Source organism: Gilliamella sp. Fer1-1 (genome assembly GCF_001690825.1).
Taxonomy (GTDB): domain Bacteria; phylum Pseudomonadota; class Gammaproteobacteria; order Enterobacterales; family Orbaceae; genus Gilliamella; species Gilliamella apicola_C.
Window position 1 is genome coordinate 1 of record NZ_LZGX01000079.1, and the last position, 50,255, is coordinate 50,255.

The window sequence follows — 50,255 nt, forward strand, 5'->3', positions numbered from 1 at the left end:
GATGGCTGCTTCTAAGCCAACATCCTAGCTGTCTAAGCCTTCCCACTTCGTTTCCCACTTAACTATGACTTTGGGACCTTAGCTGGCGGTCTGGGTTGTTTCCCTCTTCACGACGAACGTTAGCACCCGCCGTGTGTCTCCCATGATTAAACTTGTCAGTATTCGGAGTTTGCATCGGGTTGGTAAGCCGGGATGGCCCCCTAGCCGAAACAGTGCTCTACCCCCAACAGTTACTCATGAGGCGCTACCTAAATAGCTTTCGGGGAGAACCAGCTATCTCCCGGTTTGATTGGCCTTTCACCCCCAGCCACAGGTCATCCGCTAATTTTTCAACATTAGTCGGTTCGGTCCTCCAGTTAGTGTTAACCAACCTTCAACCTGCCCATGGCTAGATCACCGGGTTTCGGGTCTATACCCTGCAACTTAACGCACAGTTAATACTCGGTTTCCCTTCGGCTCCCCTATTCGGTTAACCTCGCTACAGAATATAAGTCGCTGACCCATTATACAAAAGGTACGCAGTCACTATTACCCAACGGCAACAGCTCCCACTGATTGTACGTACACGGTTTCAGGGTCTATTTCACTCCCCTCCCGGGGTTCTTTTCGCCTTTCCCTCACGGTACTGGTTCACTATCGGTCAATCAGGAGTATTTAGCCTTGGAGGATGGTCCCCCCTTCTTCAGACAGGATATCACGTGTCCCGCCCTACTCTATAAGCTTCCACATCATGCATTTTCATGTACGGGACTTTCACCCTCTATCGTGCGACTTTCCAGACGCTTCCACTAATACATCATGCTACCCGCTTGGGCTCCTCCCCTTTCGCTCGCCGCTACTTAGGGAATCTCGGTTGATTTCTTTTCCTCGGGGTACTTAGATGTTTCAGTTCTCCCGGTTCGCCTCATATAACTATGAATTCATTATATGATAGTGTAGTCACCTACACTGGGTTTCCCCATTCGGACATCAACGGCTATAGCGCCTTTTATCGGCTTACCGTCGCTTTTCGCAGATTAACACGTCCTTCTTCGCCTCTGATTGCCTAGGCATCCACCGTGTACGCTTAATTTCTTAACCTTACAACTCACAGTTGTCTTGGTTTTCAATTTACGCTTTTTTTCTCTTTTTTACTTCAGTACTTTTAGTTTAATCAGTTTAACTCAACATTTATTAAATATATCATTAAACCAAAAATAAAAGTTTTCCGTAAAAACGAGAACTCGTTTCTTTCAGCTTGTTCCTAATTGTTAAAGAGCTTTATCTTTCTATTCACTCATCTTTTAACTCAAGTAAATACAAACATAATTTTTTTCATCATCGAATAATAGAGATATCTTTAATGGTGGAGCTAAGCGGGATCGAACCGCTGGCCTCCTGCGTGCAAGGCAGGCGCTCTCCCAGCTGAGCTATAGCCCCATTGTCTCACTTCATCAACCAATCAAGCTAAAATCAGCTTAATAAGTAGAATTGGTGGGTCTGAGTGGACTTGAACCACCGACCTCACCCTTATCAGGGGTGCGCTCTAACCACCTGAGCTACAGACCCAATAAAGTGACTCTTTCTTCTAAACAAACAATCTGTGTGAGCACTTACGAGCTCTTCGTAAGGAGGTGATCCAACCGCAGGTTCCCCTACGGTTACCTTGTTACGACTTCACCCCAGTCATGAACCACACCGTGGTAAACGCCCTCCCGAAGGTTAAGCTATCTACTTCTGGTGCAACCCACTCCCATGGTGTGACGGGCGGTGTGTACAAGGCCCGGGAACGTATTCACCGTGACATTCTGATTCACGATTACTAGCGATTCCGACTTCATGGAGTCGAGTTGCAGACTCCAATCCGGACTTAGACGTACTTTATGAGGTCCGCTTGCTCTCGCGAGGTCGCCTCCCTTTGTATACGCCATTGTAGCACGTGTGTAGCCCTGGTCGTAAGGGCCATGATGACTTGACGTCGTCCCCACCTTCCTCCGCTTTATCAACGGCAGTCTCCTTTGAGTTCCCGGCCAAACCGATGGCAACAAAGGATAAGGGTTGCGCTCGTTGCGGGACTTAACCCAACATTTCACAACACGAGCTGACGACAGCCATGCAGCACCTGTCTCACAGTTCCCGAAGGCACTCCCATATCTCTACAGGATTCTGTGGATGTCAAGACCAGGTAAGGTTCTTCGCGTTGCATCGAATTAAACCACATGCTCCACCGCTTGTGCGGGCCCCCGTCAATTCATTTGAGTTTTAACCTTGCGGCCGTACTCCCCAGGCGGTCGATTTATCGCGTTAGCTTCGGAGCCCATCACTCTAGGCAACAAACTCCAAATCGACATCGTTTACAGCGTGGACTACCAGGGTATCTAATCCTGTTTGCTCCCCACGCTTTCGCATCTCAGCGTCAGTATCTGTCCAGAAGGCCGCCTTCGCCACCGGTATTCCTCCACATCTCTACGCATTTCACCGCTACACGTGGAATTCTACCTTCCTCTACAATACTCTAGTTAACCAGTTTTAAGTGCAATTCCTAGGTTGAGCCCAGGGCTTTCACACCTAACTTAATTATCCGCCTACATGCCCTTTACGCCCAGTCATTCCGATTAACGCTCGCACCCTCCGTATTACCGCGGCTGCTGGCACGGAGTTAGCCGGTGCTTCTTCTGTAATTAACGTCAATTGTTGCACCTATTAGATACAACACCTTCCTCATCACCGAAAGTACTTTACAACCCGAAGGCCTTCTTCATACACGCGGCATGGCTGCATCAGGGTTCCCCCCATTGTGCAATATTCCCCACTGCTGCCTCCCGTAGGAGTCTGGACCGTGTCTCAGTTCCAGTGTGGCTGGCCATCCTCTCAGACCAGCTAGAGATCGTCGCCTAGGTGAGCCTTTACCCCACCTACTAGCTAATCCCATATGGGTTCATCAAATGGCGCATGGCCCGAAGGTCCCATGCTTTGGTCTCTCAACTTTATGCGGTATTAGCAGTCGTTTCCAACTGTTGTCCCCCACCATTCGGCAGATCCCCATACTTTACTCACCCGTCCGCCACTCGTCATCAAGTGCAAGCACTCATGTTACCGTTCGACTTGCATGTGTTAAGCCTGCCGCCAGCGTTCAATCTGAGCCATGATCAAACTCTTCAATTTAAAGTTTGATGCTCAATAACTGTCTCTGACATATTCAAATGAATCTTCAGTGTCACTTATCAAGACTTAATTTTTTTAGTCCGTAGACTTTAATCTTTTGTCTCGCAAGTGCCCACACAGATTGTCTGTTTCTTATTTTTAAAGAGCTAACAGCTTTTTTTAAATCAATCAACTTTTTGTTAATTTACTTCGCTGTCTCAAGGGTTGCGTATACTACGCTAACCTTTTTTATTCGTCAAGATCTTTTTTCAAAATTTTTGATCTTAATTTTTCACTAACTCGCCCCAGCTTTTCGCTGACGCCGTGTCAGTGGATGCGCATTATAGGGACTTTAAAAATTCGCGCAAGGGGTTATTGTGCATTTTATTCTTGTTTGCGTTTTTTTTATTCAAGATGAACTAAAAACAAACTAAAGTTAGTGATTGTAAAAGCAAATTTTAATATCTTTGCTAGTTAATTATATTTTTTATAACAGACAAAATAACTTCAAATTAAATACGCTTTATTAAGTTAGAATAAAAAATGCCTTTTACATTCGCTCATCCTGCTATCATATTACCTCTATATAAGAAACCCCACCTATTTTCTATGACGGCTTTGATTATTGGTAGTATGGCGCCCGATTTTGAATACTTCTTAAGAATGGAGGTAAAAAACACTTTAAGTCATAGTCTAGCTGGTATTTTTTTATTTGATTTATCAATGACCCTAGTTATTACTTATATTTTTCATTTTATTGTCCGAAATACTTTAATTAAAAATTTACCTAATTTCTTTTATAGGCGATTTGCTAATTCTTTAATTTTCAACTGGAATAAATATTGCTGTCAGCATTGGGGGGTTGCTTTGTTCAACTTTCAGTTTATTACAAGATACTGTTAATATAGGGAAAATGGAAATTCCAATTTATAAATTATTACAACATGGTAGTTCATTAATCGGTATGAGTTTGGTGGGACTATTTATTATTTACCAATTGTAACATCTAAACAGGATAAAGTTGATTTTCCATATTGGAGCTTAATAGTACTTATTACTTTGCTTATTTTTATATTTGGCAGCTATTCTTTTTCTATAAATCAGCTAGGTATAACTGTTGTTACTTTTATTAGTGCCTGTTTTATTGGATTAACCATTGCCTCACTAAGACTTAAAAGTATCACTTTAATACAGCGTTTAATCTAAACACTGTATTAGTTAAAACCACAATCAAGATTGGTTTTTTATTCTTTTTGGCAGATCAGCCAAACTATCAATAACCCAATCAGCTTGTTCTAATGCTTCTTCTGTTATGGTATCACCCGTTTTTACTAATACGGTTTTTTTAACACCCGCTTTTTTACCCGACAATAAATCAGACACTCTATCCCCAACCATATAGGAATTAGCAATATCAATTTTTAGTTCTTTGGCTGCTGTTTGAATCATACCGGGACTTGGTTTGCGACATTCACAGTTATCAATTAACGGATCATGAGGGCAATAATACACACCATCTAAATCAACACCGCGATCTTGTAGTGACCAATCCATCCATTCTGTCAACGTGTGAAATTGTTCTTCAGTAAATATGTTTCGGGCAATACCTGATTGGTTTGTTGTTATGACTAACAAAAAACCCATTTTCTTGAGCTCTTGCATCGCATCAATAACACCATCAATGAAATGAAATTTATCAATGGTATGCACATAATTATAATCTACATTAATAGTACCATCTCGATCTAAAAAAATAGCAGGTTTCATATTGACTCTTTTCCTTTTAATTTAGGTATTGCTCTACTTCGCATAGCATATTATCGATTGACTTAGATGTCTAGACGTCTTAATATTCGCCTATTCACATTTTATTTTTATATATTATGATACAGTTACAACATATTTCGAAAATATTCGAACATAATAAAACGCCAATTCATGCATTAAAAGACATTACAATACATGTTCCTCAAGGAAAAATTTATGGTGTTATCGGTAAATCAGGGGCAGGAAAAAGCACACTTATTCGTTGTGTTAATCTTCTAGAAAAACCGACTAGTGGTAAAATTTTTTTTGATAATCAAGAAATAACACATCTACCAAATAGAAAGTTAATCAAAATACGTCAAAAGATAAGCATGATTTTTCAACACTTCAACTTACTTTCTTCACGGACAGTATTTGATAATATTGCATTTCCTCTTGAATTAAGCCAAACCCCAAAATCAAAAATCAAGCAAAAGGTTAATGAATTAATTGAATTAGTTGGCTTAGCTGAAAAAGCCGATGCTTATCCTTCCAATTTGTCTGGCGGTCAAAAACAACGTGTTGCCATTGCCCGAGCTTTAGCAAGTGAGCCCAAAGTTTTATTATGCGATGAAGCAACAAGTGCCCTTGATCCTGAAACCACTCGTTCAATTTTGGCATTATTAAAAGATATCAACCAAAAATTAGGACTAACCATTTTATTAATCACACATGAAATGGATGTAGTAAAACAAATTTGTGATCAAGTAGCAGTGATCAGCAATGGAGAATTGGTTGAACAATCATCGGTAGGTGAAATGTTCTCACATGCAAAAACAGATATTGCACGACAATTTATTCAATCAACCTTGCATCTTAATATCCCTGATGATTATTTAACAAGGCTATCACCTGAGCCAAAAGAAGGGCTCAATCCTTTAGTACGTTTAGAGTTTACGGGAGTTTCTGTCGACTCCCCCTTGTTATCGCAAATTGCTAAAGAATTTGAAATTGATAGTAATATTATTAGTGCACAAATGGATTATGCAGGGGGGGTTAAATTTGGCTTAATGCTAGCAGAAATGAAAGGGAACCCGAAAAGTATGGCACCAGCAATTCAATTTTTAATAAAAAATAATACCCAAGTAGAGGTTCTCGGCTATGTTTGATTTTATTCCTTCCTTTAAACCTTTCGAATCACTATTTAATTATTTATCCCAATACAGCTTTTGGGGTGACTTTGTTGCTTTTTGTTCATCATACAATGGTTTTAATCAAGCTATGCTATTGAAAATGGCACAAGCCACTGATGAAACCCTTTATATGATCTTTCTATCGAGTTTTTGGGGAACAGTGATTGGATTACCTATTGGAATATTGCTTTATACAACACGCAAAGGGCAGATCTTAGATTGCTATATAACTAATAGTGCTATTTCATTTATTACTAATATATTTCGTTCTATTCCGTTCATTATACTAATTGTATGGATTATTCCTTTTACCACGTTGTTAATGGGAACCTTTATAGGTAAACAAGCAGCTGTAGTACCGTTAAGTATTGGTGTATCACCATTAATTGCACGCATGATTGAAAATGCATTGTTAGATGTACCTAAAGGGTTAATTGAGGCGGCTCGCTCAATGGGAGCAACACCATTTCAAATTATATATAAGGTTTTATTACCTGAATCATTACCTGTAATTGTTAATAGCATGACGATTACCTTAATTACTTTGACAGGATACATTGCGATGGCCGGAGCCGTTGGCGCTGGAGGTCTTGGACAACTTGCTATTCAATATGGTTACAACGGCTACAAGCCTGCTATAATGAATACTGTTTTGGTTATATTAATTATTATTGTCTTTATTATTCAATTTATTGGCAATAGGATTGTTAAACGAGTTACACATCATTAATTTTGGGAGAAATATATGTCTATTAAAAAGCTAGTGCTTATTAGCACATTGGTAAGTGCATTTTTTTTAACTGGCTGTGATAATAATAAACAACCAGCTACAACAGATAACAAATCAGCAGAGCCTGCTAAAGTAAGTTCTATCAAAGTAGGAGTGATTTCTGGTCCTGAACAAGAGGTTGCCGAAGTAGCTAAACAACAAGCAAAAGATCTTTATAATTTAGATGTTGAACTAGTTATTTTTAACGATTACGTTACACCAAACCAAGCATTAAATGATGGCTTAATTGAAGTAAACGCGTTCCAACATAAGCCTTATTTAGATGAGCAAATAAAAGAACGTGGCTATAAATTAGCTGTTGTTGGAAACTCATTTGTTTATCCAATTTCAAGCTATTCTCGCAAATTAAAACCGATTGAAGAATCAACAGAAATAGGTGAAGGTGTAAAAGTGACATCACCACGCGGTGAAACCTTTTTTATTCCAGCTAATTCAACTATTGCCATTCCTAATGACCCAACCAACTTAGGACGAGCGTTATTATTATTACAACATGAAGGCATGATTACAGTTGATAAATCTAAAGGTTTATTGCCTACTGTACTTGATATCACTAGCAATCCTTACAACTATAAGATCGTTGAACTTGAAGCACCAATGTTGCCACGTTCATTAGATGATGCTCAAGTTGATCTTGCAATTATCAATAACGCCTTTGCAGGGCAAGCCAACTTAACACCAAGTAAAGATGGTATTTTTGTAGAAGATAAAGAATCCCCTTATGTTAACATTATTGTTTCTCGTGAAGCTGACAAAGAGAATGAAAGCATAAAAAACTTTGTTAAAGCATACCAAACTGACGCAGTGGCAGAAAAAGCTAACCAAATCTTTAATGGTGGCGCTATTCGCGGTTGGTAATAACTTACAATAAATACTTATTACTATCAATTCCGCCGGCTTCTGTTATCGGCGGAAAGCTATTAGCATAAAAGCTATTAGCATGAAAACGATTAGCATAAAGAAAATAAACCAATCCACTTAAAAATTTTCTATAAATCAATAAACAATGACATATCAAATAAAGCCAATCGGCATAATCCGTTCCCCTTATAGTGAAAAATTTGCTGTGCCAAGGCAACCTAATTTAGTTAACGCAGGACAAGGCGAGCTTTACTTATTAGCGCCTTACAATGATCCCGTCAGTGTTAAAGGGCTGGAACAGTTTTCACATTTATGGCTATTATTCCTGTTTCACCATATTGCTCCTGAAAAATGGAGATTAACCGTACGCCCTCCTCGTTTAGGCGGTAATAAAACAATGGGAGTATTTGCGACACGCTCACCATTTAGACCTAATCATATAGGGCTTTCTGCTGTTGAATTAAAAGACATCCTTGTTGAAAATAAACAGGTCATTTTAAAACTAGGTAGCCTAGATTTAGTCGATGGCACACCAATTATTGATATCAAGCCTTATATTCCTTATTGTGACAGCCATTCAGATGCATTTGCAGGATACGCACAATCTACACCAGAAGAAAAACTAACTGTTACATTTTCACAAAAAGCACAATTAATTTTAGATTTACAAAAACACGATTATCCTCAGCTCACTGAGCTCATTACCCAAGTTATTTCTCAAGATCCAAGGCCTGCCTACAAACAAAAAAAAATTAATGAACAAACCTATGGGCTGAGGCTTTACCATTTTAATATTAAATGGAAGATCAGCAATCAACACGCTCTTGTTGAAGATATCTATATAGATAATATATGTTAGTTAGACAAAAAATTTAGATCAAATATGTTCTTTATTCTAAATTTTTATTAATGAAAAGCAGGTTTATCAGTGTCTTTAATAAAAAATTACATGAAACCGTTAAAAAAAATTGGTATCTTTTGCCAATTCTGATAGACTAAATGCGGGTTTAATTTCCCTATATTTCACTTTGCCACTAAAACTTTATAAGTTTTAGTGGTTCTTTTTATCTGCAATATCAATGATAACTAAAGTTATGTTTGCTTCTCATTTCGGCAATATCGATTGAATCAAATAAATAATGCTTTCCGCAATAATCACAATGAATATCAATTTTACCGCCCTGTTCAGCTAGAATTTCATCAACTTCATTATTTGGTAAGGTCATTAAGCTATTCTCGCAACGTTGGCGTGAACATCCGCACTTAAAAATAATATCCTGTGTTTCAAAAAGGCGTACGTCTTCTTGATTATATAGGCGGTATAAAATCTCATCAGTAGGAAGCTGAAACAGCTCATCGCTAGTCATTGTCTCAGTTAATGCACTAAGATGCTCAAATGATTCATAGGTGTTTTCATGAGCGGGCAAAACTTGCAATAAAATGCCTGCTGCCATTGGCTTATTATTATACACTCCCGTTTTGACAAATAAGCGCGTTGGCAGTTGTTCCGATTGCATAAAATAGTTTTCGATACAACCAATAAGCGTATCTTTTTCTAAGCCGACAATTCCTTGATAACGCTCACCGTGTTTTGGTGTGATAGTGATAACAACATAACCATTACCTACCATATCTTTAAGCGTCGCATTATCAACGATCTCGCCGTTAACTCGAGCAACACCACGTAACTGTTGTTGATCATTACCATTCACTACCGCTAAAGATAAAGCGCCATCCCCCTGCAACTGCACAGCAATATCACCTTCAAATTTTAGTGTTGCGGTTAATAAACTGGTTACAACCAACAATTCACCAAGTAATTTTTGTACCGCAATTGGGTATGAATGATTATCTAAAATCGCTTCATACGTCTGCTCAAGACGGGTAATTTCACCACGAATCGGATGATTATCAAATAAAAAACGATTTAAAGTATCCATATTAATTGTTGTCACCTTGTTGCCTATTGTATTTAAATTTAATCAAATCGCGCCGCTCCTTTTTATCAGGTCTTCTATCGGGATGCGGCATTGTCAATGCATTGAGTTTACGTGCTTGTGCCATTGCTTCTCGTTTAACAATACTATCGGGAGTTTCTAGATAAAGTTGTTGAGCCTCAGTAGCAGTTTTTCGTTGCTCGCTAATAGCTAAAATTTGAATTGTTTTTTGATCCAAACCTTGGCGAAGCGTTAAAATGGCCCCAACTTCAACAATTTTACTTGGTTTAGAGCGCTGACCATTATAATGTACCTTACCACCTTCAACCATTTCTCGAGCTAATGAGCGAGACTTATAAAATCTTGCAACCCAAAGCCATTTATCTAATCTTACAAGCAAAATAACACCCTCATATCATACTAATTGTTGAGCTTTCACGCTCAAACACACATAGAAAGCGCATCTTATACATCTTAACCAGTTATATAACGATGCTTTTATAAAAATCAATGCTCAAGATTGATAATATAATCATTTCCCTCGTTTGTCGAAAACACCCCTGCAAAGCTAAATGGTCGAAATTGTCCATGTAAATTAGCTGAATAATTTATCGCTGTTGGAGGTTGCTTTACCAATTTCCAGTCTTCTAACAACGAACTGGTGATATTATATGCATTAAATTTCAAAGATAACGGTTCATTTTGCAACAGATCAATATCCACTTGGGATTCTATCATGCCACTATCAACTAAAGAGCCAAAAGTTAATAAAGCATGATGTTGAGAATCAAATTTTAGAACCAGATCTGGATAACGAATATCAATTTTATTGAACGAACCTTTTTCTGATTTAAAAAACACAGTGCCTGAAAATATGCCTAATTTTTGATTTTCAGCTAAAACAACATTTGAACCTGAAGCTTGAAAATTATATAGGCTAAACGGGAAATCACTGTATTTTCTAATTATTAAACTTTGTAAAATATCAAGCTTATCAACTATAATATGCTTAAAAATATCGGGTAACACGGGTAGCTTAAATTTTTCAGGAACGTCATAATTGATATCGGCTAATGTTAATTTCTCTAGCTGTAGGTCATTATCTTTCCATTTTCCAGAAAAATTTATACTGCCTTTATTCCATTTCGCTAACGCTTTTTGAATCGTCACTGCTTGATTATCGGATGATAATTGAACCAATACCGACGAAAATGACTGCTCATGTAAAACAACATTATCAGCATTAAAAGTAAAAGAACTTTGCTCAAAACGCCATTTATCATCATAACAAAGATTGGTTGCTTCAATATTGCCTTTCTCAATTAAAAAATGAGGCAATTGTATACTACTTTCAAGTATTGATAATTGCTTAATAGTTAATTTTGGCAAAATATGGGAATAGTTGCTCCAAAACACGTCATCTGTTGATTGGAAATTGATATTATGTAACTTTAATTGATCAATATTCAAACTATTATCAGCAAGTACTTTTAATTTACTCACAAAAAAGCCATTATGAATATTTCCACCTAAATTAGTAATCGTTGTAACACCATCGCGATGGAACCCTTGAATAAGTAGTGATTTTATTGGAATTTGATTCACTAAAACATCTTGTGAAGAAAAATCAAATTGATATTGACCTGCTCCCGATGAAATAAAAGGTTGAATGCCCCCATTAATTTTATTGAATGAAAGTTTGTCTTTTCCATTGTTGACCAGAACATCAACGTTTGAATTAACAAATTTTAGCGTATTGCTTGAAAAGGCATAGTGGCCAAAGTGAGTATCAGCAACCACACCGTTAATAATGGTAATATAATTAAAGTGGGATAATTGCCAAAGATTGCTTTTATCCAATCCTATCACTAATTTAGGAATATGAATAAATTCTTGCTTATTATCGCTCACCACGACTTCATCAAAAGCCAATTCATAGAAATTTGAAAACGAATGATGAACGTTGCCTATTGAAATTGTATAAGAACTTAATCTAGATAATTGCTGACTAACTACTTTAGCGCCAAAAGAGGTTTGCACAACAAAATAAGACAACAAAACTAAAAGCCAAAAAATGAATAGAAAAATGATGATATAAAATCGTAATCGTCGCATAAATAAATTTAATTGTTATAATGAACTATGAATAATTGCATTACGATAACTGATTTTAACCAAAATAGCACCTCATTGCGTATAAATGATTTGTGGTTAAGTTGGTTTTACAGTTAAGATATAAACTTTCATTATATATTTTTAAATAATAACTGAACAACTCACTTTCCCCTTCTTTGATTAAGATAAGGGAGAGTTATTTTTATTTACTATAAGTAAAAACGGGAGATACCTAGATGAAACAAATCCCAATGACGGTTAAGGGAGCTGAATTATTACGAGCCGAACTTGAAGAGCTCAAAAATGTCAAAAGACCACAAATAACAGCCGCCATAGCTGAAGCAAGAGCTCACGGCGATTTAAAAGAAAATGCTGAATACCATGCCGCAAGAGAACAGCAGGGCTTTTGTGAAGGCCGTATTCAAGAAATTGAAGGCAAACTTTCACAAGCACAAATTATTGACATAACAAAAGTAAAAAATACTGGGCGTATTATTTTTGGTGCAACAGTAACCGTTATCAATGTAGAAACAGACGAAGAAACAACCTATCGTATCGTAGGTGATGATGAGGCAGATTACAGGCAGAATCTTATTTCAGTCAATTCACCTATTGCTAGAGGTTTAATCGGCAAAGAAGATGGCGATACAGTACAAATTAAAACGCCAGGTGGTGATGTGGAATTTGATATTATTAAAGTGGAATATATCTAATCTTCAATACATTATAAATAACAAACAGGGCTGATAGCCCTGTTGTCGTATTTATTTAGGTAAAGTGATTTTCTTATCTTCACTTGGTCTAAAAATAGTAAAATTAGAACCCACCAATTGCACTGGCAAAGCCTTGGTTTCACGAATAATGGCATCGCAAATAAGCTTTTTAGTTTCACGATCTTCAGCAGAAACCTTAATTTTAATTAATTCATGGAAATTTAAGGCATTGTCAATTTCGGCAAGTACACCTTCGGTAAACCCGTTAGCACCAATCATGACAATAGGTTTTAAATGATGGGCTTCGCCTTTTAAGTACTGTTTTTGTTTATTCGATAAATTCATTAAATTTTTTATCATATTAAGTTGCAATTTTGTTATTCTACCCTTATATATATTTGTAATCAATAAAGTGACCTCTTTAGATTAAGGATTTATTCGCAGTGAGTAACAAAAAACGCTCTGCAAGCTCAACACGTTGGCTCAATGAGCATTTTAATGATCGCTTTGTACAACAAGCGCAAAAAAAAGGGCTACGATCTCGAGCGTGGTTTAAACTTGAAGAAATACAAAAAAGTGACAAATTATTCAAACCAGGTATTACCGTTGTTGATTTAGGTGCAGCTCCTGGTGGTTGGTCACAATATGTTGCATCACTTATAGGTAACAAAGGTCGCATTATTGCTTGTGATTTGTTACCAATGGATCCCATTGTAGGTGTTGACTTTTTGCAAGGTGATTTTCGGGACGAAGCCGTTCTAAAAGCGTTGCTCGAACGAGTTGGTGAAGAAAAAGTTCAGGTTGTCATGTCAGATATGGCGCCAAATATGAGCGGGCAACCCGCTGTTGACATCCCCAGAGCCATGTATTTAGTAGAGCTTGCATTAGAGATGTGTAGAGATGTGCTTGCGCCTAATGGTAATTTTATTGTCAAAGTGTTTCAAGGTGAAGGATTTGAAGAATACCTAAAACAAGTACGTTTGATGTTTAAAACAGTCAAAATTCGTAAGCCAGAGGCTTCGCGAGCTAGGTCTCGAGAAGTTTATATTGTTGCAATGGGGATGAAGTAGCCAGTTGTATAATTTTGTAGTACCATACTTCGTTAAATTTAGTCGTAACTGTTAATTTTTATGAGAGGTTTTTCTTTTGAACGACATGGTAAAGAATTTACTGATCTGGGGAGTTATTGCTGTAGTATTGATTACTGTATTTAATCAATTCAGTTCAATATCTAATAGCGGGCCTCAAGTCAATTATACCCAATTTAATTCCGATATCACAGCTGGTAATCTCCAAGAAGTGCATATTAAAGGACGTGAAATTATTGCCACAACCAAAAATAAAGGCAACTACGTTACTTACATCCCGTATTTAGATGAAAAACTAATGGATGACTTGTTAGCCAACAAAGTACCTGTCTATGGTGCACCTGATGAAAGACCAAGTTTAATAATGAGCATATTTATTTCTTGGTTCCCTATCATTTTACTTATTGGGTTCTGGCTCTTTATGATGCGCCAAATGCAAGGTGGTGGTAAAGGTGGCCCAATGTCAGTTGGCAAAAGCAAAGCCAAAATGCTAACACCAGACCAAGTTAAGACCAAATTTATCGACGTTGCGGGCAGTGAAGAGGCAAAACAAGAAGTCACTGAAGTGGTCGATTTTTTACGAGATCCAGGTAAATACCAAAAACTAGGTGGACGAATTCCAAAAGGTATTTTAATGGTTGGGCCTCCTGGTACAGGTAAAACATTACTAGCAAAAGCAATCGCTGGCGAAGCCAAGGTGCCTTTTTTCAGCATGTCAGGTTCAGACTTTGTTGAAATGTTTGTTGGTGTGGGGGCATCACGTGTCCGAGATCTATTTGAACAAGCTCGCAAACATGCGCCTTGTATCATCTTTATTGACGAAATTGACGCTGTAGGCCGAAAACGTGGCGCAGGTTCAATGGGCGGGCATGATGAACGTGAACAAACATTAAACCAAATGCTAGTTGAAATGGATGGTTTTGAAGCCAATAGTGGCATCATTATCATTGCAGCAACCAACCGAGCCGATATTTTAGATCCAGCCTTACTCCGTCCAGGTCGTTTTGACCGCCAAGTACAAATTGGCTTACCAGATATGAAAGGCCGAGAACAAATTCTTGCAGTGCATGTGCGTAAAGTGCCTCTAGGATCTGATGTTGATTTATCGGTACTAGCGCGTGGAACACCGGGTTATTCTGGTGCAGAATTAGCGAATTTAGTCAATGAAGCGGCTTTATTTGCTGCGCGTCGCAATAAGCGTGTGGTCACAATGGATGAATTTGAAGAGGCTAAAGATAAGATTAACATGGGCACGGAAAGACGTTCATTAACCATGACTCAAGAGCAACTTATTTCAACCGCTTATCATGAAGCAGGACATGCCATTATTGGCTACTTAATGCCTGATCATGATCCTATCCATAAAGTCACCATTATTCCACGTGGGCGCGCACTGGGTGTCACTTTCTTCCTACCTGAAGGCGATCGAGTTAGTGAAAGTCGCGAAAAACTGGAAGGCGATATTGCAACTCTTTATGGAGGACGACTTGCAGAAGAACTCATCTACGGTGCCAATAAAATTTCTACTGGTGCCTCAAATGATATAAAAGTTGCCACACAATATGCACGAGCAATGGTAACACAATGGGGGTTTTCTGAACGCTTAGGCCCATTATTTTACGAAAATGATGATAATTCATACGGCCGACCGAAAGATATTTCTGACGAAACAGCGAGAATTATCGACGAAGAAGTCAAAGCCATTATCGATCGTAATTATCAACGAGCTCGTCAAATATTAACTGACAATATCGATATCCTTCATGCAATGAAAGATGCGCTAATGAAGTATGAAACCATTGGAGCAAAACAAGTTGCAGATTTAATTGCTCGTCGCCCGATTACAGCGCCTGATGATTGGACTGAAAGTGACGAACATGCAGCAAGCAAAATACCCAATGAAGGAAGCGACATACCGCCTCAATCAAAAGGTTAATAAGCTCAAATAAAATATAACGCGCTACGGCGCGTTTTTTATCGGTAAAATAAAAATAGATGATAAGTCTCAATGCCATTTAAATTATTGCATTATTAACACTAACCATATAAGGCTTTTAATCATGGAAATACATTTTAAAAATCAAGTGATGGATCTTTCATTCCCACAAGTTATGGGCATTATAAATATGACGCCAGACTCGTTTTCTGACGGTGGGACTTATAACAATCTTGATGATGCCATGCGCCGGGTTGATAGCATGATTCAAGCTGGAGCAACATTTATTGACGTAGGTGGCGAATCAACACGCCCAGGTGCAACCGAGGTTTCCGTTGATGAAGAGCTTAACCGTGTTATCCCACTCGTTGAAAAAATTGCTCGTTATTTTGATGTCTGGATATCGGTTGATACCTCAAAACCACAAGTCATGACAGAATCTGCTAAAGCAGGCGCTCACCTAATCAATGATATTCGAGCCCTTACAGAGCCTAGTGCTATTGAAGCCGCTGCACAAACAGGGTTACCTGTTTGCATTATGCACATGCAAGGCGATCCTAAAACCATGCAAAATGCACCACACTACCAGCAAGACATATATCAAGAAGTCGACCTATTTTTTGCAAAGCATATAGATCGTTGCTTAAATGCCGGTATTGTTCGAGAAAAAATCATACTCGATCCTGGTTTTGGATTTGGCAAAACGCTAGCCCATAATTACCGCCTATTAGCAATGCTTGAAAAGTTCCATCATTTCAACTTACCCTTATTGGTTGGCATGTCTCGAAAATCGATGATTGGGCAAGTATTAAATGTACCGCCACAAGAACGTACTCTCGGCAGTGTTTCATGTGCCGTGATTGCAGCCATGAAAGGAGCCCAAATTATTCGTGTACACGATGTTAAAGAAACTTTTGATGCATTGCGGATTGTCCAAGCAACGCTTGCAGAGCAAGGCTAATAGGTTGGCCAGTTGAAAACAAGGCATTTGCACTAAAAAACTGTCAGAAAACCTATTGATTTTATTGAAGTTTTTATTTTGGCTTTTTTAAAAAAATCAACGACTTCCTTTATTGTTTAGTGATGTTACTGTTCTAAGATGGTGGTGTGTCGGGCATTTTAGTTTTTATTAATAAACCAAGCTAGTGTTATCATGCCTGATTTAGCAGATTTGGTGCAAAATGCTGTACTCTCACATAACGCTAGATAGCCTAAGCAAGATATTTTGCACTAAAAACAGTCAGAAAAACCATTGATTTTATTGAAGTTTTTATTTTGGCTTTTTTAAAAAAATCAACGACTTCCTTTATTGTTTAGTGATGTTACTGTTCTAAGATGGTGGTGTGTCGGGCATTTTAGTTTTTATCAATAAAACAAGCTAGTATTATCACTCCCGATTTAGCAGATTTGGTGCAAAATGCTGTACTCTCACACAACGCTAAATAGACTAAACAAGGCATTTGCACTAAAAAACAGTCAGAAAACCTATTGATTTTATTGAAGTTTTTATTTTAGCTTTTAAAAAAAAATCAACGGCTTCCTTTATTGTTTAGTGATGTTACTGTTCTAAGATGGTGGTGTGTCGGGCATTTTAGTTTTTATTAATAAAACAAGCTAGTGTTATCATGCCTGATTTAGCAGATTTGGTGCAAAATGCCGTACTCTCACACAACGCTAAATAGACTAAATAAGGTATTTTGCACTAAAAAAACCGTCAGAAAACATATTGATTTTATTAAAGTTTTTAAGTAATTTATACTGCACTTGTTAACCTCTGTTCACGAGCGATCTAGTTTACGGCTCATTGTCAAGCAAACAACAAACCTAAAAAAATAATAAAACCAACATAATTATTATTCATAAAGGCACTAAAACATTTGTTTCTATCTCGGTTTTTTATGAGCCATTGTTGGTAAATAAATAGTCCTATAACCAATAATACAGCCATATAAAATATCAGCGATAACTGATTGATTAAACCAATAAATAACAAGCCAATAACAGATATTATCTGTAATAATCCAATAATTAATTTATCATAATTGCCAAATAAAATAGCCGTGGATTTGATGCCAATTTTTATATCATCATTACGATCTACCATCGCATATTGGGTATCGTAAGCAATTGTCCAACAGATATTAGTCAAGAAAAGTATCCAGCACGTTAAGGGGAACTGTTCAATGGTTGCTGCATATACCATCGGAATACTCCAACTAAATGCGATGCCTAAGGTGACTTGTGGTAAATGGGTGTAACGCTTCATGAAAGGGTAAATGAGTGCGGTAAGTAACGCAAAGCAAGCAATTAGCCATGACAGCTTATTTAAATTTAACAATAAACAAAGCGCTATCAGTAATAAGACCAATAGCGTCCATAGTGCGTTTTTTTCGGTTAAAGTACCACGAGCAAGGGGGCGGTTTTTTGTTCGCTCAACGTGTGCATCAAAATGGCGATCGGCATAATCATTCACGACACAACCTGCCGAGCGCATAACAAACACGCCAAGCACAAAAATAATAGTAATATAAGTAGATGGATGACCCGTAAGCCAAATAGCCCAAAGTGTGGGCCAGAGTAAAAGCAATGACCCAATTGGCTTATCCAATCGCATGAGTTGTAAATAAGCTAACATTAATAATATCTATTCTAAATAAATCATAATAGCGATTATACCCATTACGCTAAAAGCTGCAATGTTACGGTATGGCAAGTTATACCCAATGAGTGATGCCAATGAATATTGACCCAAAATAACCACATTAGATTGAATCGGTTTGCACAAGATGTTAATCACAGCATGTGTAAATATTGCTCAGCAATTACCGCTAACGCTTGATAAAATGGGCTAATCTGGCTTTTCTGTAGCTTTTTTAAATAGGTTGATGACCAACTTAACAAATGTTCATCAATTAATTGTTTTGCTGTTACATGGTGATTATTTTCCAACAACATGGCGTATGCCATAAGCATTAATCCAAATTGATCTTCTGGCTCGTTTATTCCTGTATTGAGTTTTACCCCATGTTGTTGCAGAAATTGACGATAGCTTTCTAGTGATTTTCCTAGCAATAGGTTTTCTTTATCCAAATAAAATGAACCCCACGGAGGTACAGGCATTGTTCCCTGTCCTTCAAATAATAGTGAAAATTGATAATTAAGGTCTGGATTATCAATTTGATTAACTAATATATGGCACTGCTCATAAATAAGGATAGAATCTTTCCATGGAGCTAAATGGTTAATATGTAATAAGGCCGGCGTTAATGATGCAGTAACTTTACTATTGGGTGGATAATAAAGAAACATACCAAGTAGTTTGGCTAATGTGATAGAAACTAACTTATCCAAATAAATATCTCCTTAGAACGATTCTATCAGTTAGTTACACTGATACCCCCCCAAAAAAACCCGTGGTAATTATGACATATTACTTATACTTCTTCAGGATTAAGTATTTTACCTAAGGTATCGCCAGACATCTTAGCTTGTGCATGGGGTTTTATTACAATATTGGGCTTAGTGAGCTGTGAGCTTGGTAGTGGCGCAATATCGCATTGTTCGCCATAGTGCTGGCGTAGTGTTTCAATTTCATCAAAATCTAAAGCTCGCTGTGGGCATGACTCAACACAAACAGGCTTTAATCCCTCGACAACACGTTCATAACAACCATCACATTTTGACATGACCTTTTTTTGATAATCAAATTGTGGTGCTCCATATGGACAGTGGGTTTCACAATTTCGGCACCCCATGCAAATGTCTTGATTAACAACCACTAAGCCATCTTTTGAACGTTTATGCATTGCCCCCGTTGGGCAACTCTGCACACAAGCAGGTTGTTCGCAATGATTACATGCGATAGACAAATAATAGGTAAAAGTATCATTTTGCCAAAGATTATCAACTAGCTGCCAACCACCACCACCATATTCATAAACACGGCGAAAACGGACGCCTAAAGCACTATCTTTTTCATCTTTACAACTCACTTGGCAAGTTTTACAACCCGTGCATTTTGAAGAATCAATATAAAATCCATATTGCATTTTTATTATCCGTCCTTTTATTTATAACGCGAAACACGTATCCGATACCAGTTTGACATCAACCAAGTTGGTATGCTGTGGATTTGCTTTAGCAAGCACCGTTGGACGCAATGATGTTAAACGATTAATGCAACCGCCAATATCAATCCCTGCAGCATTATTTTTTGCCCACATTCCTTGGGGAATCGCAACAACACCAGGTAATATCCTTGGCGTAACTTTAGCGACAATATGCAACCGACCACGATCGTTATAAACTTCAACTAATTGTCCATGTTTTATTTGCCGTTGTTCGGCATCAAATGGATTAATCCAAATACGGTTAGCGACAGCTTCACGCAATTGTGGCAAATTACTGTAAGTAGAATGGCATTGCCCTTTGGTATGAAATCCAATAAGTTGCAACGGATATTGTTGACGTTTAGATTTATCTTCACTGCCTTCAATCGCTGGTAAATAGGCAGGAATAGGATACAGCACATCTTGCGCATCAAGTTCCCATTCATTGGCAATGTTCGCTAACGTTTCTGAATAGATTTCTATTTTTCCTGACGGGGTAGTTAATGGATTTTTAATGGGATCATCTCTAAAAGCTTTTAATCCAATTTGGCTATCACTATCGGCAAGTTTGCGATCGATAACCCCCATGCCATCAGTATCAGCAAAAGGCGGTAAATGCGGATCACGTTTTCGTAATTGTTCATAACAATACGCTATCCACTGCTCTTGAGTACGGCCTTGGGTAAATTGGTCTTTTACTCCCATTTTCTCAGACAATTCGCTTAATACATCATAAACAGGACGACTTTCCCAAAGCGGTTTAATAGCATTTTGCATACGGATAAGGTAACAATATGCCCCAGATGAATAAGAGTTATTAATCAAGTCATTATTCTCAACCGATGACACGTCGGGTAATAATAAATCAGCATACTTAGCTGATGCTGTCATATGTGTATCCCAAACAAGAATAAATTCACATTTTGACTCATCTTGCAAAATCTGGTGAGTACGATTGAGATCTGAATGTTGATTTCCCAGTACATTACCCGCATAATTCCAGATAAATTTGATCCCCACATCCAATTTATCTTTACCTTTAAGGTAGGCATTTTTAGCAGTCATGCTTGGTCCATCTTCAATCGCTTTCGTCCACAAAAAGAAAGGAATACTGGTTTTTATTGGATTAGGTAAATTAAAGTTAGGTATAGGATAAACAACGCTCCCGCCCCAAGTTCCAATGTTAGTGCCAGGTTTACCAAATTGCCCCGTAATAATTGGTAAGATCATAATGGCTCGCGCAGTATGTTCACCATTTTGCCAACGTTGCACACCATAACCTTGCGAAATCCAAGCAGCTTTAGCATCAACAATATCTATTGCGAGTTTACGAATTTGTGTTGCTGAAATACCTGTTTTTTTGGCTGCCCATTCTGGTGTTTTAGGTGTTCTGTCATAGCCTAAACCTAAAAGGTAAGATTTATAATCACTATAAGGCGGTGCACTATCAGGCAAAGAATCGGCATTCCACCCAATACAGTATTGATTAAGCATATCCTCATCAATACGATCTTGCTCAAGTAATGTATAGCCTATTGCCGCAACTAATGCCGCATCAGTGCCGGGAATAATCGGGATCCACTCAGCATTATACGCAACGACACTTTCACTACGACGAGGATCAATAATAATCACCCTTGCATGACTTTGCGCTAACGCATGAAAAAGCTCGGTAACTTGCCCACCGCCTGACATTCGAGTTTCGGCAATGTTATGTCCAAACATAACCACTAAATCAGAATGCTTGATCTGATCCAGTAAGGATTCTTTAGCATGACCAAACAAATAAGGCCGAATAGCTGAAATCTGCCCGCTTGAATAATCACCATGGTAATTTAAATGACCACCAATGATACTTAAAAAACGCTTACATGCATTACGCCCTGAAAGATTAGCGCCCGTTGTTCCTGATCCATACTGATAATAAATTGCTTCATTGCCATATTGATTAATCGTATATTTAAGTTTATTTGCAAGTAAATTAATCGCTTCATGCCAAGAAATACGTTTAAATTTACCTTCACCACGTTTACCAATTCGTAGCATTGGATACTTTAAGCGCGCAGGATCATAAGTTCGCCAACGAACTGCTCTGCCGCGAAGGCAAGGGCGGATTTGATGCAGGCCAAAAACGGCATCATTAATGCCATCTTCTGAAGATATTTTAGTAATAATATCGTTTTTGACATGAACTTTTAAAGGACAACGGCTACCACAGTTAACCAAACAAGCGCTATAAATAATCTTTTCTTTATGAATAGGGTGAGGATGAAAAACTGGGCTATGAGTAACTACGATGTCAGATTTGGCGTCGGTAAAGGGCAGTTGTATTTTACTGGTTATTGCTACTACGTCACTGATTGTTATTGTTTTTTGTGAAAAAGTGTATCGACTTATTTTATTTTTTAATTTACTCACATGTTTCCCTGATATTTATATGGGATCAGTTGATAATAATACTAAAAGGTGAATAAATAAACTAAAACGGAAATAAATTAGCCACTAATGTTTACTAGTATCGAGGTCACTGTCCATCTTTCTCAACAGTTTTTTTAAATATAATCCATTAATATGAAAGACTTTTATTATTCCTTTATAAAATAACAGATCTTATGTGTAGTTTACTAAACTTGACGGCTCACGCCGTCAATAGTGATGTTAATTTCAGCAACGTAACCCCTCTCTTTTTAAGGCGTTACACATGCCGTTATAGCGTAAGCATAAGGGCCATTATTTAAACGAACACCTCCAGATGAATCAACACCAAACTTATCAGCAGCCCAATATTCATCATCGAGCCAATCGTCGCCTCTACCCGACCCATAAGTAAAATCACCCCACTCATTAAATAACCCCCCTATCCACCTTTCACCACTTTTGTAGCTAACTTGGCGAAGGTTATAATTTCCTTGCCCTGGCACCCCCCAATGCCAATCAGAGCTATTCGCATTGGTGTAGTCCCCAACACTCGGTATACGATAACGACTTCCTAAACTATCGCAGAATATTTGAGCCTCATCATAAGAGCCGTCACCAGAATCATCTGGATTTGCTAGATACCAACGTTCTATCTTAAAGCTATACAATAACTGGCTGTGGTTACTGTCGGCGTAAAGTTTAAATAATGAGGGACTAAATTTCTTTTTATCCGAGGCTTTACTTGGCCCCTTTAACGTTATTTTTAACTCACTGTTTTCAGTGCTTAATAATAATGTCGCTGAGTTACTACCACTGACGGCTGAAACGGTTGTGCCATTAGCATCAATGACCTGTTCTGGCGTGACACCGCCTAACCCTAAATGAAAACTGAGCCCATTTGAACCCGTTGTCGGAAAGTTTTCCTCTGGAATATGGCTATTTACCACCAGAAAACCTAACCCTCGCACCCAGTTTGGCCCCTCCCCACCACCATATCTAGCTGGTGGGCTTGCATAACAAGTGCGCACTCCATTTTTCGCTTTTAAATAGTAAGTTTGACTCACATGATCGAAATCCCTTGCCTTTGGTATGCCATATTGAGTTGACAGTTGAGCATCATCTATGGAAAGTGTTAACACATACAAAGAGCAAAGGTCTAATTTATCTGTAGAATGGCTCTTAACGATACGGGTAAGATAATCACTATTTCGATCATACAAAAAAGCATCTAAAGTACCTGTTATATTGCCATAACTATCCCCATCATCATCCAACAAATTATTGCCACCGATTATCTTGCTTAATTCAATAACTGAATAATTGTCCATCTTGGGAATGGGGACTAATGTTTGAATACCATCAAACGAATCTGCATTACTCGGCAACTCAATTGTATAATAATTATCCACAGCCTTAGCATTTGGATAGAAATTTGACTCCCCATTTTTAGGCACATACTCACGCCCATCGGATAGTCTGATGCCTAATAGCGCTTGAATATTGCCTTTGGTGACACCACCATCAAAAGTAAGATAGGGAGCGCTCCCATGTATCACTTGTGTTGTTGTGGCTGATAATGCACTGGCATAATGAATATGGCACGTAATTAAAAATAGGCTTAATATAAAATGACGCAATATCGCCTTTACGTTATAACAATACGATTTAAGTAAAACACATACAGAAGAAAATGTTGAAACAAAAAATAAAATAACAAGATACTGATAATTATAGCTTGACTGCCACCGCTGGTAAGTGATTATTTTTAACATTTTTATTTCCTTCCCATATATTCATATTAGTATTTTATTAACAATCATTGATATTAACGCCTCAAACTTGTGCCATTAAATAATGATAGTTAAATTGGATTATAAATGCTTTTGTCTATTTTATTAGCAATATTTTTCTTATTTATTAATAAATTTTATAACTTAACGTTGTCTATTTAAGTTTATTAGATTTGATGATGATTTGATTAACTACCTTTACCATTGACCTTGGTCTTATTTATGAAAGGTTGTTATAATAAGCCCATTTATTCGGATAAATAGAAACATTATGCCACAACCCACTTATAACGCCGTTGATATTGAAGTATTAAAAGGCCTTGATCCTGTTCGCCATCGCCCTGGAATGTACACTGACACAAGTCGTCCAAATCATTTAGGGCAAGAAGTCATTGATAATAGTGTTGATGAAGCGATCGCTGGCCATGCTCGTAAAATCAAAGTGACACTTTATGAAGATAACTCATTAGAAGTTATCGACGATGGTCGAGGTATGCCTGTTGATATTCACCCAGAAGAAGGCGTGCCAGCCGTTGAGCTATTACTTTGTCGTTTACACGCTGGTGGTAAATTTTCTAACAAGAATTACCAATTTTCGGGCGGTTTACACGGTGTCGGCATTTCAGTTGTCAATGCATTATCAAAACGCGTTGATGTTACTGTTCATCGTGACGGGCAAGTGTATGAAATCGCGTTTGAAAATGGCAACAAAGTTGAGGATCTACACGTTACTGGCACTTGTGGGCGCCGTAATACAGGCACCAAAGTCCATTTTTGGCCAGACGAAAAATATTTTGATTCACCAAGATTTTCTGTTCCTCGATTGTCTCATTTATTAAAAGCCAAAGCAGTGCTTTGCCCAGGGCTTGAAATTATCTTTAAAGATAAAATTAACAATACTGAGCAACGTTGGTGTTATCAAGACGGTCTAAAAGACTATTTAATGGAATCTGTTAGTGGTTACTCACTATTACCCGATACCCCCTTTACTGGCAACCATATTGGTGAAACGGAAGCGGTAGAATGGGCGCTACTTTGGTTACCCGAAGGTGGAGATCTATTGACCGAAAGTTACGTTAACTTAATCCCAACCGTTCAAGGCGGTACACATGTTAATGGTTTACGCCAAGGATTGTTAGATGCTATGCGTGAGTTTTGTGAATTCCGCAATTTATTACCACGAGGCTTAAAATTAACCGCCGATGATATTTGGGAACGTTGTGCTTATGTGATTTCGGTCAAAATGCAAGAGCCACAATTTGCAGGTCAAACTAAAGAGCGCTTATCTTCACGGCAATGTGCGGCTTTTGTTTCGGCTATTGTGAAAGATGCATTTAGTCTTTGGCTAAATCAAAATGTACAATTAGCCGAATTACTAGCCGAAATGGTCATTTCGAGTGCGCAAAAACGTTTAAAGGCATCTAAAAAAGTCATCCGCAAAAAATTGACCAGTGGCCCTGCTTTACCGGGTAAATTGGCGGATTGTTCATCTCAAGATTTAAGCCGTACTGAGCTTTTTTTAGTGGAAGGAGATTCTGCTGGTGGTTCAGCCAAACAAGCTCGAGACCGTGAATACCAAGCCATTATGCCACTTAAAGGTAAGATTTTAAATACTTGGGAAGTATCATCTGATGAAGTATTAGGGTCACAAGAAATCCATGATATTTCGGTTGCTATCGGTATTGATCCTGACAGCGATGATTTGAGCCAGCTACGTTATGGCAAAATCTGTATTTTAGCCGATGCTGACTCTGATGGATTACACATTGCCACCTTGCTTTGTGCTTTATTTGTTCGTCATTTCCGCGCTATGGTTGAACATGGGCATGTCTTTGTTGCGATGCCACCACTTTATCGTATTGATTTGGGTAAAGAAGTTTATTACGCGCTTGATGAAGAAGAAAAAGAAGGTATTTTAGAGCAACTTAAACGCAAAAAAGGTAAGCCAAATGTACAACGTTTTAAAGGTTTAGGGGAAATGAACCCTCTGCAACTACGAGAAACGACAATGGATCCAAATACACGCCGTTTAGTACAGTTATCGCTTGATGATACAGAGCAGACTATGGCATTAATGGACATGTTACTTGCCAAAAAGCGCTCAGAAGATCGCCGAGAATGGTTACAAGAGAAAGGCGATCAAGTTGAACTTGATGTCTAATATAAAGAATGATTTAGAGGAACAATAATGAGTGAGATAACTCATGACGGAGTAGAAATCCAGTCACTACGAACATTTACCGAAAGTGCCTATCTGAACTACTCGATGTATGTCATTATGGATCGTGCATTGCCATTTATTGGTGACGGTTTGAAACCCGTGCAACGACGCATTGTTTATGCCATGTCCGAATTAGGGCTTAATGCACAAGCTAAATTCAAAAAATCAGCACGCACCGTTGGGGATGTGCTTGGTAAATATCATCCACACGGCGATAGCGCATGTTATGAAGCCATGGTACTTATGGCACAACCCTTCTCTTATCGTTATCCATTGGTTGATGGACAAGGTAACTGGGGGGCACCTGATGATCCCAAATCATTTGCTGCCATGCGCTATACTGAATCGCGTTTATCTAAATATGCTGAATTATTATTAGGTGAATTAGGCCAAGGAACTGTTGATTATACCCCCAATTTTGATGGTACCTTGCAAGAACCTAAAATGTTACCAGCTAGATTGCCAAATATCTTATTAAATGGCACAACAGGTATTGCCGTAGGGATGGCAACGGATATTCCGCCACATAATATTCGTGAAGTTGCCAATGCGGCTATTATGCTTGCTGATAATCCTAATGCGACCCTTAGTGAAGTGATGGCTCACATACCAGGGCCTGATTTCCCAACCGATGCTGAGATTATTACTTCATCAGAAGACATTGCAAAAATCTACAAAACAGGACGCGGGTCAATTCGCATGCGTGCTGTTTGGAAAAAAGAAGATGGTGATATTGTCATTACTGATCTACCTCATCAAGTTTCAGGGGCTAAAATCTTAGAACAAATTGCCTCGCAAATGCGTGCCAAAAAACTGCCTTTAATTGAAGATTTAAGAGATGAGTCCGATCATGAAAACCCAACGCGCCTAGTGATTGTGCCTCGTTCAAATCGGGTGGATTTAGAGCAAGTGATGAATCATCTATTTGCAACAACCGATCTCGAAAAAAGCTACCGCGTTAATATGAACATGATTGGGCTAGATAATCGCCCATCAGTAAAAGGATTAGTTGAGATTCTTACTGAATGGCTAGAGTATCGTAAAAACACTGTTACGCGTCGCTTAAATTATCGTTTAGATAAAATATTAAAAAGACTGCACATTCTTGATGGTTTATTGATTGCATTTTTGAATATTGACGAAGTGATTGAAATTATTCGCCATGAAGATGAGCCTAAAAAAGAGCTGATTAACCGTTTTGCCTTAACCGACATTCAAGCCGAGGCAATTTTAGAACTAAAACTACGCCAATTAGCCAAACTTGAAGAAGTGCGCATTAAAGGCGAACAGAGTGATCTTGCAAAAGAGCGCGATCACTTGCAAGCCTTGTTATCTTCGCCTAAAAAACTGAGCAACCTTATCAAAAAAGAGTTACAAGAAGATGCCGAAAAATATGGTGACAAACGTCGCTCACCCATGGTTCAACGTAGTGAAGCAAAAGCAATGAGTGAGCAAGAATTAACACCATCAGAGCCTGTTACCGTGATTTTATCCGAAATGGGCTGGGTAAGAACGGCAAAAGGTCACGATATCGATCCTGCTGGTTTAAGCTATAAAGCAGGTGATAATTTTAAAGCAGCCGCTAAAGGTAAAAGCAATCAACCCGTTATCTTTTTCGATTCAACCGGTCGCAGTTACGCTATCGAGCCAAACACATTACCATCGGCTAGAAGCCAAGGTGAACCATTAACGGGCAAATTAGCGCTCCCCGCTAACGCAACGGTTGAACATGTAGTGATGAGTCAAGAGGATAATCAAAAATTATTACTTGCTTCAAGCGCTGGATATGGCTTTATTTGTAAATTTAGTGATTTAGTTGCTCGTAATCGTAATGGTAAGGCGATTATCAATTTACCGAAAGAGGCAAAAATACTTGCACCAATTGAAATTACATCTGAAGATAGCTTACTATTATCTATTACTCAAGCTGGGCGAATGCTTATCTTTCCTGTAAAAGATCTACCTGAACTGGCTAAAGGCAAAGGGAATAAAATTGTATCTCTTGCAGGTGCTGATGATAGCCTTGCTTATCTACTATTAATTACACCAGAAACATCGATAACCTTATATGTCGGTAAACGCAAACTTACGTTAAACCCTGTTGATTTACAAAAATTTAGGGCTGAACGTGCACGTAAAGGAAGCACCTTACCACGGGGTTTACAAAAAATAGATCGAATTGAGGTGAACAAATAATGTCTTTTATCTGGGCAATAATTACCGGCTTTGTATTAAGCCTTATATTAAAAACGGGGTGGGGCTTTATACTAGGGCTATTTGTTGGACCAATGCTTTACCAAACTTTTTGTAATAAATTAACCGAACAAAAAACCAAAGCAAATCCAGAACTTTACTTAACGGTGGTTTTTGAAGTGCTAGGCCATTTAAGTAAAGCGAAAGGCGTTGTCACACAAGATGATATAAATCTTGCAAGCCAATTTATGGATAGGCTACAACTTAATAGTAGCAGCCGAAAACTTGCCCAAGACTCATTTAATCGTGGCAAGGCCAGTAATTACCCGCTACGATCACGCCTTCAAGAGCTTTACACTCAATACCGTTTTAGACGCAACGTATTAAATATTTTTTGTGAACAGTTGATTCAAGCAGCATTAGTCGATGGTGTGTTGGATGATAAAGAACAACAAATCCTGTTGATAGTGGCAGATGAATTAAATATTTCTCACCAAAAAATGGCACTATATATCCAAATGATGATGGGCAGTTACCATTTCCACCAAAATAATTACAGCTACCAACAAAATCAACGTAGCCAGCACCAATATGATCAATATCAACGCAATAATAATAACTATGGCGGTTACCAAAATCGCTCATCACAATCAGATCTACAAAATGCTTACAAAATATTAGGCGTTAAATCTACAGACGAAATTCCCGAAATCAAAAGGGCTTATCGAAAATTAATGAATGAACATCATCCAGATAAATTAGTTTCAAAGGGCTTACCTAAAGAGATGCTAGAAGCAGCTAAAAAACGTGCGCAAGAAATCCAAGCCGCTTATGATCTTATCAAAACGTCTCGTGGTTTTAAATAGAGACGTTTATCATGATGCATTGGCGTTCAATCCTGCGAATTATCGGGTTATTAATTGCCCTGTTATCGGTATTTATGTTGCTACCAGCACTTGTTGCTTTAATCTATCGTGATGGTGCTGGTGCCATCTTTGTGCGATCGTTTTTTGCCGCATTGATATTAGGCTGTTTATTATGGCTACCAAATCGCCACCATCGCCATGAACTGAGCACGCGTGAAGGCTTTTTTATCGTCGTACTATTTTGGGTGGTGTTAGGTACAATCGGCGCATTTCCGTTTATTTTTGACACACATATTAATTTAAATTTAACTAACGCCTTTTTTGAATCATTCTCAAGCCTAACAACAACTGGCGCAACAACCATCGTTAAATTAGATCACCTACCTAAAGCCCTGCTTTTTTATCGGCAATTACTACAATGGCTTGGTGGTATGGGGATTATCGTTTTAGCTGTCGCCATTTTACCATTATTGGGTGTTGGGGGAATGCAACTTTACCGAGCAGAGATTCCCGGTCCACAAAAAGATAGCAAAATGCGCCCTCGTATTGCCGAAACGGCTAAAACACTTTGGTCAATTTATATTTTACTGACCACGCTTTGTGCTGTTTGTTTATGGGCAGCTGGAATGAATGCCTTTGATGCCATTTCACATAGCTTTTCAACAATATCGATGGGTGGATTTTCAACGCATGACAATAACCTTGCTTATTTTAATAGTGCTACAATCAATTACATTATCACCCTGTTTTTAATCTTATCAGGTTGTAACTTTGCTCTACATTTTGCCGCATTAAATGGGTTTTCTATTAAGGTTTACTGGCGAGATCAAGAATTTAGAACGTTCATCTTTATTCTCGTTGTGCTAATTGCAATCTGTGCATTTGGTATTTATTTTTACCAATCAGAACGAAAACTCAGTATAGATAAGATAGTATTACAAGTTGTCTCGATAGTTGCCACCGTTGGTTTTACTGTGGATGATATCAATACATGGCCATCATCATTACCCATCTTTTTGTTATGCGCATCATTTATTGGTGGCTGTGCAGGTTCAACAGGTGGTGGTTTAAAAGTGGTTCGCGTACTACTTTTATTTATGCAAGGATCCCGCGAACTTAAACGCTTAATTCACCCCAATGCCATCTATACTTTAAAATTAAATAATCGAGTGGTTCCAGAACGAATTATCGAAGCAGTTTGGGGCTTTTTTTCGGCCTATACTTTAGTGTTTTTAGTTAGCCTATTTATTATTATGGCAACAAGTATTGATGCCACTGACTCTTTTTATATTGTGGCCTCATCACTCAATAACTTAGGTGTTGGTCTCGGTAGCGTCAGTGATAACTTTGCTAACGTCAGTAATATCGTTAAATGGGTGATGGTGGTTGATATGTTATTTGGCCGATTAGAAATATTTACTTTATTAGTTTTATTCACCCCAACGTTTTGGCGAAGCTGATTTTATACTAAAACACATGCTTTCCTGAAAGTTTTTGACAAAATACACAAATTTACAAATATTTTATTGATTATTTAGCCAATTACAGACAGAATTACTGGGCAGCATGTGCTGTATTTATTAGAGGTAATCACCTGACATATGGAATGGATCATGGATCCTACAATCTGGATTGGCTTATCCACTCTGGTTGTACTTGAAATCGTCCTTGGTATTGATAACATTGTTTTTATTGCCATTCTTGCCGAGAAACTTCCACCCCATCAACGAGACAAAGCCCGCATTACAGGCCTTGCCTTTGCATTAATTACCCGAGTGTTATTATTAATGTTCACGGGTTGGTTAGTTACACTCACTACACCATTATTTTCAATATCTGGAATCAGCTTTAATGCACGCCAACTGATTATGTTAATCGGGGGGATATTTTTACTATTTAAAGCCACAATGGAGCTCAATGAGCGCCTTGAAGGTGCGTCACACGAAGACGGAAAACCGAAAAAAACTTCTCACTTTTGGACTGTTGTAGCCCAAATAGTCGTACTTGATGCGGTGTTCTCACTTGATTCGGTGATTACCGCTGTGGGAATGGTTGAACATATTCCTGTGATGATTATTGCTGTTTGCATCGCCATTGGCATTATGATGGTGGCAAGTAAACCATTGGCTAATTTTGTCAACGCTCACCCAACGATTGTCATTCTCTGCTTGAGCTTTTTATTAATGATTGGCTTTAGCCTAGTTGCCGAAGGTTTTGGTTTTATGATTCCAAAAGGTTACCTATATGCCGCAATTGGATTCTCAATTATGATTGAGTTTTTCAACCAATTAGCTATTTTTAACCGGCGCAAAGCATTAAATAAAAAACCATTACGTGAACGCACTGCCGAAGCAATTTTACACCTATTAAAAGGTGATGCAGAAGAAGATCCCGATACCCACACCATTGATGTGGTGTCAGATGCCAATAAAAAAGTCTCGGTATTTAATCATCAAGAACTAAGCATGGTTGAGCGAGTGCTTGGCCTAGCGCAACGTTCCGTCAGTAGTATCATGACATCTAGGCTTGATGTTGATATGGTTAATATTAATGATAATCGAGATGTCATCATAAAAGAAATCTTTGATAATCCTCATTCACGCTTAGTAGTCACGGATAATGACTCGATTGATGAACCATTAGGCATCATCCAAGTTAATGATCTTTTAAAAGACATACTCCAAAGCGAAAAGCCAATCGATATTCATTCGCTTATCAAACAACCGTTGATCTTCCCTGAAACGGTATCGTTACTGGTTGCCTTAGAACAATTTAAAAAAGCCAAAACCCATTTTGCCTTTGTGGTTGATGAGTTTGGTTCAATGCAAGGGGTTGTTTCGGTAACCGATATTATCGAAACCATTGCCGGCGATTTCCCAACAGAAGAAGAGGAAATTGATGCTAAACATGATATTCAATGTTTAGATGATAACAGCTGGATTGCTAACGGCTATATTCCTGTTGAAGAGCTAGTACGCTTTGTCCCTATTCCTATTGATGATAAGCGTGAATATCATACTTTGGCAGGACTATTAATGGAAAAAGCACAACATTTACTCAATGTTGGCGAAACCATTCAAATTGGCGATTATTTATTTGAAGTAGCCGAAATAGAAAGCCACAGAATTTTGAAAGTAAAAATTACGTTAAATAAACTCAATTCTGGTGCATTGTAATACAGTATAGCCAGAATAACGCTTGACCAAAATAAATAACTGGCAATAATAATGCGGTAACACCTCTGAAGATGTGGAGCTACAACTCCTCATCTTTTTTATTTTTACTTTTTGGTAAAAAAGCTAGCACTGTTTATCAACATTTATGATTACTTATCAATCCAATTAGGCCTTAACTTATGAATTCAATATTCGAAAAACTGTTTCAATTGAAAGAAAAAAAGACAACTGTCGGTACTGAAATTATTGCTGGTTGTACCACCTTCCTAACAATGGTTTACATCATCTTTGTTAATCCATCGATTCTATCTGCAACCGGTATGGATAAATCTGCGGTATTTGTACTAACTTGTATAATTACTGCGTTGGCAACGATTTTAATGGGCCTATTTGCTAACTTACCAATAGCACTTGCACCAGCAATGGGACTAAATGTCTTCTTTGCCTATGGCATGTGTGGTGCCATGGGCTACTCTTGGCAAGTCGGTATGGGTGCCATATTTTGGGGCTCGCTCGTCTTTTTCGCTTTATCCCTATTTAAAGTTCGCCACTGGCTAATTGAACATATTCCACAATGTTTACGTATAGGTATCAGTGCGGGTATTGGGCTATTTATTGCCTTTATGGGTTTTCAAAATATGGGTATTGTAGTCGCATCGCCTTCTACCCTATTAACCATGGGCAATATCTTATCGCTTAAAGTATTATTGGGATCACTGGGTTTTTTCATCATTATTATTTTAGCGGCACGTAACTTTCATGCTGCGGTATTAATTTCGATTTTAGTTGTGACATTACTGGCACTATGGCTCGATCCTAATATTAATTATCAAGGTATTGTGTCCATGCCACCAAGTGTTAGTAGCGTTGTTGGTCATGTTGATCTCGCTGGCTCATTTAATATTGGCATCATGGGCGTTATTTTTTCAGTCATGATTGTCAGCCTATTCGATTCATCTGGCACCATATTGGCTTTAACCGATAAAGCAGGAATTAGTGATGAGAAAGGCCGTTTTCCTAAAATGCGCCAAGCACTATTAATCGATAGCTTTAGTTCATCGCTAGGTGGATTATTCGGCACATCATCGGTATTAACCTATATCGAAAGTTCAGCAGGCATTTCTGTTGGTGGGCGCACAGGCTTAACGGCAGTTGTTGTTGGCGTGTTATTTTTAATTGTGACTTTTTTATCGCCACTGGCCCATTTAGTGCCAACTTATGCCACATCTGGGGCGCTTATTTTTGTTGGCATTTTAATGGTTTCAAGCTTAGTTAAAGTTAAGTGGTCTGATTTAACCGAGGCAACACCAGCATTTATTACCGCAATCATGATGCCTTTTGCCTTTGCTATTACAGAAGGCGTTGCGCTAGGTTTTATCTCTTACGTAGTGCTAAAAACCTTTACAGGTAAGTTTAAAGAGCTCAATCTTTGCGTAATTATTTTTGCGTTACTATTTGCTTTAAAATTTATCTTTATCGATCACCATTAAAACAATTCCCCATTGTGACTTACAATGGGGAATAAGCATTTTTCAAAACGGCTAATACAGATATTGATCTGTTTTTGCTTATGAATATCAGTATAAAAATACTACCCTCTTTTCATTAAAAAAACGATGACCTTCAACAAGAATTAAACTCTAGATCAAACACTTAATATTAGCAAAAACTTGACATTATATCTTCTGGGGTCTAGAATCTTGCGACCCAAAACTTATATACATAGGTTTTGGTCTACAGTTATTAATTACGTATCTAAAAAGCAATTTTAAATTTATTTTAATTAATCAGGAGCTTATTAATGGCAACAATTAATCAGCTGGTACGCAAACCAAGAGCACTAAAGGAAGCAAAAAGTAACGTTCCTGCCCTTGAAGCATGCCCGCAAAAACGCGGTGTTTGTACTCGTGTTTATACAACTACACCGAAAAAACCAAACTCAGCATTACGTAAAGTGTGTCGTGTACGTTTAACTAACGGTTTTGAAGTAACTTCTTATATCGGTGGTGAAGGTCACAACTTACAAGAGCATAGTGTAATTTTAATCCGAGGTGGTCGTGTTAAAGACTTACCAGGTGTGCGTTACCACACTGTTCGCGGTGCATTAGACTGCGCAGGTGTTAAAGATCGCAAACAAAGCCGTTCTAAATACGGTGTTAAACGACCTAAAGCTTAATGGAACTCCGTTAAGTAAGGCCAAACTATATAATTCCATTTAACTCATTTGAGTTTTGGGTAAACCTGAAAAATTTATAACATATAAACGGAGTATTCCAATGCCACGTCGTCATGTTGTCGGTCAAAGAAAAATTCTTCCTGATCCGAAGTTCGGTTCAGAGTTACTGGCGAAATTTGTAAATATTTTAATGATAGATGGTAAAAAATCTATCGCAGAATCAATCGTATATTCGGCTCTTGATAAATTAGCTGAGCGTAGTGGAAAAGACCACTTAGCAGCTTTCGAAGTTGCATTAGATAACGTAAGACCAACTGTAGAAGTTAAGTCTCGTCGCGTTGGTGGTTCTACATACCAAGTTCCTGTTGAAGTGCGCCCTGTTCGTCGTAATGCACTTGCAATGCGTTGGATTGTAGATGCTGCACGTAAACGTGGCGATAAATCAATGGCTCTACGCCTTGCGAATGAACTTATGGATGCTTTTGAAAACAAAGGTACCGCTGTGAAAAAACGCGAAGATGTTCATCGTATGGCTGAAGCTAATAGAGCGTTTGCACACTATCGTTGGTAATCAAGTTATTTACACAAATAACTTGAATTAAGACTGATTGTCCTTATCTGCTTTCAGTCTACTTAAATGATATTTTGTTAAGCAAACGATTCTAAATAGAGGATTAATATGGCTCGTACAACCCCCATAGCACGTTACCGTAATATTGGTATCAGTGCGCATATTGACGCAGGTAAAACAACAACAACTGAACGTATTTTGTTTTACACTGGCGTAAGTCACAAAATTGGTGAAGTTCATGATGGCGCAGCGACCATGGACTGGATGGAACAAGAACAAGAACGTGGTATTACTATCACATCTGCAGCAACAACTGCATTCTGGTCTGGTATGGGTCAACAATTTGAACCACACCGCATCAACATTATCGACACCCCGGGACACGTTGACTTCACAATCGAAGTTGAGCGTTCTATGCGTGTACTTGATGGTGCAGTTATGGTTTATTGTGCTGTAGGCGGTGTTCAACCACAATCAGAAACAGTATGGCGCCAAGCAAATAAATATAAAGTTCCACGTATCGCATTTGTAAACAAAATGGACCGTATGGGTGCTAATTTCTTACGTGTTGTTGATCAAATCAAAACCCGTTTAGCCGCCGTTCCTGTTCCTTTAGTTTTACCAATCGGTGCAGAAGAAGCATTTACTGGTGTGGTTGATTTACTTAAACGTAAAGCAATCAACTGGAATGATGCCGACCAAGGCGTAACATTCACTTACGAAGATGTACCAGCAGATATGGTTGAGCAAGTTGAAGAATGGCGCTCATTCTTAATAGAAACTGCTGCTGAAGCAAGTGAAGAGTTAATGGAAAAATACCTTGGTGGTGAAGAGTTAACTGAAGAAGAAGTCAAAGCAGCACTACGTGAGCGCGTGCTTGCTAACGAAATCATCTTAGTAACTTGTGGTAGTGCTTTTAAAAATAAAGGTGTTCAATTTATGCTTGATGCCGTTATTGAATATCTACCAGCACCAACCGATGTACCAGCAATCAAAGGTGAATTACAAAATGGTGAAGCAGCGGAACGTCATTCAAGTGATGATGAACCATTCTCATCATTAGCATTCAAAATTGCAACTGACCCATTTGTTGGTAACTTAACATTCTTCCGTGTGTACTCAGGCGTTGTTAACTCTGGTGATACCGTTCTTAACTCAGTTAAAGATAAAAAAGAACGTTTTGGTCGTATCGTTCAGATGCACGCTAACAAACGTGAAGAAATCAAAGAAGTTCGCGCAGGTGACATTGCAGCGGCTATCGGTCTTAAAGATGTGACTACTGGTGATACACTTTGTGCTGAAAGCGCACCAATCATTCTTGAAAGAATGGAGTTCCCAGAGCCAGTAATCTCGGTTGCTGTTGAACCAAAAACAAAAGCTGACCAAGAAAAAATGGGACTTGCTTTAGGTCGATTAGCGCAAGAAGATCCTTCATTCCGTGTTCACACTGACGAAGAATCAGGTCAAACTATTATTTCTGGTATGGGTGAGCTTCACTTAGAAATCATCGTTGACCGTATGAAACGTGAATTTAAAGTGGAAGCAAATGTTGGTAAACCACAAGTTGCTTACCGTGAAACAATTCGCAATGAAGTAGAACAAGAAGGTAAATTTGTTCGCCAATCTGGTGGTCGTGGTCAATATGGTCATGTATGGTTAAAAATCAAGCCATTAGAAGCAGGCGGCGAAGGCTACAAATTCAACAACGAAATTGTTGGTGGTGTGGTTCCTAAAGAATACATCCCTGCAGTTGATAAAGGCTGTCAAGAACAAATGAAAAACGGTGTTCTTGCTGGTTACCCAATTGTTGATGTTGAAGTCACTATCTTTGATGGTTCTTACCATGATGTCGACTCATCAGAAATGGCATTTAAAATTGCTGGTTCAATGGCATTTAAAGACGGCTTTATGAAAGCAAAACCAGTGCTTTTAGAACCGATTATGAAAGTAGAAGTTGAAACTCCTGAAGATTATATGGGTGATGTTATCGGTGACTTAAACCGTCGTCGCGGTATGATCGAAGGAATGGAAGATACTGCAACTGGTAAAACAGTAAAAGCACAAGTTCCACTTTCAGAAATGTTTGGTTATGCAACAGACCTACGTTCACAAACACAAGGTCGTGCTTCTTACTCTATGGAGTTCTTGAAGTACAATGAAGCACCAACAAATATTGCAACAGCAATTATTGAAGCTCGTAAAGCGAAATAATTATTTATCTAAATAAAGTAACGCTTCCCTTAATAACATAAGGGAAGTGATTTAATAAAGGAACATTAAGATGTCTAAAGAAAAATTTGAACGTACAAAACCCCACGTTAACGTTGGTACAATCGGCCACGTTGACCATGGTAAAACAACTTTAACTGCAGCAATTACTTCTGTTCTTGCTAAAAAATACGGCGGTCAAGCTCGTGCATTCGATCAAATCGATAACGCACCAGAAGAAAAAGCACGTGGTATCACCATCAATACTTCACACGTTGAATACGATACACCAACTCGCCACTATGCGCACGTAGACTGCCCAGGCCATGCTGACTATGTTAAAAACATGATCACTGGTGCGGCACAAATGGACGGTGCTATCTTAGTAGTAGCAGCAACTGATGGTCCTATGCCACAAACTCGTGAGCACATCCTTTTAGGTCGTCAAGTAGGTGTTCCTTACATCATCGTATTCTTAAACAAATGTGATATGGTTGATGACGAAGAGTTATTAGAATTAGTTGAAATGGAAGTACGTGAACTTCTATCTCAATACGATTTCCCAGGTGATGACACACCAGTAATCCGTGGCTCAGCGCTTAAAGCATTAGAAGGCGAAGCAGCGTGGGAAGACAAAATTGTTGAATTAGCTGAAGCATTAGACAGCTACATCCCAGAGCCAGAGCGTGATATTGACAAACCATTCCTATTACCAATTGAAGACGTATTCTCAATTTCAGGTCGTGGTACAGTAGTAACTGGTCGTGTTGAACGCGGTATCATCAAAGTGGGTGAAGAAGTTGAAATCGTTGGTATCAAACCAACAACTAAAACCACTTGTACGGGTGTTGAAATGTTCCGTAAATTACTTGACGAAGGTCGTGCAGGTGAAAACGTTGGTGTATTACTACGTGGTACAAAACGTGAAGAAATCGAACGTGGTCAAGTACTTGCAAAACCAGGTTCAATCACTCCACATACTGATTTTGAATCAGAAGTGTATATCTTAAGTAAAGATGAAGGTGGTCGTCATACTCCATTCTTCAAAGGTTACCGTCCACAGTTCTACTTCCGTACAACTGACGTAACGGGTACTATTGAATTACCAGAAGGCGTAGAAATGGTAATGCCTGGTGACAACATCAAAATGACAGTATCATTAATTCACCCTATCGCGATGGCTGAAGGTTTACGTTTTGCGATTCGTGAAGGTGGCCGTACTGTTGGTGCTGGTGTGGTTGCTAAGGTTATTAAGTAATCTGCCTGCTACTATAAAGAGTAACCAACTGTTACTCTTTACCATCAATCAAAAAAGTGCACAATGTGCACTTTTTTTGATAACCATCGATCATATCCATGAAGCACAATAGATAACTTTAAAAATAAAATCAAATATTTATATAAAGTTACAATCAATCCATCCGCTGTGCTTTTCCCATTTTTTTTAAAAAGACTTGCTGTTGTACAAATAGTTCATATAAGGTAATTTCGTGATAATCAATCTGATGTTGCTTAGCAATTTGTTGAATAATTTTCGTCAGGTGTTGATAGTGACGATGGCTGAAACCAGGATATATGTGGTGAGTTAGATGTAAATTTAATCCACCTAACCAATATTCTAAAATGGGAAACTTTAATCGCCAATTAAGCGTAGTATTAAATACATGTTGTATCGAACCATGTGGCATAAGACCATGTTCGGGCGCTTGATAAAAGGTCGCTTTTGCCCAGTGGGTACCAAGAATCAGTATGACAAAAATCAGTGAAGCAAAAAATTGACTTAAACCATAGACAATGAGAATAAACCATAAACTAAATTGAGGACAAATATATATTGGAATAACAATAGCCAAACTAACATGTAAAGCCTTAATAACCAAAAAGGCAAACCAACCAACTATGCCATGATGGGTAAATTTGTTTTTATCAAAATTTAAGCCTAACCGATCTTGCCAATCAAACCACCAAATAATTGCAGGAAAGGTCATTCCTGCCACTAATGGCCAGTAATAATGCTGATAACGCATAAACCAATGGTGCACTTGGAAAGGTGTTTGCCTAAGCACGCCATTATACTCAATATCTAGATCATAATGTTCAATATTAGTAAAAGGATGATGCTGCACAACATGACGAATACGCCAGCATTCTGGATCAATCCCAAGTGGAATGGTAATTAGTCGATTAAGCCAAGTATTTGCGTTGCTTGATTTAAAAAATACATTATGTGATGCGTCATGCACCACATTAATCGCTAATAGTAGGGCGAGCGAACTAAACATAAAATAGTAAAGAGAGAATAGATATGCTGATTGTTGAAAAAGCGCGCAACAGTAAAATCCTATACACAGAACTAAGAGTAAACCTAACTTTAAATACATGCCACTATTTGCATAACGATGATCATTTTGGGTAAGTAAATAATCTTTTGCTGCCGTATTTAATGCTTCTCGCAATAATATATCTTGCTCATTACTAAACCGTAGTGTGGGCTGTTGTGGTTGTGGTTGCGGCTGTGATTGTGGCTTTTGCATTAGTCTGACTCTGAATAGGAAGTTTGTTTATTCGGATTTTGTGCCATTTTACGGATAAATTGTTGCTGTTGAGTAAGTAACTCAAGATAGCCTAACCTGCGATAAGGTAATTGATACTTTTGTGCTAATCGTTCAACAATTAGCATTAACGCTGGATAATGGCGATGGCTCCATCCTGGAAACAGATGATGAGTAAGATGTAAATTTACCCCACCTAATAATTCGTTAAATATTTTGGGAGATGGGTACCAATCACAGCAGGTAGTAAATTGCTGGTAATACCAACCATGCTCTATTTTGCCATCTTTGGGTGCCGTATAAAATGCAGGATCGGCCCAATGTGTCCCTAAGAGTAAGCACACAACAATTAAGGATGAAAGCATTTGTGTAATAAGATAAACCGATAGTACACCGTACCAACTAATACCCACCGAAGATAAAATAAATATCGGTAGCATTAGGGCTATGATGAAATGCAAAATTTTGCTACCTAAAAATAACCCCCATCCTGTGAGACTGGTTAAGTTTTTTTTATCTGATGCTAGCGCAGTTTTACCTAATTGATCAGACCAATCAAATACCCATGCAATATAAGGTAATGATAACCCAGCAATAAAAGGCCAATAAAACGACTGAAATCGCATGTGTGGGTACCATTTTTGAAATGGCGTTTGGCGAAAGACCCCATTCTCTTCCATATCAAGATCGTATTTGTCGATATTAGGATAAATATGATGATAATCAACATGCCTAACTTGCCAATAATGTGGATCAATACCCAAAGGTAATGTCACCAATCGCCCAAAAATGCGATTCGCTAGTCGAGTTCGAAAAAAGACATTATGGCAAGCATCATGTTGTGCATTAATATTGGCTAGCATGGCTGACATAACAAAACCAAAATAATAAAGCGCAAATAACCCGATAGTCACTTGATGTAAACTGAAGAAATAACATACAGCACAAAGGAATAATAATAAGAAATTCTTAAACAATAATGTGCTATTAGCAAAACGATGATCGCCTTTTTGAGCCAAATAAGCTTCAGCTTCTGCCATTAATTCTTGATGAAATGGTTCATCATTATTGGTGTAGTGTAACTTAGGTAACGGTTTAGTTGACATGATATTTTCCTATAAGCCACATAACATAAGTGATTGAGCCATGTATTGTCATCAAGCTTGCAAATAATAGCCAGTAAAATGGTGGCCATTGCCAAAAGATGGCAAAAAATAGAGGAATCAACCAGCACAAGACAAACCAACTAACTATTCCCCAATGTTTGCCTTCCGCCATGCCTCCTAAGGCAATACTACCCAATACCAAACTGCCAAATAATAGATACTGCGTCATGGTAACATTATGGTAACCGTAGCCATAATCATAGACGTAGCTTAATACCAAGCCAAATAGGACTAAACCACCACTCACTAATAAACCATGCGGTAAGCGATAACGGGATAAACTAGGGGAATAAGGAATGTTGAATAATGCCATAAAAGGTAACATGCTAGCCCAAAAAGGATTTTGTGACATAATGCCATGGCTACCATAGGTAATCGTTTTATCGACAGGCGTTGTTTCAAACGTACCGAAAAGCTTATCCCAGAATATAAATGACCCTGAAAAATTATGATTAGCATAATAATGGTCTTTAAGGTGATGGACTTTATGATGCGTTGGCGTAACCAAAATCTTTTCTAATAGACCTAGTTTTGGGGTGACAGCATTGTGATTAAAAAATTGAATCGAATAATGAAAGATCGACACGGCAATAAAAATTGGTGTTGGAACACCTGCAATAGCTAATAAGGCAAAAAATGGGATTGAAGTAAGCGATGAATACCACGAATTACGGATAGCTAAAGATAAATTAAAATGTTCGCCTTGATGATGCACCATGTGAATTGCCCACAATAGGGGTATTTTATGATGTAAACGGTGTTCCCAATAAAAACCAAAATCCCAAGCCAATAAGGTAAATATCCAAGTTAAAATGATCGGCACATGGATAAACAGATTAAAGCTAAAATGCGTATAAACAAAATGGTAGCAGACTAATTCAAGCCCGCGAAACAACCAAAGCATTAAATGCCCTGAGTTTAAATTAAAAATAATATCAGACCAGTTAACGGTTACTTTTTTTATATATTGTAAAACGAAAGCTTCTGCAACAATCAAGATTAACATTATCACAAAAGGTAAAACTAAATCCAACATAATAAGATTCCTATTGTTCTAAATTTTGTTTAATTAAATAAGAAGAGCCGTAACGCACACCATACCCCACCATCAACGCTAATGCGATCCCACCAAGAAAATCAACAAACAAGTGCCGCCTAAGTTGGATAATCGAAAAAGCAATTGCTATGCCCCACAGTACCAATAATATATTACGCAGAGGATGACACTTATCTAAACTCCCCCAAATTGCAAGCAAGGTTAAAGTAATATGTAACGAAGGAAAGCAGTTAACAGGAACATCAATATCAATCAGTTTAGCTAATAGCCAAGAACTGATTGAGGTACCAGTATCGACAGGAAAATCCATCGAGGTCGGAAAAATAAGGTAACAAAGCCCTGCAAGAAAGCCACTTAATATAAAACAGGTAGACATCCAAAGTAAGCGATGATAAGGAGCGACTAAAAAACAAATTGGGATGATCAAAAAGAACGAAAGATAAAACCAAATAGCATGAGGTGTAAAGGCAATCGATTGGTCAATTATCGAAGGGGTAAGTAATGTCGGCTCGCCTTGTAGCTCACCCGCACTACGATAAAATACCCCCACACTAAGCCATCCGAACAATAAATAGGCTAATCGCATAAGACAAGGCTTTATTAACTTCATTGGCTACCTCGCTCACGAATGATCCGCCGTCTTTTTTGTGCAAAGTCTTTGGGTAGTGTAACAACTGACGTAAGCTTCCAGCTTAGCGCATCAACCTTGGCACCTTGTTGAATAAAATGAGCCGTTAATGCCTGCTGACACTGGCTTAACTGTTCTTTTGAGCAACTGCCAATGAGTTCAATACATTGATCGTTGTGCTGAATCAGGCGGTAATCACAGGTTAGCGGTAAGGTATTGGCTATTACTCGACTACAATAATCAGCAAAAATGGTTAATGGTTTCCCATGTTGATCTGTTAATACAAGCTGATCATCGCATCGCCCCTCAATATGTGAAATCGCCATACCTTGCCAACCACATTGGCATGGCGTTTGGCTACGAACTAAAATATCATCTAATTGATAACGTACGATAGGCTGTGTTTGCCGAGTAAAATCGGTGATAATTGGTATAAAACGATCTTCATCTAACCAATGAGGTTCAATATAGATAAACTCTTCATTTAAATGCAAAGTGCCGAGTGGACAGGTTGCAGCAAGAAATCCTTCGGTGGCTTGATAAACTTCAGCGAGCTGATTAAACGCTTGTTTGATAAGTTTTTTATCTTGTTCTTCGAGCACTTCTGCGACAGATATCACTAAAATAGGATTGACAGTTAACTTGTCGTTGAGTTTTTCAGTTGCAAGAGCGCGCAGTACCTGTGCAGGGGCAATAATAATAGTTGGTTGATAGTCATCCAGCGATTGGATCTGTTGTTGAAAATTATCAAACAACCCGTAAAAACGAAAGGTCAATCGATGACTGTTAGTACTATGATAAAGATGATTATCAGATCTTAAAAACAGTGCAACACGTTCTTCTTTCCATAACCCGCGTGGTAACATTTTTGCCAGTATGCCTCCAGCCCAAATTTGTTGTTCTTTTGGACTAACCACAAAAATCCCTCGTTGCCCTGAAGTTCCTGAAGATAATCCCACACTAAACTTACCCATTTTGGCGCTAAAATCGCGCTTTTGCTCGCTTTGTTGGGCTAATGCCAATAACGCTTGGCTATTAAGATTTGCGGTATTCATTTGATCAAAATTCGCCATCATCAATTGTTTGTTCATCAGTGGCCAAGTATCAAAAGGTTGTTTAATAAATCGACTAAAGTAAGGGCTTTTGCTTAATACCCGCTGTTTAAATTTTTCTAATTGTTTGCGTTGATATGCTTCAAGATCTGCTCGGCAGCTAAATGTTAAGCGTTTGGTGCGCCAATAATACCAAAGTATTTTTAGTAGCCTCATTGTTCATCCTCATGGCTTAAATAAATGGTAACATTAGGTTGATAAGAAAGTTGGTGTAGTTGATTAAGGGTTTGATGATAGGCGCGTGGATCGTCCATAATGAGTTGCGCCAAACGAGACGGCTTTTTTAACTCTTTATAATTAGCTTTAACCCATGCTGCATCGCTAGCCAAAAGTGTCCATCCCTCATCAGTCAAGATAAATGCGCCAATGTGACCAGCTGCATGACCAGGTAAAGGCACTAAAATTACCTGCTTTTTGCTATTAGGTAAAATATAGCCATGCGTAAAAGGAGATAACTCAGGTGCTAACGTGCAACACTCAAATTGTTCTAAAAAACTAACACGCTGTTCAAAATCATCAGGAATAAGATCGGGAACAAAACCTTGCTTAAGGGCAAAAAAGCCATGTAGCGGTTTGACCGTTTGCCAACCTTTTTGGGAACAAATAAAACGGCTGTGAATAAAATCTTTCAATCCCGCAATATGATCACCATGAAAATGTGAGATAATCACATTTTGTATACTGGCAAGCTCAATACCCAAAGTCGCAAATTGCGCTTTTAATGATTCGCCTTGCTTTAGATAAACTGGGGTGGTTTTTTGATAAAGTTTGAATATGCCCGATTGGGTATATTGTTGAAAATACTCAGCATATCCAGTATCCCACAACCAGCGATAGCCATCAACCTCAATTAGCCAAGCACGTGCAGGAAACTGGCAAACATGAAATCCAGCACCCCGCATAACCATACACGCAATATGAGTACAGTATCCAGCTTTAAATGGGATTATTTTAGCCATCTTATACCATTCCACTTTCCTGTAACCAGCGCGCTGTCAGCGTAATGCTTTCATTAAGATCATATAAAGGTTGATAACCTAAACGTTCAATCGCCTGTTGTTGGCTTAAAGTCATATCAAAATATAATGTACCAACGCTATAACGCGTTAGTAGTGGTTCTTTATGAGTTAAAGCCGATACCCCCTCAAGCACAGTAGCGATACCGTAAAGTAGTGGATAAGGGAGCGAGCGAATTTTATAATCGAGTTGCAATTGATCGGTTAACAACGCCTTTAATAATTGATTAAGCTGACATGGTTGTTGATTGGTAATATTAAAGGCTTCACCCGACAATACTTGCTGCTGAGTTGAGGCCACAAATAAAGCATAAACTACATTTAGCACAAAGGTAAGATCCAAATAAGCTTGCCCTCCTGCTGGCAAATATAATATACCGCCAGTACGTTTTAATAATGCAAGCATACGAGGAATAATCACACGATCATGTGGTCCAAATATACCTCTCGGTCTTAATATTAGATAAACAGTTTCACGATAGCGTGTAACACATGTTTGAATATGCTGTTCGGCTTGATATTTGGTATCAGCATAATGATTAGCAAACCGTTTAGCTCGATATTCTTCAGAAATATGACGGTGGGATTTAAAATCAAAATAGATCGATGGCGTGGATACATGAATAAAGCGCTTAATCCCAAGTTGCCCTGCAATATCGGCTAATTGTGAGGTCACTAAAACATTCGCCTGATAAAACCATTCATAGTTCCCCCAAGGGGATGATAACGCAGCACAATGCCAAACTATATCACAATCTCTCAATAATTGGTGATAATCCATTTTGCTCGCCGTGACTAAATCAAGCTGAGTAAACGTAGCACCTAGCGCAATAAGTTGCTTTCCCACCTCATTATTGCGCCCTGTCGCATGCACTTGATGACCTTGTTTAAGCAACCACTCAACTGCATTACGACCTAAACCACTGGTCGCACCAGTAACTAAAAATCTCATGGCAATAAAATCATTCCCCCTAAAGTGACCCCAGCAGCAGTACCTATCAACATGGCAGGTTTGCCAGAATTAAATCGTTTAGTTATTATTGCTTCATGCAATGCACTAGGTATCGAAGCTGCCACTTGATTACCGCGAAAGCGGTAGATATCAATTAGCACGTCACTTGAAACATTAAGTCGTTTACGCATATGTTCTAAAGACAAATGGCTAGCTTGATGAGGAATAACCGTAGCAATATCGGCAAGAGTTAAACCAGCTTGATTTAATAAGCGAGCTAAATATGGCTCAATTAACGAAGATACCAGTTTAAATAATGGCTTACCCTGCATATGGAAAAGACAATCGGTTTCATCCATCCCAGTTCTAAAATTTCGGCGGCTCCCGCCACCGCGAATTTCACATAGATCAATACCATCGGTATAAGTCTCTAACAAACAAGAAAGAATACCACTGCGACCATCCCCTTGTTCGACAATAGCACAAGCAGCGCCATCACCAAAGATAAATGAAGATTCTTCATCTTGCCAATCTAACCCTCGTGAAGCCAAATCTGCCGAAACAATAGCGATTCGCTTATAAGCACCAGAATTTAATAGCCCAGCAGCCACTTGTAACGCACTAATAAAGCTCACACAACTGCCATTAACATCAAAGCAGGTAATATTTTTGGAAAGTGAACTGGCTTTTAGAATATGGGTTGCGGTATATGGTAGGGCTTGAACAGGAAGTGCACAAGCTGAAATTAATAAATCAATCGATTTTGCGTCTATATCACAACGCATTAACGCATCATTAATCGCTTGGGCGGCTAAATCGGCTTGACTCAATTGCTGATCAGCGTGATAGCGATAAAGGATACCTGAACGCTTAAGCGAATAACCAGCAGGTTTATTCAGCCTTTTATCTAATTCTTCCGCATCAAGTTTATTTGGCGGTAAAGCAATACCGGTTGAAATAATTTTGATAGGGACTACCGTTTTGTTTAGCACTTCATTGTCTTTTAACAAAAGCTATACTCCAAAAACTATCCTGTACCAATTATTATAGTACTCTATTTAATTCTAATAAACTTTTTTTAAACTACAGGTATTAGTGGGTCGGCCCACACTTTTTATAAGCGATAAGGTAAACTTACCACAATTAAAAAAGAAGCTAATATAAATAAGATTAAACGAAAAAAGCGAACATTCAATGATGATTTTAAATACCAAATCATCAGTCTTTATCAACACGGTAAATCACGTGGTGAAATCGTTGCAGAATATAATTTGACACCATCAGCATGGGACCGTTGGATAATGTAAGCCCGTTAAAGTGGCTTATTTAAAACAAAAGATAATCACAGTCCATAAGAACAAAAGTTATTGCTCGGGTAATAAAATCCTTATTGTGCGTATCAAAATAACACCATTAAACGTTATAAACCTCATAATACAGAAGTGAATCAAACAGCCAAAAAGAATCATTGACAACGGCAATTTGACGTGTAACTATCCCCTAAAATAGTACAAAAATTCTCTATGATAAAAGTAAAAGAGGATTCAATTATGAAAAAAAATGACTGAACATCAAATCGTAGCTATTTTAAAAGAAGCTGAAGCGGGTATTCCCGTTAAAGAGCTGTGCCGTAAATATGGCATGGGTAATTCAACTTTTTATAAATGGCGGGAAAAATATGGCGGTATGGAAACGTCGGATATCAAACGCTTAAAGGAGCTTGAGGCTGAAAACCGCAAGCTTAAGCAGATGTTTGCCGAACTGAGCTTAAAATCCCAGCTTCAGGAAGAAATCATAAAAAAGCTTTAGTGCCCACCAAGGCACGTAAAACGTGGGCACAGCAACTACAACAAAATCATTCGGTTACTATTGCTATGAGTTGTGCCATTGTTGGCTTAAGCCGCTGTGCTTACTATTATCAAGCTAAGTTACAGGATGATTCGGTGATTGTTTCGGTGTTGAATGCTATCACAGACCGGCATTTACGTTGGGGCTTTCCTAAGTGTTTTAATCGAATCAGAAAACTGGGATATCGTTGGAATCATAAACGTGTTTATCGGGTGTATTGTGAGTTAAAACTGAATCTTAAAACAAAACGAAAACAACGAATTCCACCTCGGGAGCCAGAAAAGTTATTGCCTCCCAATAAACAAGGTGAATGTTGGTCAATGGATTTTATGAGTGACAGTAGTCGTAATCAACGTCGCTTTAGGACATTCAATGTCATCGATGACTTTAATCGTGAGGCGTTAGGTATTGATATTGCAGTAAGCTTACCAGCAGGAAGGATTACCCGTTACTTAGATAAACTGGCCGAATATCATGGATATCCATTAAAAATACGGGTCGATAATGGACCTGAATTTACAGGAAAAACCTTTATAAACTGGGCTAAATTACATGGTATAACCATTGATTATATCTAGCCCGGTAGCCCTTATCAAAATGGCTATATTGAACGATTTAATCGTACCTATCGTACTGAAGTACTCGATTTATATCTTTTTAACAACTTAGCACAAGCAAGGAGAATAACTGAAGAATGGTTAACGATTTATAACACCGAAAGACCGCATGAGGCATTAAATAACATGACACCGATTGAGTATAAAACACTAAAACAAGCAGCATGATTTTCTACGTGAGTTGTGTACTAAGTTTGGGGTATTTACAAAGATGCTCTGTATTACATTTTTCGTCAGTTTCATCATTTAAACATTCCAAAAATTCACTGCTATTATAATCGATAATATCATCAGGGTTAGGTACTACGCTGAAATGGTCAGGATAAGTGGTTTGAATTCGACGACCATATATCTGTAATAAATTAAATTTTAATTTTTTTTCATCAATTTTATAATGCTTCCAAGTTTGAGGACCGACTCCATCATCCATTTCAATTAAGGATAAAGTATAAATATCACCACTTGGTGCAATATAGTAATATCGATAACCAACTGAAAGTAAACTAGTTACATTCGTAAAAGTATTAGCAAGCGTTATTTTATCTTTAATTTCATTATTTTGAATTAAAGATAAAGTCAATTTAGTGCCAGAATAATTATCCTCATCCACGAGGCTAAAAGCTTCTTTGCTTAATTTTAGGGTTAAACCATTTTTTTGATAGATCACCTTACTTTTATCAACCGAATCAAAAACATGATCAAAATAATTACCAAATTTATATAATGGACAACGTTTATCCATTTCTACTTGTATGGAATAATCAGAATTTATATAGTCTTCACGTGAGCAATCTTTTTCTAATTTTTGCATATCTACTTTATTGAGAAATGAATTGCCTCGATATTTTTTTTCTATATTAAATTGTTGGCTGTAGCAGCATGTACTAAAGAAAGAAAAAATAATACCGATATAAAATAAATGTTTCATAAGCTATTCCTTAATTTCTTCAATTTTAGTGAGTGAAAAGTCGGCATGAAAGTGCGAGTTATGTAATTCACCTCCGTCTACAACACCTGATAATTGTCTAAATTCTTTAAAATGATCATGCTTTCCAACTCGAACCTTAACAAAAAATAGTAACATCGCCTTCAAAAAGGCTAAATCGTCTTTATATTGTTGAGAAGAATGAGAATAATAACCACCTTGGTTATTTTTTGATTTATACTCAAAGTCAATAGCCATACCATTAATATGTAATGCGCTTGGAAAACAAGATCCCCATTGAAATGCACTACCTGTAGTAGTAACAGTTTTATTATAAACAGCTATACTCCCCAGCATGGCAGCAAACAAACCTGGATTGGCATAACGGCGTTTTGAATTATGGAAATTATATTCAATATTTAAATTGCCAAATTGTTTATTTAATGAATCAGGCATTCTTATCAACTCTACTTCATTGTCGGTTACACCAAAAACTCGCCATGAGTTTTTATCAACAACTTTTTCCTTTTTATAATATTTATCATGTTTACCTCATTCAGCGATTTTTCCATTGGCATAAATAATTCGATATTTAGTATCACCATCGTTTACATCTGAAGCACTATCATTAGGGCCTGGTTTAAAATGATTTTTTGGTTTATTAGGAGTAATTCCCTCTGAAACTTTTTCTTTAATTTTGATATATTCCAAATCACAAACCTTATACCTGTTATCTTGTCCATCGACAATGACATAGCGATACTTATTTTGATTCTCATCTTTAATAAATGATGGTATATACTTTTGTATTCGACCATCTAAATAAATATAAAACACAATAATATCTATTTTTTCTTCTTGGAAATAATCTATCATCGCCACCGGATGAATAAACCACGCCTTGCCGTCTGCGGATAGATTGGACAGTTTAGGGGTATTGGCATCAGTGTTTGCGGTTGGGTTTTGAGCTTGTGCTTGTGCCACTTTTTTCCACCACAGTGACAGTTTAATGCGTTGCTCTTTTTCAAGCTGCCAGTTTGATTTGACATGTTCATGCGCCTCGTACACTTGTTGCAAGATACAATCACGCTGATAAGGCTCAAGTAAGTTTATTTTTTACTGATAGTAATATTTAATTTATGAATATTTTAA

40 protein-coding genes, 2 tRNA genes, 2 rRNA genes and 2 pseudogenes are annotated in these 50,255 nt (G+C 38.0%); 21 read left to right on the top strand and 25 right to left on the bottom strand.

The features are described 5' to 3' along the window. The 4 genes from A9G28_RS08975 to A9G28_RS08990 form a co-directional block, all read right to left on the bottom strand. Positions 1-1,080, bottom strand: a 23S ribosomal RNA gene (locus tag A9G28_RS08975); the annotation flags it as partial. 263 nt (positions 1,081-1,343) lie between these two features. Beyond that, positions 1,344-1,419 (bottom strand) — tRNA-Ala (locus A9G28_RS08980). A gap of 52 nt (positions 1,420-1,471) precedes the next feature. After that, positions 1,472-1,548: transfer RNA gene (locus A9G28_RS08985), tRNA-Ile, on the bottom strand. 58 nt (positions 1,549-1,606) lie between these two features. Next, positions 1,607-3,144: ribosomal RNA gene (locus tag A9G28_RS08990) — 16S ribosomal RNA — on the bottom strand. A 522-nt stretch (positions 3,145-3,666) separates the two neighbouring features. Between A9G28_RS08990 and A9G28_RS14200 the strand changes: the two genes are divergently transcribed. After that, positions 3,667-4,026, top strand: a complete 360-nt coding sequence (locus A9G28_RS14200) for a DUF4184 family protein (RefSeq protein ID WP_065580448.1) — start codon at positions 3,667-3,669, stop codon at positions 4,024-4,026. 327 nt (positions 4,027-4,353) lie between these two features. On the opposite strand, the gene gmhB is transcribed toward A9G28_RS14200, so the two are convergent. After that, positions 4,354-4,890 carry a D-glycero-beta-D-manno-heptose 1,7-bisphosphate 7-phosphatase gene (gene gmhB, locus A9G28_RS09000; protein ID WP_065566584.1) on the bottom strand — a complete coding sequence of 179 codons (537 nt, stop codon included), beginning with the start codon at positions 4,888-4,890 and terminating at the stop codon, positions 4,354-4,356. Between the two features lie 116 nt (positions 4,891-5,006). On the opposite strand from gmhB, the gene metN reads away from it, so the two are divergent. From metN to tsaA, 4 genes are all read left to right on the top strand, one after another. Further along, entirely contained in the window at positions 5,007-6,038 is a 1,032-nt protein-coding gene (gene metN, locus A9G28_RS09005) for a methionine ABC transporter ATP-binding protein MetN (RefSeq protein ID WP_065580449.1), read from the top strand. Positions 6,039-6,150: 112 nt separating this feature from the next. Next, on the top strand, positions 6,151-6,792 hold the full coding sequence (locus A9G28_RS09010; protein WP_065580469.1) for a methionine ABC transporter permease: 642 nt from the start codon (positions 6,151-6,153) through the stop codon (positions 6,790-6,792). 15 nt (positions 6,793-6,807) lie between these two features. After that, positions 6,808-7,710, top strand: coding sequence for a methionine ABC transporter substrate-binding lipoprotein MetQ (gene metQ / locus A9G28_RS09015; protein WP_065566582.1), 903 nt, complete (start codon positions 6,808-6,810; stop codon positions 7,708-7,710). Positions 7,711-7,858: 148 nt separating this feature from the next. Then, a complete protein-coding gene (gene tsaA / locus A9G28_RS09020; RefSeq protein WP_065580450.1) occupies positions 7,859-8,572 on the top strand; it encodes a tRNA (N6-threonylcarbamoyladenosine(37)-N6)-methyltransferase TrmO in 714 nt (237 codons plus the stop codon). A gap of 217 nt (positions 8,573-8,789) precedes the next feature. On the opposite strand, the gene hslO is transcribed toward tsaA, so the two are convergent. From hslO to A9G28_RS09035, 3 genes are all read right to left on the bottom strand, one after another. Next, entirely contained in the window at positions 8,790-9,653 is an 864-nt protein-coding gene (gene hslO, locus A9G28_RS09025) for an Hsp33 family molecular chaperone HslO (protein WP_065580451.1), read from the bottom strand. A 1-nt stretch (position 9,654) separates the two neighbouring features. Then, positions 9,655-10,050 carry a ribosome-associated heat shock protein Hsp15 gene (gene hslR, locus A9G28_RS09030; RefSeq protein ID WP_218057354.1) on the bottom strand — a complete coding sequence of 132 codons (396 nt, stop codon included), beginning with the start codon at positions 10,048-10,050 and terminating at the stop codon, positions 9,655-9,657. Between the two features lie 107 nt (positions 10,051-10,157). After that, positions 10,158-11,705: a hypothetical protein gene (locus A9G28_RS09035; protein WP_141674725.1), complete on the bottom strand. Its 1,548-nt coding sequence runs from the start codon at positions 11,703-11,705 to the stop codon at positions 10,158-10,160. A 296-nt stretch (positions 11,706-12,001) separates the two neighbouring features. Here A9G28_RS09035 and greA point away from each other — a divergent pair, with 296 nt between their 5' ends. Further along, positions 12,002-12,478, top strand: coding sequence for a transcription elongation factor GreA (gene greA, locus A9G28_RS09040; RefSeq protein ID WP_065566577.1), 477 nt, complete (start codon positions 12,002-12,004; stop codon positions 12,476-12,478). 51 nt (positions 12,479-12,529) lie between these two features. Here the strand turns inward: greA and yhbY are convergent, their stop codons facing one another. After that, complete coding sequence (gene yhbY, locus A9G28_RS09045; RefSeq protein ID WP_065566588.1) at positions 12,530-12,823, bottom strand: ribosome assembly RNA-binding protein YhbY; 294 nt, start codon at positions 12,821-12,823, stop codon at positions 12,530-12,532. A 98-nt stretch (positions 12,824-12,921) separates the two neighbouring features. On the opposite strand from yhbY, the gene rlmE reads away from it, so the two are divergent. From rlmE to folP, 3 genes are all read left to right on the top strand, one after another. After that, on the top strand, positions 12,922-13,548 hold the full coding sequence (gene rlmE / locus A9G28_RS09050) for a 23S rRNA (uridine(2552)-2'-O)-methyltransferase RlmE (protein WP_065566576.1): 627 nt from the start codon (positions 12,922-12,924) through the stop codon (positions 13,546-13,548). A gap of 85 nt (positions 13,549-13,633) precedes the next feature. Beyond that, positions 13,634-15,502, top strand: a complete 1,869-nt coding sequence (gene ftsH, locus A9G28_RS09055) for an ATP-dependent zinc metalloprotease FtsH (RefSeq protein ID WP_255307122.1) — start codon at positions 13,634-13,636, stop codon at positions 15,500-15,502. A gap of 124 nt (positions 15,503-15,626) precedes the next feature. After that, on the top strand, positions 15,627-16,463 hold the full coding sequence (folP, locus tag A9G28_RS09060; RefSeq protein ID WP_065580454.1) for a dihydropteroate synthase: 837 nt from the start codon (positions 15,627-15,629) through the stop codon (positions 16,461-16,463). Between the two features lie 846 nt (positions 16,464-17,309). Here folP and ubiA read toward each other — a convergent pair. The 5 genes from ubiA to A9G28_RS09085 form a co-directional block, all read right to left on the bottom strand. Beyond that, the gene (gene ubiA / locus A9G28_RS09065) at positions 17,310-18,137 is read right to left on the bottom strand and encodes a 4-hydroxybenzoate octaprenyltransferase (RefSeq protein ID WP_065580455.1); all 828 of its coding nucleotides are present in this window, start codon (positions 18,135-18,137) and stop codon (positions 17,310-17,312) included. Between the two features lie 158 nt (positions 18,138-18,295). Beyond that, positions 18,296-18,853 (bottom strand): TorD/DmsD family molecular chaperone, encoded by a 558-nt coding sequence (locus tag A9G28_RS09070; protein ID WP_081301556.1) that lies wholly within the window; start codon positions 18,851-18,853, stop codon positions 18,296-18,298. Positions 18,854-18,936: 83 nt separating this feature from the next. Then, on the bottom strand, positions 18,937-19,551 hold the full coding sequence (locus A9G28_RS09075; protein WP_065580456.1) for a DMSO/selenate family reductase complex B subunit: 615 nt from the start codon (positions 19,549-19,551) through the stop codon (positions 18,937-18,939). A gap of 21 nt (positions 19,552-19,572) precedes the next feature. Further along, entirely contained in the window at positions 19,573-22,029 is a 2,457-nt protein-coding gene (locus A9G28_RS09080; protein ID WP_065580457.1) for a DMSO/selenate family reductase complex A subunit, read from the bottom strand. Between the two features lie 269 nt (positions 22,030-22,298). Next, the gene (locus tag A9G28_RS09085) at positions 22,299-23,801 is read right to left on the bottom strand and encodes a hypothetical protein (protein ID WP_065580458.1); all 1,503 of its coding nucleotides are present in this window, start codon (positions 23,799-23,801) and stop codon (positions 22,299-22,301) included. Between the two features lie 289 nt (positions 23,802-24,090). Here A9G28_RS09085 and parE point away from each other — a divergent pair, with 289 nt between their 5' ends. The 10 genes from parE (at position 24,091) to tuf (ending at position 38,488) form a co-directional block, all read left to right on the top strand. Beyond that, positions 24,091-25,980 carry a DNA topoisomerase IV subunit B gene (parE, locus tag A9G28_RS09090; RefSeq protein WP_065566570.1) on the top strand — a complete coding sequence of 630 codons (1,890 nt, stop codon included), beginning with the start codon at positions 24,091-24,093 and terminating at the stop codon, positions 25,978-25,980. A 27-nt stretch (positions 25,981-26,007) separates the two neighbouring features. Continuing rightward, entirely contained in the window at positions 26,008-28,236 is a 2,229-nt protein-coding gene (gene parC / locus A9G28_RS09095) for a DNA topoisomerase IV subunit A (RefSeq protein ID WP_065580459.1), read from the top strand. Then, positions 28,236-29,099 carry a co-chaperone DjlA gene (djlA, locus tag A9G28_RS09100; RefSeq protein ID WP_065566568.1) on the top strand — a complete coding sequence of 288 codons (864 nt, stop codon included), beginning with the start codon at positions 28,236-28,238 and terminating at the stop codon, positions 29,097-29,099. Before parC ends, djlA begins: the two co-directional genes overlap by 1 nt. A gap of 14 nt (positions 29,100-29,113) precedes the next feature. Beyond that, positions 29,114-30,559, top strand: coding sequence for a TrkH family potassium uptake protein (locus A9G28_RS09105; protein ID WP_065566586.1), 1,446 nt, complete (start codon positions 29,114-29,116; stop codon positions 30,557-30,559). Positions 30,560-30,700: 141 nt separating this feature from the next. Then, on the top strand, positions 30,701-32,275 hold the full coding sequence (locus A9G28_RS09110; protein ID WP_065580460.1) for a TerC family protein: 1,575 nt from the start codon (positions 30,701-30,703) through the stop codon (positions 32,273-32,275). A 179-nt stretch (positions 32,276-32,454) separates the two neighbouring features. Then, complete coding sequence (locus A9G28_RS09115) at positions 32,455-33,765, top strand: NCS2 family permease (protein ID WP_065580461.1); 1,311 nt, start codon at positions 32,455-32,457, stop codon at positions 33,763-33,765. A 311-nt stretch (positions 33,766-34,076) separates the two neighbouring features. Next, positions 34,077-34,451: a 30S ribosomal protein S12 gene (gene rpsL / locus A9G28_RS09120; protein WP_034883792.1), complete on the top strand. Its 375-nt coding sequence runs from the start codon at positions 34,077-34,079 to the stop codon at positions 34,449-34,451. Between the two features lie 100 nt (positions 34,452-34,551). Continuing rightward, complete coding sequence (rpsG, locus tag A9G28_RS09125; protein WP_034915550.1) at positions 34,552-35,022, top strand: 30S ribosomal protein S7; 471 nt, start codon at positions 34,552-34,554, stop codon at positions 35,020-35,022. A gap of 108 nt (positions 35,023-35,130) precedes the next feature. Continuing rightward, positions 35,131-37,233: an elongation factor G gene (gene fusA, locus A9G28_RS09130; RefSeq protein ID WP_065566565.1), complete on the top strand. Its 2,103-nt coding sequence runs from the start codon at positions 35,131-35,133 to the stop codon at positions 37,231-37,233. Between the two features lie 70 nt (positions 37,234-37,303). Continuing rightward, positions 37,304-38,488, top strand: a complete 1,185-nt coding sequence (gene tuf, locus A9G28_RS09135; protein ID WP_065572358.1) for an elongation factor Tu — start codon at positions 37,304-37,306, stop codon at positions 38,486-38,488. 154 nt (positions 38,489-38,642) lie between these two features. Here the strand turns inward: tuf and A9G28_RS09140 are convergent, their stop codons facing one another. Genes A9G28_RS09140 through A9G28_RS09175 form a run of 8 tightly spaced genes read right to left on the bottom strand, consistent with a single transcriptional unit; the run spans position 38,643 to position 46,723 of the window. After that, on the bottom strand, positions 38,643-39,764 hold the full coding sequence (locus A9G28_RS09140; RefSeq protein ID WP_065580462.1) for a fatty acid desaturase family protein: 1,122 nt from the start codon (positions 39,762-39,764) through the stop codon (positions 38,643-38,645). Continuing rightward, positions 39,764-40,888, bottom strand: coding sequence for a fatty acid desaturase family protein (locus A9G28_RS09145; RefSeq protein ID WP_065580463.1), 1,125 nt, complete (start codon positions 40,886-40,888; stop codon positions 39,764-39,766). The genes A9G28_RS09140 and A9G28_RS09145 overlap by 1 nt, the downstream gene beginning before the upstream one ends. Beyond that, the gene (locus A9G28_RS09150) at positions 40,878-41,984 is read right to left on the bottom strand and encodes a sterol desaturase family protein (RefSeq protein WP_065566169.1); all 1,107 of its coding nucleotides are present in this window, start codon (positions 41,982-41,984) and stop codon (positions 40,878-40,880) included. The genes A9G28_RS09145 and A9G28_RS09150 overlap by 11 nt, the downstream gene beginning before the upstream one ends. A gap of 10 nt (positions 41,985-41,994) precedes the next feature. Next, a complete protein-coding gene (locus A9G28_RS09155) occupies positions 41,995-42,615 on the bottom strand; it encodes a phosphatase PAP2 family protein (protein ID WP_218057006.1) in 621 nt (206 codons plus the stop codon). Beyond that, entirely contained in the window at positions 42,612-43,901 is a 1,290-nt protein-coding gene (locus A9G28_RS09160; RefSeq protein WP_065580464.1) for a F390 synthetase-related protein, read from the bottom strand. Before A9G28_RS09160 ends, A9G28_RS09155 begins: the two co-directional genes overlap by 4 nt. Further along, entirely contained in the window at positions 43,898-44,704 is an 807-nt protein-coding gene (locus A9G28_RS09165; RefSeq protein ID WP_065566167.1) for an MBL fold metallo-hydrolase, read from the bottom strand. The genes A9G28_RS09160 and A9G28_RS09165 overlap by 4 nt, the downstream gene beginning before the upstream one ends. Before the next feature lies 1 nt (position 44,705). After that, positions 44,706-45,713 carry an NAD-dependent epimerase/dehydratase family protein gene (locus A9G28_RS09170; protein WP_065566166.1) on the bottom strand — a complete coding sequence of 336 codons (1,008 nt, stop codon included), beginning with the start codon at positions 45,711-45,713 and terminating at the stop codon, positions 44,706-44,708. Then, positions 45,710-46,723, bottom strand: a complete 1,014-nt coding sequence (locus A9G28_RS09175; protein ID WP_218057356.1) for a 3-oxoacyl-[acyl-carrier-protein] synthase III C-terminal domain-containing protein — start codon at positions 46,721-46,723, stop codon at positions 45,710-45,712. The genes A9G28_RS09170 and A9G28_RS09175 overlap by 4 nt, the downstream gene beginning before the upstream one ends. A gap of 159 nt (positions 46,724-46,882) precedes the next feature. Here A9G28_RS09175 and A9G28_RS14205 point away from each other — a divergent pair. Further along, positions 46,883-47,014: pseudogene (locus A9G28_RS14205) on the top strand (helix-turn-helix domain-containing protein); the annotation flags it as partial. A 259-nt stretch (positions 47,015-47,273) separates the two neighbouring features. Beyond that, positions 47,274-48,346 (top strand): annotated as a pseudogene (locus tag A9G28_RS09185) (IS3 family transposase). Positions 48,347-48,350: 4 nt separating this feature from the next. Here A9G28_RS09185 and A9G28_RS09190 read toward each other — a convergent pair. From A9G28_RS09190 to A9G28_RS09200, 3 genes are all read right to left on the bottom strand, one after another. Further along, complete coding sequence (locus A9G28_RS09190; RefSeq protein WP_065580466.1) at positions 48,351-49,106, bottom strand: hypothetical protein; 756 nt, start codon at positions 49,104-49,106, stop codon at positions 48,351-48,353. Between the two features lie 3 nt (positions 49,107-49,109). After that, positions 49,110-49,559: a hypothetical protein gene (locus A9G28_RS09195; protein WP_065580467.1), complete on the bottom strand. Its 450-nt coding sequence runs from the start codon at positions 49,557-49,559 to the stop codon at positions 49,110-49,112. 96 nt (positions 49,560-49,655) lie between these two features. Further along, positions 49,656-50,180, bottom strand: coding sequence for a hypothetical protein (locus tag A9G28_RS09200; RefSeq protein WP_141674726.1), 525 nt, complete (start codon positions 50,178-50,180; stop codon positions 49,656-49,658). Between the last annotated feature and the right edge of the window lie 75 nt (positions 50,181-50,255).

Bases quoted from the DNA above. Each gene is read 5' to 3' on its own strand.
- A9G28_RS09075 (WP_065580456.1), bottom strand. From the start codon at position 19,551: ATGCAATATGGATTTTATATTGATTCTTCAAAATGCACGGGTTGTAAA.
- tsaA (WP_065580450.1), top strand. From the start codon at position 7,859: ATGACATATCAAATAAAGCCAATCGGCATAATCCGTTCCCCTTATAGT.
- A9G28_RS09115 (WP_065580461.1), top strand. From the start codon at position 32,455: ATGAATTCAATATTCGAAAAACTGTTTCAATTGAAAGAAAAAAAGACA.
- parE (WP_065566570.1), top strand. From the start codon at position 24,091: ATGCCACAACCCACTTATAACGCCGTTGATATTGAAGTATTAAAAGGC.
- A9G28_RS09165 (WP_065566167.1), bottom strand. From the start codon at position 44,704: ATGGCTAAAATAATCCCATTTAAAGCTGGATACTGTACTCATATTGCG.
- rpsL (WP_034883792.1), top strand. From the start codon at position 34,077: ATGGCAACAATTAATCAGCTGGTACGCAAACCAAGAGCACTAAAGGAA.
- A9G28_RS09170 (WP_065566166.1), bottom strand. From the start codon at position 45,713: ATGAGATTTTTAGTTACTGGTGCGACCAGTGGTTTAGGTCGTAATGCA.
- A9G28_RS14200 (WP_065580448.1), top strand. From the start codon at position 3,667: ATGCCTTTTACATTCGCTCATCCTGCTATCATATTACCTCTATATAAG.
- A9G28_RS09110 (WP_065580460.1), top strand. From the start codon at position 30,701: ATGGAATGGATCATGGATCCTACAATCTGGATTGGCTTATCCACTCTG.
- parC (WP_065580459.1), top strand. From the start codon at position 26,008: ATGAGTGAGATAACTCATGACGGAGTAGAAATCCAGTCACTACGAACA.
- A9G28_RS09155 (WP_218057006.1), bottom strand. From the start codon at position 42,615: ATGAAGTTAATAAAGCCTTGTCTTATGCGATTAGCCTATTTATTGTTC.
- A9G28_RS09010 (WP_065580469.1), top strand. From the start codon at position 6,151: ATGCTATTGAAAATGGCACAAGCCACTGATGAAACCCTTTATATGATC.
- djlA (WP_065566568.1), top strand. From the start codon at position 28,236: ATGTCTTTTATCTGGGCAATAATTACCGGCTTTGTATTAAGCCTTATA.
- A9G28_RS09150 (WP_065566169.1), bottom strand. From the start codon at position 41,984: ATGTTGGATTTAGTTTTACCTTTTGTGATAATGTTAATCTTGATTGTT.
- A9G28_RS09160 (WP_065580464.1), bottom strand. From the start codon at position 43,901: ATGAGGCTACTAAAAATACTTTGGTATTATTGGCGCACCAAACGCTTA.
- hslO (WP_065580451.1), bottom strand. From the start codon at position 9,653: ATGGATACTTTAAATCGTTTTTTATTTGATAATCATCCGATTCGTGGT.
- metQ (WP_065566582.1), top strand. From the start codon at position 6,808: ATGTCTATTAAAAAGCTAGTGCTTATTAGCACATTGGTAAGTGCATTT.
- A9G28_RS09140 (WP_065580462.1), bottom strand. From the start codon at position 39,764: ATGCAAAAGCCACAATCACAGCCGCAACCACAACCACAACAGCCCACA.
- metN (WP_065580449.1), top strand. From the start codon at position 5,007: ATGATACAGTTACAACATATTTCGAAAATATTCGAACATAATAAAACG.
- A9G28_RS09190 (WP_065580466.1), bottom strand. From the start codon at position 49,106: ATGAAACATTTATTTTATATCGGTATTATTTTTTCTTTCTTTAGTACA.
- A9G28_RS09195 (WP_065580467.1), bottom strand. From the start codon at position 49,559: ATGCCTGATTCATTAAATAAACAATTTGGCAATTTAAATATTGAATAT.
- ftsH (WP_255307122.1), top strand. From the start codon at position 13,634: ATGGTAAAGAATTTACTGATCTGGGGAGTTATTGCTGTAGTATTGATT.
- A9G28_RS09145 (WP_065580463.1), bottom strand. From the start codon at position 40,888: ATGTCAACTAAACCGTTACCTAAGTTACACTACACCAATAATGATGAA.
- A9G28_RS09085 (WP_065580458.1), bottom strand. From the start codon at position 23,801: ATGTTAAAAATAATCACTTACCAGCGGTGGCAGTCAAGCTATAATTAT.
- A9G28_RS09105 (WP_065566586.1), top strand. From the start codon at position 29,114: ATGCATTGGCGTTCAATCCTGCGAATTATCGGGTTATTAATTGCCCTG.
- folP (WP_065580454.1), top strand. From the start codon at position 15,627: ATGGAAATACATTTTAAAAATCAAGTGATGGATCTTTCATTCCCACAA.
- ubiA (WP_065580455.1), bottom strand. From the start codon at position 18,137: ATGTTAGCTTATTTACAACTCATGCGATTGGATAAGCCAATTGGGTCA.
- gmhB (WP_065566584.1), bottom strand. From the start codon at position 4,890: ATGAAACCTGCTATTTTTTTAGATCGAGATGGTACTATTAATGTAGAT.
- greA (WP_065566577.1), top strand. From the start codon at position 12,002: ATGAAACAAATCCCAATGACGGTTAAGGGAGCTGAATTATTACGAGCC.
- yhbY (WP_065566588.1), bottom strand. From the start codon at position 12,823: ATGAATTTATCGAATAAACAAAAACAGTACTTAAAAGGCGAAGCCCAT.
- rpsG (WP_034915550.1), top strand. From the start codon at position 34,552: ATGCCACGTCGTCATGTTGTCGGTCAAAGAAAAATTCTTCCTGATCCG.
- fusA (WP_065566565.1), top strand. From the start codon at position 35,131: ATGGCTCGTACAACCCCCATAGCACGTTACCGTAATATTGGTATCAGT.
- tuf (WP_065572358.1), top strand. From the start codon at position 37,304: ATGTCTAAAGAAAAATTTGAACGTACAAAACCCCACGTTAACGTTGGT.